The 57,376-nt window shown below is 56.5% G+C and carries 53 protein-coding genes and 2 pseudogenes (1 of these 55 cut by a window edge); 25 read left to right on the top strand and 30 right to left on the bottom strand.

Annotated features, from left to right (window positions below):
* Window positions 1–356: the 3' portion of an enterobactin synthase subunit EntD gene (gene entD / locus IM300_RS08705; RefSeq protein WP_193036170.1), read on the top strand. 337 nt of this gene lie to the left of the window's left edge; only the last 356 of its 693 coding nucleotides appear in the window; its start codon lies beyond the left edge, outside the window; its stop codon occupies window positions 354–356.
* On the opposite strand, the gene IM300_RS08700 is transcribed toward entD, so the two are convergent.
* From IM300_RS08700 to betT, 5 genes are all read right to left on the bottom strand, one after another.
* Entirely contained in the window at window positions 292–1,131 is an 840-nt protein-coding gene (locus IM300_RS08700; RefSeq protein WP_131636139.1) for a metal ABC transporter permease, read from the bottom strand. The genes entD and IM300_RS08700 overlap by 65 nt on opposite strands.
* Entirely contained in the window at window positions 1,128–1,976 is an 849-nt protein-coding gene (gene sitC / locus IM300_RS08695; protein ID WP_112792647.1) for an iron/manganese ABC transporter permease subunit SitC, read from the bottom strand. The genes IM300_RS08700 and sitC overlap by 4 nt, the downstream gene beginning before the upstream one ends.
* Entirely contained in the window at window positions 1,973–2,779 is an 807-nt protein-coding gene (gene sitB, locus IM300_RS08690; protein WP_193036168.1) for an iron/manganese ABC transporter ATP-binding protein SitB, read from the bottom strand. Before sitB ends, sitC begins: the two co-directional genes overlap by 4 nt.
* 2 nt (window positions 2,780–2,781) lie before the next feature.
* Window positions 2,782–3,693 (bottom strand): metal ABC transporter substrate-binding protein, encoded by a 912-nt coding sequence (locus IM300_RS08685; RefSeq protein WP_193036166.1) that lies wholly within the window; start codon window positions 3,691–3,693, stop codon window positions 2,782–2,784.
* Window positions 3,694–3,935: 242 nt separating this feature from the next.
* Window positions 3,936–5,969: a choline BCCT transporter BetT gene (betT, locus tag IM300_RS08680; RefSeq protein ID WP_063866018.1), complete on the bottom strand. Its 2,034-nt coding sequence runs from the start codon at window positions 5,967–5,969 to the stop codon at window positions 3,936–3,938.
* A gap of 128 nt (window positions 5,970–6,097) precedes the next feature.
* On the opposite strand from betT, the gene betI reads away from it, so the two are divergent.
* From betI to betA, 3 genes are read left to right on the top strand one after another with little or no spacing between them, the layout of a single operon-like run.
* Window positions 6,098–6,685 (top strand): transcriptional regulator BetI, encoded by a 588-nt coding sequence (gene betI, locus IM300_RS08675; RefSeq protein WP_023334836.1) that lies wholly within the window; start codon window positions 6,098–6,100, stop codon window positions 6,683–6,685.
* A 13-nt stretch (window positions 6,686–6,698) separates the two neighbouring features.
* Window positions 6,699–8,171: a betaine-aldehyde dehydrogenase gene (gene betB / locus IM300_RS08670; RefSeq protein ID WP_193036164.1), complete on the top strand. Its 1,473-nt coding sequence runs from the start codon at window positions 6,699–6,701 to the stop codon at window positions 8,169–8,171.
* A 13-nt stretch (window positions 8,172–8,184) separates the two neighbouring features.
* Window positions 8,185–9,849, top strand: coding sequence for a choline dehydrogenase (betA, locus tag IM300_RS08665; protein WP_193036162.1), 1,665 nt, complete (start codon window positions 8,185–8,187; stop codon window positions 9,847–9,849).
* A 40-nt stretch (window positions 9,850–9,889) separates the two neighbouring features.
* On the opposite strand, the gene IM300_RS08660 is transcribed toward betA, so the two are convergent.
* Window positions 9,890–10,342 carry an SgcJ/EcaC family oxidoreductase gene (locus tag IM300_RS08660; protein ID WP_063866013.1) on the bottom strand — a complete coding sequence of 151 codons (453 nt, stop codon included), beginning with the start codon at window positions 10,340–10,342 and terminating at the stop codon, window positions 9,890–9,892.
* A gap of 301 nt (window positions 10,343–10,643) precedes the next feature.
* Between IM300_RS08660 and IM300_RS08655 the strand changes: the two genes are divergently transcribed.
* From IM300_RS08655 to IM300_RS08635, 5 genes are all read left to right on the top strand, one after another.
* Window positions 10,644–10,976 carry an SMR family transporter gene (locus IM300_RS08655; RefSeq protein ID WP_063866011.1) on the top strand — a complete coding sequence of 111 codons (333 nt, stop codon included), beginning with the start codon at window positions 10,644–10,646 and terminating at the stop codon, window positions 10,974–10,976.
* 423 nt (window positions 10,977–11,399) lie between these two features.
* Window positions 11,400–11,765, top strand: a complete 366-nt coding sequence (locus IM300_RS08650; RefSeq protein WP_129741670.1) for a hypothetical protein — start codon at window positions 11,400–11,402, stop codon at window positions 11,763–11,765.
* A 215-nt stretch (window positions 11,766–11,980) separates the two neighbouring features.
* The gene (locus tag IM300_RS08645) at window positions 11,981–12,649 is read left to right on the top strand and encodes a transcriptional regulator (protein ID WP_107534875.1); all 669 of its coding nucleotides are present in this window, start codon (window positions 11,981–11,983) and stop codon (window positions 12,647–12,649) included.
* Window positions 12,639–13,442 carry a PhzF family phenazine biosynthesis protein gene (locus tag IM300_RS08640; protein WP_193036160.1) on the top strand — a complete coding sequence of 268 codons (804 nt, stop codon included), beginning with the start codon at window positions 12,639–12,641 and terminating at the stop codon, window positions 13,440–13,442. The genes IM300_RS08645 and IM300_RS08640 overlap by 11 nt, the downstream gene beginning before the upstream one ends.
* Before the next feature lie 453 nt (window positions 13,443–13,895).
* Complete coding sequence (locus tag IM300_RS08635; protein WP_107534873.1) at window positions 13,896–14,114, top strand: YgdI/YgdR family lipoprotein; 219 nt, start codon at window positions 13,896–13,898, stop codon at window positions 14,112–14,114.
* 47 nt (window positions 14,115–14,161) lie between these two features.
* Here IM300_RS08635 and IM300_RS08630 read toward each other — a convergent pair whose 3' ends face one another.
* The 5 genes from IM300_RS08630 to budA all read right to left on the bottom strand — a co-directional run bounded on the left by IM300_RS08630 (window position 14,162) and on the right by budA (window position 18,835).
* A complete protein-coding gene (locus IM300_RS08630) occupies window positions 14,162–14,857 on the bottom strand; it encodes a GNAT family N-acetyltransferase (RefSeq protein WP_193036159.1) in 696 nt (231 codons plus the stop codon).
* Between the two features lie 107 nt (window positions 14,858–14,964).
* Window positions 14,965–15,438: a cold-shock protein gene (locus IM300_RS08625; RefSeq protein WP_045260739.1), complete on the bottom strand. Its 474-nt coding sequence runs from the start codon at window positions 15,436–15,438 to the stop codon at window positions 14,965–14,967.
* Between the two features lie 133 nt (window positions 15,439–15,571).
* Entirely contained in the window at window positions 15,572–16,342 is a 771-nt protein-coding gene (locus tag IM300_RS08620; protein ID WP_045631532.1) for a (S)-acetoin forming diacetyl reductase, read from the bottom strand.
* Between the two features lie 20 nt (window positions 16,343–16,362).
* Entirely contained in the window at window positions 16,363–18,084 is a 1,722-nt protein-coding gene (alsS, locus tag IM300_RS08615) for an acetolactate synthase AlsS (protein ID WP_193036157.1), read from the bottom strand.
* Entirely contained in the window at window positions 18,056–18,835 is a 780-nt protein-coding gene (gene budA, locus IM300_RS08610; RefSeq protein WP_107534869.1) for an acetolactate decarboxylase, read from the bottom strand. The genes alsS and budA overlap by 29 nt, the downstream gene beginning before the upstream one ends.
* A 105-nt stretch (window positions 18,836–18,940) precedes the next feature.
* On the opposite strand from budA, the gene IM300_RS08605 reads away from it, so the two are divergent.
* The 7 genes and pseudogenes from IM300_RS08605 (at window position 18,941) to IM300_RS08575 (ending at window position 24,488) form a co-directional block, all read left to right on the top strand.
* Complete coding sequence (locus IM300_RS08605; protein ID WP_107534868.1) at window positions 18,941–19,822, top strand: LysR family transcriptional regulator; 882 nt, start codon at window positions 18,941–18,943, stop codon at window positions 19,820–19,822.
* 312 nt (window positions 19,823–20,134) lie between these two features.
* A complete protein-coding gene (locus tag IM300_RS08600; protein WP_108454329.1) occupies window positions 20,135–20,245 on the top strand; it encodes a hypothetical protein in 111 nt (36 codons plus the stop codon).
* A gap of 13 nt (window positions 20,246–20,258) precedes the next feature.
* A complete protein-coding gene (locus IM300_RS08595) occupies window positions 20,259–20,714 on the top strand; it encodes a hypothetical protein (protein WP_193036155.1) in 456 nt (151 codons plus the stop codon).
* A 299-nt stretch (window positions 20,715–21,013) separates the two neighbouring features.
* Window positions 21,014–22,714, top strand: coding sequence for an AIPR family protein (locus IM300_RS08590; protein ID WP_193036153.1), 1,701 nt, complete (start codon window positions 21,014–21,016; stop codon window positions 22,712–22,714).
* A gap of 286 nt (window positions 22,715–23,000) precedes the next feature.
* A pseudogene (locus IM300_RS08585) lies at window positions 23,001–23,312 on the top strand (type II toxin-antitoxin system HigB family toxin).
* On the top strand, window positions 23,309–23,728 hold the full coding sequence (locus IM300_RS08580; protein ID WP_193036152.1) for a type II toxin-antitoxin system HigA family antitoxin: 420 nt from the start codon (window positions 23,309–23,311) through the stop codon (window positions 23,726–23,728). The pseudogene IM300_RS08585 and the gene IM300_RS08580 overlap by 4 nt, the downstream one beginning before the upstream one ends.
* 325 nt (window positions 23,729–24,053) lie before the next feature.
* Window positions 24,054–24,488, top strand: coding sequence for a hypothetical protein (locus tag IM300_RS08575; RefSeq protein ID WP_193036150.1), 435 nt, complete (start codon window positions 24,054–24,056; stop codon window positions 24,486–24,488).
* Window positions 24,489–24,566: 78 nt separating this feature from the next.
* Here IM300_RS08575 and IM300_RS08570 read toward each other — a convergent pair.
* Window positions 24,567–24,662, bottom strand: a pseudogene (locus tag IM300_RS08570) (oxidoreductase); the annotation flags it as partial.
* Window positions 24,663–24,767: 105 nt separating this feature from the next.
* Between IM300_RS08570 and IM300_RS08565 the strand changes: the two are divergent.
* Window positions 24,768–25,889: a YbdK family carboxylate-amine ligase gene (locus tag IM300_RS08565; protein WP_193036148.1), complete on the top strand. Its 1,122-nt coding sequence runs from the start codon at window positions 24,768–24,770 to the stop codon at window positions 25,887–25,889.
* Here the strand turns inward: IM300_RS08565 and IM300_RS08560 are convergent.
* The 3 genes from IM300_RS08560 to IM300_RS08550 all read right to left on the bottom strand — a co-directional run bounded on the left by IM300_RS08560 (window position 25,840) and on the right by IM300_RS08550 (window position 32,867).
* Entirely contained in the window at window positions 25,840–28,974 is a 3,135-nt protein-coding gene (locus tag IM300_RS08560; protein WP_193036146.1) for an efflux RND transporter permease subunit, read from the bottom strand. The genes IM300_RS08565 and IM300_RS08560 overlap by 50 nt on opposite strands.
* Window positions 28,975–28,983: 9 nt before the next feature.
* Window positions 28,984–30,048 carry an efflux RND transporter periplasmic adaptor subunit gene (locus IM300_RS08555; protein WP_193036144.1) on the bottom strand — a complete coding sequence of 355 codons (1,065 nt, stop codon included), beginning with the start codon at window positions 30,046–30,048 and terminating at the stop codon, window positions 28,984–28,986.
* Between the two features lie 110 nt (window positions 30,049–30,158).
* A complete protein-coding gene (locus IM300_RS08550; RefSeq protein ID WP_193036142.1) occupies window positions 30,159–32,867 on the bottom strand; it encodes a cation-transporting P-type ATPase in 2,709 nt (902 codons plus the stop codon).
* A 488-nt stretch (window positions 32,868–33,355) separates the two neighbouring features.
* On the opposite strand from IM300_RS08550, the gene IM300_RS08545 reads away from it, so the two are divergent.
* Window positions 33,356–33,604 (top strand): DUF1158 domain-containing protein, encoded by a 249-nt coding sequence (locus IM300_RS08545; protein WP_063451549.1) that lies wholly within the window; start codon window positions 33,356–33,358, stop codon window positions 33,602–33,604.
* Here IM300_RS08545 and IM300_RS08540 read toward each other — a convergent pair.
* The 3 genes from IM300_RS08540 to IM300_RS08530 all read right to left on the bottom strand — a co-directional run bounded on the left by IM300_RS08540 (window position 33,590) and on the right by IM300_RS08530 (window position 36,824).
* On the bottom strand, window positions 33,590–35,158 hold the full coding sequence (locus tag IM300_RS08540; protein WP_193036140.1) for an alpha/beta hydrolase-fold protein: 1,569 nt from the start codon (window positions 35,156–35,158) through the stop codon (window positions 33,590–33,592). The two genes, IM300_RS08545 and IM300_RS08540, sit on opposite strands and share 15 nt — an antisense overlap.
* A gap of 188 nt (window positions 35,159–35,346) precedes the next feature.
* Window positions 35,347–35,688, bottom strand: a complete 342-nt coding sequence (locus tag IM300_RS08535) for a RamA family antibiotic efflux transcriptional regulator (protein ID WP_063451551.1) — start codon at window positions 35,686–35,688, stop codon at window positions 35,347–35,349.
* A gap of 32 nt (window positions 35,689–35,720) precedes the next feature.
* Window positions 35,721–36,824, bottom strand: coding sequence for a RomA family MBL fold metallo-hydrolase (locus tag IM300_RS08530; protein WP_193036138.1), 1,104 nt, complete (start codon window positions 36,822–36,824; stop codon window positions 35,721–35,723).
* Window positions 36,825–37,015: 191 nt separating this feature from the next.
* Between IM300_RS08530 and IM300_RS08525 the strand changes: the two genes are divergently transcribed.
* The 3 genes from IM300_RS08525 (at window position 37,016) to nfsB (ending at window position 38,738) form a co-directional block, all read left to right on the top strand.
* A complete protein-coding gene (locus tag IM300_RS08525; RefSeq protein ID WP_193036136.1) occupies window positions 37,016–37,606 on the top strand; it encodes a TetR/AcrR family transcriptional regulator in 591 nt (196 codons plus the stop codon).
* On the top strand, window positions 37,596–37,964 hold the full coding sequence (locus IM300_RS08520; RefSeq protein ID WP_131636123.1) for an MmcQ/YjbR family DNA-binding protein: 369 nt from the start codon (window positions 37,596–37,598) through the stop codon (window positions 37,962–37,964). The genes IM300_RS08525 and IM300_RS08520 overlap by 11 nt, the downstream gene beginning before the upstream one ends.
* Window positions 37,965–38,084: 120 nt before the next feature.
* Window positions 38,085–38,738: an oxygen-insensitive NAD(P)H nitroreductase gene (gene nfsB / locus IM300_RS08515; protein WP_023324270.1), complete on the top strand. Its 654-nt coding sequence runs from the start codon at window positions 38,085–38,087 to the stop codon at window positions 38,736–38,738.
* 36 nt (window positions 38,739–38,774) lie between these two features.
* Here nfsB and IM300_RS08510 read toward each other — a convergent pair whose 3' ends face one another.
* Genes IM300_RS08510 through IM300_RS08500 form a run of 3 tightly spaced genes read right to left on the bottom strand, consistent with a single transcriptional unit; the run spans window position 38,775 to window position 40,167 of the window.
* On the bottom strand, window positions 38,775–39,062 hold the full coding sequence (locus tag IM300_RS08510) for a helix-turn-helix transcriptional regulator (protein ID WP_107534852.1): 288 nt from the start codon (window positions 39,060–39,062) through the stop codon (window positions 38,775–38,777).
* Complete coding sequence (locus tag IM300_RS08505) at window positions 39,043–39,249, bottom strand: hypothetical protein (RefSeq protein WP_193036134.1); 207 nt, start codon at window positions 39,247–39,249, stop codon at window positions 39,043–39,045. Before IM300_RS08505 ends, IM300_RS08510 begins: the two co-directional genes overlap by 20 nt.
* Window positions 39,250–39,297: 48 nt before the next feature.
* On the bottom strand, window positions 39,298–40,167 hold the full coding sequence (locus tag IM300_RS08500; RefSeq protein WP_193036133.1) for a helix-turn-helix transcriptional regulator: 870 nt from the start codon (window positions 40,165–40,167) through the stop codon (window positions 39,298–39,300).
* A 107-nt stretch (window positions 40,168–40,274) separates the two neighbouring features.
* Here IM300_RS08500 and IM300_RS08495 point away from each other — a divergent pair, with 107 nt between their 5' ends.
* Both IM300_RS08495 and IM300_RS08490 read left to right on the top strand, forming a co-directional pair.
* The gene (locus IM300_RS08495; RefSeq protein WP_193036131.1) at window positions 40,275–41,711 is read left to right on the top strand and encodes an MFS transporter; all 1,437 of its coding nucleotides are present in this window, start codon (window positions 40,275–40,277) and stop codon (window positions 41,709–41,711) included.
* Between the two features lie 67 nt (window positions 41,712–41,778).
* Complete coding sequence (locus tag IM300_RS08490) at window positions 41,779–43,023, top strand: mechanosensitive ion channel family protein (protein WP_022647326.1); 1,245 nt, start codon at window positions 41,779–41,781, stop codon at window positions 43,021–43,023.
* Here the strand turns inward: IM300_RS08490 and IM300_RS08485 are convergent, their stop codons facing one another.
* From IM300_RS08485 to IM300_RS08445, 9 genes are all read right to left on the bottom strand, one after another.
* Window positions 43,024–43,995, bottom strand: coding sequence for a LacI family DNA-binding transcriptional regulator (locus IM300_RS08485; protein WP_193036129.1), 972 nt, complete (start codon window positions 43,993–43,995; stop codon window positions 43,024–43,026).
* 75 nt (window positions 43,996–44,070) lie between these two features.
* Window positions 44,071–45,213, bottom strand: a complete 1,143-nt coding sequence (locus IM300_RS08480) for a Gfo/Idh/MocA family protein (protein WP_193036127.1) — start codon at window positions 45,211–45,213, stop codon at window positions 44,071–44,073.
* The gene (locus IM300_RS08475) at window positions 45,206–46,231 is read right to left on the bottom strand and encodes a sugar phosphate isomerase/epimerase (RefSeq protein WP_193036125.1); all 1,026 of its coding nucleotides are present in this window, start codon (window positions 46,229–46,231) and stop codon (window positions 45,206–45,208) included. The genes IM300_RS08480 and IM300_RS08475 overlap by 8 nt, the downstream gene beginning before the upstream one ends.
* Before the next feature lie 15 nt (window positions 46,232–46,246).
* Window positions 46,247–47,482 carry an MFS transporter gene (locus IM300_RS08470; protein WP_107535655.1) on the bottom strand — a complete coding sequence of 412 codons (1,236 nt, stop codon included), beginning with the start codon at window positions 47,480–47,482 and terminating at the stop codon, window positions 46,247–46,249.
* Between the two features lie 292 nt (window positions 47,483–47,774).
* A complete protein-coding gene (gene pheP / locus IM300_RS08465; RefSeq protein ID WP_193032706.1) occupies window positions 47,775–49,163 on the bottom strand; it encodes a phenylalanine transporter in 1,389 nt (462 codons plus the stop codon).
* A 102-nt stretch (window positions 49,164–49,265) separates the two neighbouring features.
* Window positions 49,266–51,239 (bottom strand): PhoX family phosphatase, encoded by a 1,974-nt coding sequence (locus tag IM300_RS08460; RefSeq protein ID WP_193036123.1) that lies wholly within the window; start codon window positions 51,237–51,239, stop codon window positions 49,266–49,268.
* 128 nt (window positions 51,240–51,367) lie between these two features.
* On the bottom strand, window positions 51,368–53,551 hold the full coding sequence (locus IM300_RS08455) for a TonB-dependent siderophore receptor (protein WP_193036121.1): 2,184 nt from the start codon (window positions 53,549–53,551) through the stop codon (window positions 51,368–51,370).
* A 218-nt stretch (window positions 53,552–53,769) separates the two neighbouring features.
* The gene (gene yahO, locus IM300_RS08450) at window positions 53,770–54,045 is read right to left on the bottom strand and encodes a DUF1471 family periplasmic protein YahO (protein WP_022647318.1); all 276 of its coding nucleotides are present in this window, start codon (window positions 54,043–54,045) and stop codon (window positions 53,770–53,772) included.
* A gap of 346 nt (window positions 54,046–54,391) precedes the next feature.
* Window positions 54,392–54,820, bottom strand: a complete 429-nt coding sequence (locus IM300_RS08445; protein WP_193036119.1) for a glycine zipper 2TM domain-containing protein — start codon at window positions 54,818–54,820, stop codon at window positions 54,392–54,394.
* A gap of 299 nt (window positions 54,821–55,119) precedes the next feature.
* Between IM300_RS08445 and IM300_RS08440 the strand changes: the two genes are divergently transcribed.
* Window positions 55,120–55,410 (top strand): hypothetical protein, encoded by a 291-nt coding sequence (locus IM300_RS08440; RefSeq protein WP_063868948.1) that lies wholly within the window; start codon window positions 55,120–55,122, stop codon window positions 55,408–55,410.
* 887 nt (window positions 55,411–56,297) lie between these two features.
* On the top strand, window positions 56,298–57,376 hold a 1,079-nt coding region (locus tag IM300_RS08435; RefSeq protein WP_193036117.1), incomplete at its 3' end, for an acyltransferase.

The following is a 57,376-nucleotide window of genomic DNA, read 5'->3' as shown; positions in this document are numbered from 1 at the left end:
CCGAAAATGAAGCAAGGGAAATCAAAGATGGCATTATAGATGCCCATGAAGAGCGCGTGCTTTCCCGCTCGGGATACCCGTTCGCCCTCGCCCTGACGCTGGTTTTCAGCGCCAAAGAGAGCCTGTTTAAGGCCCTCTTTTCGCAGGTGCAGGCTTACATGGGGTTTGACAGCGCACGCGTCACCCTGCTCGACGATAAGACGCTTACGCTGGCATTGACCCGTCAACTGGCAGGCTTTAACGAAGGCACCGCCTTCACCCTGCACTGGCAGCAGCACGGCGAGCAGGCGATTACCCTGCTGTCACACGTTCCTGCCGACGCGCCTTCACGCTGGTCACCACAAACGTCACGATAAACACCACCGCGAACAGCACCACGATGGTCGGCGCGGGCGCGCTGTCGAGATAAAACGAGGCATACACGCCGCTGACCGACACCAGTACTGATACCGCCACTGCCACCAGCAGCGCCATGTGAAAGCGTCGGGCGATCAGCACCGCCACCGCGCCGGGGGCAATCAGCAGCGAAATCGACAGAATGATCCCCACCGCCTTCAGCGTCGCCACGATGGTCAGCGAAACCATGCACAGTAAGCCGTAGTGCAGCCATCGGGCGCGCAGGCCGCTCGCCTGCGCCTGCTGATAGTCAAAGCAGAACAGCAGGAAATCGCGCCACTTCAGGCCAATCACCAGCGCGATCACCCCCGCGACGAGACCGCTTTGCAGTATGTCCATCCCGTTAATGCCCAGCATATCGCCGAACAGAATGTGGTCGAGATGCACCTCAGGCTTGACGGCGATATAGAGGATCAGCCCGGCGCCGAACATCCCGGAAAAGACAATCCCCATCACCGTATCCTGCTTGATCCGGCTGTTGTCCTTCAGGTAGCCGGTGGCGATCGCGCAGAACAGACCGGCAACGAATGCACCCACCGCCAGCGGCAGGCCCATCACCCACGCCAGCACCACGCCGGGAAACACCGCGTGGCTCATGGCATCGCCCATCAGCGCCCAGCCTTTGAGCACCAGAAAAACCGACAGCAGCGCGCAGGGCACGGCTACCAGAAGTGAAATCAGCAGCGCGTTATTCATGAACGCAAACTGGAAGGGTTCAAGGAGCAGCGCCATCATGGGTGTGCCTCCTTCGCGCGACGGCGGCTGGCGAGCAGCCCGTGCTTCGGCGCAAAGACGAACGCCAGCAGGAACAGCAGCGTCTGGGCGACCACAATAATGCCGCCGGTGGCACCGTCCAGATAATAACTGGCCCACGCGCCGAGGAAGCTGGTGAGGCTGCCAATGGCGACGGCAATCATCAGCAGTCGCGGGAAGCGGTCGGTGAGCAGCCACGCGGTTGCGCCGGGCGTAACCACCAGGCAAATCACCAGAAACGCGCCGACGGTTTGCAGCGCCGCCACGGTGGAGACCGCCAGCAGCGTGAAGAACAGAACCTTCAGGCGCGCCGGGCGCAGGCCGATGGCGCGGGCGTGGTTCTCATCAAAAAAGGTCACCATCAGATCTTTCCATTTGAACAGCAGGATAACCATCGACACCACGCCGATAATCGCCAGCTGGACGATATCCTCCGGGGCGATAGCCAGAATATTGCCGAGCACGATGGTCTGAATATTCACCGAGGTCGGGTTGAGCGAGACCATAAACAGCCCCAGCCCGAAAAAGGAGGAGAAGATCAGCCCGATGATGGCGTCCTCCTTCAGGCGGCTGCGCTGGTTGAGAAACAGCATGCTGCCCGCCGCCAGCCCGCCCGATAAAAACGCCCCCAGCGAGAAAGGCAGCCCGAGCATGTAAGCCCCCGCCACGCCCGGCACGATGGAGTGCGAGAGCGCATCGCCGATCAGCGACCAGCCTTTGAGCATCAGGTAGCAGGAGAGAAACGCGCACAGCCCGCCCACCATCGCCGAGACCCACATCGCGTTGAGCATGTACTCATAGCCGAAGGGTTCAAGAAGCGCGTTCATTTGGCCTCCTGCCGGTGCGTGACGAAGGGCCGCTCGTCGTCGGTGATGATGCGTTCTTCCGAGCCGCTGAGCACCACGTGGCGCAGCACGCCGCTGAAGGCGCGCTCAAGGTTTTCGGCGGTAAAGGTGGTTTCCGTCGGACCGCTCGCCAGCACGGTGCCTTTGACCATCACCGTGTAATCGCAAAACTCCGTGACCGAGCCTAAATTGTGGGTCGAGACCAGCATGGTTTTGCCCTCGTCGCGCAACTCGCTCAGCAGGCTGATGATTCTGGCTTCGGTTTTGACGTCCACGCCGGTAAACGGTTCGTCGAGCAGGATCACCTCGCCCTGCTGGGCAATCGCCCGCGCCAGGAAGACGCGCTTCTTTTGCCCGCCGGAGAGCTCGCCAATCTGCCGATGGCGCAGCTCGAGCATATCCACGCGCTTCAGGGCGTCGGTTACGATCTGCCGATCCTGCGCTTTAGGCCGCCGCAGAAACCCCATATGCCCGTAGCGGCCCATCATCACCACGTCCTCGACCAGCACCGGAAACGACCAGTCGACCTCTTCCGACTGCGGCACGTAGGCGACCAGGTTCTGGCGCAGCGCCCGGTGAGGCGGCAGCCCATGGAGGCTGATGCTGCCGCTCGCCGCCCGCACAAAGCCCATCACCGCCTTAAACAGCGTGGACTTGCCGGAGCCGTTGACCCCCACCAGCGCGGCAATCGATCCGCCGGGCACGCTGAACGACGCATTGCGCAGCGCCGTGTGGCCGTTGCGGTAGGTCACGGTCACGTCCGTGACGACAATCCCCTTTTGCATGGTCACTCCTTCATGCCGTCGCGAATGCCCTGCACCAGCGTGCGGGTGGTGACGTTCAGCAGGTCGATATAGGTCGGCACCGGGCCGTTTTCCGCGCTCAGGGAGTCGACGTACAGCACGCCGCCGTAGTGGGCGCCGGTTTCCCGCGCCACCTGACGCGCCGGCTTATCGGAAACCGTGCTTTCGCTGAATACCGCCGGGATGCGATGTTTCTTCACCAGATCGATCACCTTGCGCACCTGCTGCGGCGTCCCCTGCCGATCGGCGTTGATCGGCCACAGGTAAAGTTCCTTCATGCCCAGATCCCGCGCCAGATAGGAGAAGGCACCCTCGCTGGTCACCATCCAGCGCTTGTCTTCCGGGATGGCCGCCACCTGCTTGCGCAGCGGTTCGAGGGTCGCGACGATCTTCTGCTTGTAGGCTTCGGCGTTGCGCTGATACGTCTGCGCATTCGCCGGGTCGTACTTCACCAGCGCGTCGCGGATGTTATCGACGTAAATCAGCGCATTGTCCGGCGACATCCACGCGTGCGGGTTGGGCTTGCCGTCGTACGGCCCCTCGCTGATGCCCATCGGCGTAATGCCCTGGGTGACAATCACCTCCGGCACGCCGTTCAGATGCTGATAAAAACGCTGGAACCACAGCTCCAGGTTCATGCCGTTCGCCAGGATCAGCTGCGCCTTTTGCGCGCGTTTGATATCCCCCGGTGTCGGCTGGTACTCATGGATTTCAGCGCCCGGTTTGGTGATGGAGGTGACGACTGCGGCATCCCCCGCCACGTTTTTCGCCATATCCGCGATGACGGTAAAGGTGGTGATGACCTGGAACTTTTCAGCCGCCAGCGCGCCCGTGCTGGTCGTAGCCGTAAGCAGCGCGCCGAGCAACAGACGCTTTAATCCTTGCAGTGGGTGCATCGCAGAAGTCTCCTGAGGTGGTTAAATTCAAAGCAAAATTAGCCCGTGCTATAAGGTATAGCACAGGCTATATTTAAATGAAAATGGTTATCATTAAAGTTATGTCAATGAAGGGCGTGCCTGATGGCGCTTCGCTTATCAGGCCTACGGAAAAGCAGTTTTGGAGTTTTGTAGGCCGGGTAAGCGCAGCGCCACCCGGCAAAAAAATGGCTGGATTTTTAATTAAAGGAGTTTGTCATTACTTAAACATCCGGGAACATCACGCTATTCCCCGGCGCTTCCCTGTGCAGATGGATAAAGTTCAGGTGCCGTTCATACTGGTCCAGAATGTCCGTAATCACCTGCTCCTTGCTGTAATCCATCAAATCATTCCCCTGGCTCCCTTCCAGCAGGAACGTCTCCAGCCGGTAGTAGGTTGATTTCCCGCTGCGCGCCCGGTAGGTAAACCCAGGCACCGAGTACTGCTGCGGCCAGATCTGATAGACAAAGTTCTGCTCGTCGCCCATGTGCACCAGCAGATCCAGGTGCCCCAGGGTTTCGCCCTCCTCCGGCGGCAGGTTTTTCAGCTCCACGTACGCACCGCGCAGCTTCAGCTCCTGCGCCACCTCTTCCATCGCCGGGAAGCAGACGGTTTCCATCATCTGGCTGGTGTAGCGCGTGCCCGGGTAGTTCATCAGGCGCGACAGGCGCTTCTTCCAGCTCAGCCGGTCCTGGGCGCCCATCGGCCGCGGCGCGGTGTCGCGGCTGGCGCTTTCGCGGCGGTAGTCTTCTACCTTGAGCGATTTATACAGCCCGGCCATCACGAAGAAGATCACAAAGCTGAACGGCAGGCCCATGATCACCGTGGTGTTCTGCAACGCCGAAATGCCGTTGGTCATCAGCATGCCGAGCGTCAGCAGGCCGATGGCGACGGACCAGAAGATGCGCAGCCAGTTCGGCGCGTCGCTGTTGATGTCCTTCAGCTTCGAGGTGAAGTTCCCCAGCACCAGCGCGCCGGAATCCGCCGAGGTGACGTAAAACAGCAGGCCGGTAATAGTCGCTACCGAGGCGCTAAAGGTAAACGCCGGATACTGCGCCAGCAGGCTGTAGAAGCCGCGCTCCGGGTGCGCCATCGCTTCCTGGGCAAAGGTTGCGTTGCCGTGGATGATCTCGTGCAGCGCGCTGTTGCCGAAAATCGACAGCCACAGCAGGGTAAAGGTGAACGGGATGATCAGGGTGCCCATCACAAACTGACGAATGGTGCGCCCGCGCGAAATACGCGCCAGGAACAGGCCAACAAACGGCGACCATGCGACCCACCACGCCCAGAAGAACAGGGTCCAGTTGTTCATCCACTCCACCGGGCGGTCAAAGGCGAAGCTGTTCAGCGTCATGCCCATGAAGCGGTTCACGTAGTCCCCCACGTTCAGCACCAGGGCGTTGAGCAGGAACGACGTGTCGCCCATGAACAGCACGAACAGGATCAGACCCAGCGCCAGCGCCACGTTCAGCTCAGAGAGCACGCGGATGCCCTTATCCACGCCGGAAGTCACCGAAATGGTGGCGATAATCACCGAGAGTGCAATCAGCGCCGCTTTCGCCGCCATCGAATCCGGGATATCAAACAGCACGCTCAGCCCATAGTTGAGCTGGACCACGCCAATGCCGAGCGTCGTCGCGATGCCGAAGATGGTGCCAATGACCGCCGCGATATCGACGCTGTGGCCAATCGGGCCGTTAATTCTTTTCCCGAAAATCGGGTACAGCGCGGAGCGGATGGTGAGGGGCAAATTATAACGATAGCTAAAGTATCCGAGCGCCATCCCCATCAGGGCATACATCGACCATCCTGTCAGGCCGTAGTGGAACAGCGTCCAGACCATCGCCTGTCGCGCGGCCTCCATCGTCTGCCCCGCCCCTTCCGGCGGCTGCATATACTGCGTGACCGGTTCGGCTACCGAGAAGAACATCAGGTCGATGCCGATGCCCGCGGCAAACAGCATTGCCGCCCAGCTCAGCAGGCTAAACTCGGGCTTGGACTGCTCTGGCCCGAGCTTCACCGAGCCGAAGCGCGAGCAGGCAATGCAGACCACGAAGACGATATAGAGCGTCGCCGCCAGCAGGTAGTACCAGCCGAAGGTCTTCGACACCCAGTTCAGGGTGCGGCCAATCCACTCGGCAGAAAAATCGCTAAAGAAAATGGTCGTCAGGGAAAACAACAAAATCAGCCCGGCGGACGTGTAAAAAACGACCGGGTTGATTTTGTCTTTTTCTCTGTCTTGTGAAAGGTCTGTCATCCAGTATCCCCACTGTTTTTGTAACTATTGAAATCCAAAATCGCAACAATTAAGACACATTTTATATTGAACGTCCAATCAAAAACCGCTTTAATAGATTACCAACGCTGATGAATGGAGTGGCAAAAATGCCCAAAGTGGGGATGCAGCCGATCCGGCGCAGGCAGCTTATCGACGCCACGCTGGAAGCAATTAATGAAGTGGGAATGCATGACGCAACCATCGCGCAGATCGCCCGTCGGGCGGGCGTGTCCACGGGGATCATCAGCCACTATTTCAAAGATAAAAACGGCCTGCTGGAAGCGACCATGCGCGACATCACCGGCCAGTTGCGCGACGCGGTATTAAGCCGCTTACGCGCCCTGCCGAACGGCAGCGCGGAGCAGCGTTTGCAGGCGATTGTCGGCGGCAATTTTGATGAAACCCAGGTCAGCGGCGCGGCGATGAAGGCCTGGCTGGCTTTCTGGGCGAGCAGCATGCATCAGCCGATGCTCTACCGTTTGCAGCAGGTCAGCAGCCGCCGGTTGCTCTCAAACCTGGTGTACGAGTTCCGCCGCGAGCTGCCGCGTGAACAGGCTGAAGAGGCGGGCTACGGGCTCGCCGCGCTGATTGACGGGCTGTGGCTGCGCGCCGCGCTGAGCGGCAAACCGCTGGACAAAACCCTCGCGCAATCGCTCACCAGCCACTTTATCAGCCAGCATTTACCGACCGAATAACCGAGGAGGAAGCATGTCCCGAATGGCAGAACAGCAGCTTTATATAAATGGTGGTTATACATCCGCCACCAGCGGTCGCACCTTCGAGACCATCAACCCGGCCAACGGTGAAGTTCTGGCGAGCGTGCAGGCCGCCGGGCGTGAAGACGTGGACCGCGCCGTAGCGAGCGCAACGCGCGGGCAAAAAATCTGGGCGGCGATGACCGCCATGGAGCGCTCGCGCATCCTGCGTCGCGCCGTCGATATCCTGCGCGAGCGCAACGACGCGCTGGCGAAGCTTGAAACCCTCGACACCGGTAAGGCGTTTTCTGAAACCTCGACCGTCGACATCGTCACCGGTGCGGACGTGCTGGAGTACTACGCGGGGCTGATCCCGGCGCTGGAAGGCAGCCAGATCCCGCTGCGCGACACCTCATTCGTCTACACCCGCCGCGAACCGCTGGGCGTGGTGGCGGGCATCGGCGCGTGGAACTACCCGATCCAGATCGCCCTGTGGAAATCCGCCCCGGCGCTGGCGGCGGGCAACGCGATGATCTTCAAGCCGAGCGAAGTGACGCCGCTCACCGCCCTGAAACTGGCGGAAATCTACACCGAAGCGGGCCTGCCGGACGGCGTGTTTAACGTCCTGCCGGGCGTGGGCGCGGAAACCGGCCAGTACCTGACCGAGCATCCGGGCATTGCCAAAGTCTCCTTCACCGGCGGCGTCGCCAGCGGCAAAAAGGTGATGGCTAACTCCGCAGCCTCGTCCCTTAAAGAGGTGACGATGGAGCTGGGCGGCAAATCTCCGCTGATAGTGTTTGACGATGCGGATCTGGATCTCGCCGCAGACATCGCCATGATGGCCAACTTCTTCAGTTCCGGACAGGTATGCACCAACGGCACCCGCGTGTTCGTACCTGCAAAATATAAGGCCGCATTTGAGCAGAAAATCGTTGAGCGCGTGGGCCGCATCCGCGCGGGCGATCTGTTCGATGAAAACACCAACTTTGGCCCGATGGTCAGCTTCCCCCACCGCGACAGCGTGATGCGCTACATCGCCAAAGGTAAAGAAGAAGGCGCGCGCGTGCTGTGTGGCGGCGACGTGCTGAAGGGCGACGGGTTTGATAACGGCGCGTGGGTAGCCCCGACCGTGTTCACCGACTGCACCGACGAGATGACCATCGTGCGCGAAGAGATCTTCGGCCCGGTGATGTCCATCCTCACCTATGAAAGCGATGAAGAAGCCATTCGCCGCGCCAACGATACCGACTACGGTCTGGCGGCGGGCATCGTCACCGCCGATCTGAACCGCGCGCACGGCGCGATTCATCAGCTCGAAGCGGGCATCTGCTGGATCAACACCTGGGGTGAATCCGCCGCAGAGATGCCGGTTGGCGGCTACAAGCACTCCGGCATTGGCCGCGAAAACGGCGTGATGACGCTTCAGAGCTACACCCAGGTGAAGTCCATCCAGGTTGAGATGGGTAAATTCCAGTCCATATTTTAACCGGGAGGTTTATTTGCAATTTGACTACATCATTATCGGGGCCGGCTCTGCCGGCAACGTACTGGCTACACGACTGACTGAAGATCCGAACACCACCGTCCTGCTGCTTGAGGCGGGCGGGCCGGACTACCGCTTTGATTTCCGCACCCAGATGCCCGCCGCGCTGGCCTTCCCGCTCCAGGGCAAGCGCTACAACTGGGCGTATGAAACCGAGCCAGAGCCTTTCATGAACAACCGCCGCATGGAGTGCGGACGCGGAAAAGGGCTGGGCGGCTCGTCGCTGATCAACGGCATGTGCTACGTGCGCGGCAACGCGATGGATCTGGACAACTGGGCGAAAGAACCGGGTCTGGAGCACTGGAGCTACCTCAACTGTCTGCCCTACTACCGCAAGGCGGAGACCCGCGACGTGGGGCCGAACGATTACCACGGCGGCGACGGTCCGGTGAGCGTCACCACCTCTAAGCCGGGCGTAAACCCGCTGTTTGAAGCAATGGTGGAAGCAGGCGTGCAGGCAGGCTATCCGCGCACCGACGATCTCAACGGCTACCAGCAGGAAGGCTTTGGCCCGATGGACCGCACGGTCACGCCGCAGGGCCGACGCGCCAGCACCGCGCGCGGCTATCTGGACCAGGCAAAACCGCGTCCTAACCTGACCATCCGTACCCACGCCATGACCGATCACATTATTTTTGACGGCAAGCGCGCGGCGGGCGTTGAGTGGCTGGAAGGCGAAAGCACCATTCCGTCAAAAGCGACGGCGAATAAAGAAGTTCTCCTGTGCGCAGGCGCCATTGCGTCTCCGCAGATCCTCCAGCGTTCCGGCGTGGGCAACGCTGAGCTGCTGAAGCAGTTCGATATCCCGCTGGTGCATGATTTACCCGGCGTGGGGGAAAACTTGCAGGATCACCTGGAGATGTACCTCCAGTATGAATGTAAGGAGCCGGTTTCCCTCTACCCTGCCCTGCAATGGTGGAACCAGCCGAAGATTGGCGCGGAGTGGCTGTTTGGCGGCACCGGCGTAGGTGCGAGCAACCACTTCGAAGCGGGCGGGTTTATCCGCAGCCGCGAGGAGTTCGCGTGGCCGAACATTCAGTACCACTTCCTGCCGGTGGCGATTAACTACAACGGCTCGAACGCGGTGAAGGAACACGGCTTCCAGTGCCACGTCGGCTCCATGCGCTCCCCGAGCCGCGGGCACGTGCGCATTACATCTCGCGATCCGCACCAGCATCCGGCGATCCTGTTCAACTATATGTCCCACGAGCAGGACTGGCAGGAGTTCCGCGACGCGATCCGCATCACCCGCGAGATCATGCACCAGCCGGCGCTGGACAAATACCGCGGTCGTGAAATCAGCCCGGGCGTCGAATGCCAGACCGACGAACAGCTGGACGAGTTCGTGCGTAACCATGCTGAAACCGCCTTCCATCCGTGCGGCACCTGCAAAATGGGCTATGACGAGATGGCGGTGGTTGACGGTGAAGGCCGCGTTCACGGGCTGGAAGGATTACGCGTGGTGGATGCGTCGATCATGCCGCAGATTATTACCGGCAACCTGAACGCCACCACGATTATGATCGGTGAGAAAATTGCTGATGCCATTCGCGGGCGCGAGCCGCTGGCGAAGAGCACGGCGGCGTATTACGTGGCGAATGGCGCGCCGGTTCGCCGATAAGACATTCCCCCTCACCCCGCCAGGGCGAGGGGGAAAGGATTTACCCTTCTGGCATCGCTGAAGAGTGGTGCGATGAAATTTTCCACGCTTTTCCATCCCACGCGTAGGTGAAGGTATAACGTGCGGTCACGGACGTTTTATCGGCAAAGGTAAACGTGTAGGTCCCTGTATCAATCGCTTTATTGCAGCCGAGACGAATGGTGCGGCTATCAATTTTCCCGAACGGCTTCTTCTTCAGAAAATCCTGGAAGTAATCCACGCGCTCCTGATCGGTCAGCCGAACCTGATTGGATATGGTCGGCAGCAAAACCGCATCGCTCAGGTAATTCTCCGCGACCTTATGGGCATCTCCCGTCTGGAGTGAGGCATTCCATTTATCAAAAAGCGCTTCAATTTGCTGATTATCCGCTTTTACGCAGTCAGGCGCGCTCGCGGCAAAAGCAGAAGTTGAGGCAACACCGAGAAGTACGGTAAGAGAAACGAACGTTTTCATAAACCATTTTCCTTATGTGGTTTTTTCCTGTGAAGCGCACTATCCCGATTATCCCGCTGCGTGACAATATCCATTACTTATTATTACGTTTTTTACAGAACGACAAATTAGGTCAAATTATATCCAATCCAGTGAACGTCCTCTGATTGCTCCCCTCCGCCATTCTCCGGCTGCCGTCCTTCAGGCCAGAGAAGGTGCGCTGGCTCACACAAATTAAACAATGAGTTTAATTTACAACTTATTGTTGATAATATTTTTCCCCCCACCTGGGAAACCGGAGTATCAAAAAACAGGCAGCTGAATGAATACCTATCTTTTTCTTTTATTATCAATAGCATCTGAAGTCATTGCGACGACGGCATTAAAACTATCCGACAGCTTCACCCGATTGTGGCCCTCCCTCATCACGGTGATGTTTTACATTATTGCGTTCTGGTCATTAACCATACCCATGAGAACAATCCCAACGGGAATTATCTATGCGGTGTGGTCAGGGGCCGGGATCGTACTGATTAGCCTGGCAGGATGGATTATTTATGGTCAAAAGCTGGATATGGCGGCCCTGACAGGAATAGGCCTTATTATTGCCGGCGTGATGGTGATAAATCTGTTTTCGAATTCAACAGGACACTGAGCGGCAGCTTAATCCCGTCAGGTATCACGTCGCCCGGTACACTTTATGATCAAAAATCTTTTAATCTGCTTCGTTGTGTTTCTCTTTCTGGTGTTAACGCTTGAAATTCTTTATATCGAAAAGCGTCATGTTAATTTTTTTCGCGATGGGGTAAGAAGCGTCGAGGAGGTGCTGTCTCTCTGGGATGAGCATTAATCAGACTCCCCCTATATCCTTCGCCTGCATCAACACCGTGAAGACGTTTTTGTGAAAATTTCAACGTAACGTTTTATCAATGTAAATTATTGCCGATATATTTGACAGAAGAATTAGTCGATGCATATCGGCGTTAATCCGATGGATAGGCAATATCTATTATGTACTCTTTACGGAGGTAGCTAAACTGCTTTCAAAGAGTATAATATTTGTTAAAAAGGTAAATGAGTGGAAACAACAAAATTATGGATTTCGTTAGGGACGATTGTCAGCCCTATTACTGGAACGTTTTTCACTAAAATAGTTACACAACATAATCATAAATATCTGCTCTGGTATAATGGCGACTATCTTATCAAGCCGGGAGATAACATTAAGGTTAGTAACAAAGGCTTTGTTATTTCCGGGCAACTACGTTCGGTGAACATTATTCAGATTGATAAATACAGCCCAACGCTCTGGCGGGTAATGCACAATATGTCCAGCTGTCCGGGAGACAGAGAACCTGAAAATCCGTATTGTACGACCACAACCCGCTGCATTTTCAAGTCCTGCCCTCACGGCAAAACGCGTCATGCCCTTCAAAACCGCTGAGAATACGTTCCCCTGAGCCTCTTTCATCAGAGGCTTTTTTTTACCTTAAATATTAATACCTTAATTGATCACCGACCGCCTGCTACGGCATTAAATCTGTGTGCTCACAACGCATTTATCAACTTTTTGTTGATAATTAAACACTATCGATATACTTTAAGCTCAGTGAGGTTTTAAGCTCGACATCTGACCATGCCAAACATAAAGGAACAACGATGAAATCAGATTACGCCAAACAGATTGAACTGATTTCCGGGCCGCTGGAAGCGGCGATGGAAGCGCTTGCAGGTACGTTGTCGGCGAACCATGAGATAGTCCTGCACAACCTCACCATGCCAGATCAGTCCGTGGTAAAAATCATCAACGGGCACGTCAGCGGCAGACAAGCGGGTGACAATCTTTTGTCAGGCCCTGAAAAAGACAAAGGATTTGCCCTGCTGCTTAAAAACAGCAAAGACAGCACCCCGGTCACGGTAAAAAATTATAAAACCGTCACGGCGTCCGGACGGATCCTGAGCAGCGCCTCGACAATTTACTACAGCGAGGAAGGCGTACCGTTGATGGCCTTTTGCATCAATATCGATACCTCTCCTTACGAGCAAATGCGCAAGTGCCTGGACGCGATTACGGGCAGCCCGCTTGCCGATTCAGACCCGCAGGATATGAACCTGGGCGGCATCATCGAGCAGTCAATCCAGGAAATCATCGATAAACATTCGGTCCCGGGCAAAAAGGTTCAGAAAGCGCAGCGGCTTAAAATAGTCGCTGAAATGCATGCTAAAGGCATTTTCAAAATGCGGGGAGGCGTCCAGCACGCGGCGCAGGCCCTGGGCGTGACGCGCTATACGGTTTATAACGATCTTGAGGTGATGGGTGAAAAATAACACTCCCCGGCGCATTCCGTTTTACCAGGTTGACGCCTTCTCTGACGGTCCCTTTACGGGCAATCCCGCGGCCGTCTGCCTGCTGGACGCCTGGCCGGACGCGCATGTTCTCCAGCGTATCGCTACGGAAAACAATCTTTCCGAGACCGCGTTTGTGGTTAAGCAGGACGACGGCTTCGCGCTTCGCTGGTTCACCCCTGCGGTGGAAGTGGATCTTTGCGGCCATGCGACGCTTGCCGCTGCGAGCGTTCTCTTAAGCCGTGACCACGCCTCTGAAAGCGTGCGTTTTTTCACCCGCAGCGGCGAGCTGAACGTCACCTCGGAGGGTGAGCAATACACGCTGGATTTCCCACAGGCGATCCCGTCCCGCATTACCGCTCCGGAAGGGTTGTTTGAGGCGCTAGGGCTGGAGGAAAACGCCGGAGAAACCTGGCAGGCGTCCGATCTCATCGTCGTCATTGATGATGAAGACAGGCTGGATGCGCTGAAGCCTGATTTTTCCGCGCTGGAAAGGTTTAACACGCGCGGCGTGGTGGTTACTGCCACCTCACGCACCTTCGATTTTCGCTCCCGCTGGTTCGGCCCGCAGGTGGGAGTAAATGAAGATCCGGTGACGGGTTCTGCCCACACCTTTCTGGCACCGTTGTGGAGCGAAAAACTGTCGAAGAAGACGTTGCGCGCGCAACAGGGCGGAAGCCGTAAAGGCGAACTGATTTGCCATGTTAAGGACAACGGACGCGTCGAACTCTCAGGCAAAGCGTGCCTGATTATTGAAGGAACCTTTATTCTGTAAGCACACGGACGTGCTGCGTAAACGTGGGTGAAAGGGTTCAGTCGGTTTACTGCTGCGAATTATCATAAACGCTTTATATTTTATTAAATAGCGTGAGGTCTATTCATGACGCCTTACGCTTAACCTGGCGCTCGGGAAAAATAAATAACGTTGTCATTACGCAGGTATATCATCCTGAACTGCTTTTTTGCTGTTTATTTGTCACTGGCACGCTATTACTGGCGTGGTCACGGCTTAGTCTAACGCTCGCAGGCTAAATGAGAGAAAATCATGTCAACAAAACCAGATGAAAGATCTAAAGCGGCCGTTACGCCCCTTGAGCGTCGCGTTGTTATTGTGACGCTCCTGTTTATATTTTTGATATATACAGTGTTACTGATATCTCCCTTTTTATGAGGTGAATGTCAGTAACCTTATTCGGCCCCGGTGGTCTTTTTAATTACAGGCATTAAGATGAAAAATTTAGCAGCAGTAATGAGTCTGGCACTGATGACCCTGACGGTTACAGGGTGCTCCAGCGACTACGTATTACAAAAGAAAAATGGCGAAATGATTATTACCCACGGAAAGCCGGAAGTCGATGATGACAACGGTTTAATTACCTATGAGGACGTTGCGGGCAATGAACATGCTATCAATCGCGACCAAATTATCCAGATGATCGAGAAATAACGTTCGTGGGCAGAGCAGCCGCATTGCGCTCTGCCCGGGATACCGTTCTAGCGAAATGCCTTTAGCCGCTTAATCTGATGTCCTTGCGCATCAAAATTCTCTGCTGCCAGCCACGCGCGCAGCGCCGCATCCCTCTGCGGCCATTCGCCGTCAATAATAGAGAGCATGTCGCTGTCGCGGTTACGCCCCTTACGCACCAGCTTCTGGCGCAGACGTCCTTCCCAGACAAACCCCAGCCGCTCCGCCGCGTTGCGTGAGGCGGTGTTCATCGAATCGCACTTCCACTCCAGCCGACGGTATTTATGCTCGAAGGCATTTTTCAGCAGCAGCCACACCGCTTCGGTGCCAATGCGGGTGCCTTTCATTCTGCGCGACCAGGTCACATGACCGATCTCCACCGAGCCCTGGAACCGCTCTATCGCCATGTAGCAGACCAGCCCCACGGCGCGCTCGGTGCGCAAATCAATCACGGCATAGGGCACCAGATCGTCATCCAGCACTTTGCCGAGCACCCAGTGCGCGGTGGCTTCCACGCTCATGGGCTGGCTGCTGGCAAGCCACGTCCAGTCACTGTCGTCGCCCAGAGCATACGCTTCATACAGATCTGCGGAATGGCGATCGGCATCGAGCGGCTCCAGACGACAATACTGACCAACGAGCGCGGTGCGGGTCAGCGCGCGGGCGCATTTCCAGTCCGGGACGATATCGTTAACGGTTTGACCATGTTGATTGATTTCGGGCACGGCGATGACTCCCTGAAAGGTAAGGAGTGTGTTATAGCAGGTTAAAAAGCGGACGAAAAGAGAGGAAATGCAGGCCGGGTAACGTGGAACCGCCACCCGGCATAAGATTACTTCAGCAGTTTTACCGTGGCGTCGATGTCGATTTCATCTTCGGTAAAGATCATCGTCGTGTTCTGGAAGGTGGTGATCGCCAGCTTCTTCACTGTACGCATTTCGCCCGGCTTCTTGTCGGATTTTGGTTTGATGCTGTTCATCAGCAGCCCCACCGAGAGCACCGCGTTCTCTTTGTCGATTTTGGTCTCAACGGGCTCTTCCTCGCTGAATACCACGAAGGACTTGATCGAGGTGAGCTTCACGCGCTCGCCCGCGATATAGAGATGCTTGCTTTCAGGAATTACCTTCACCGCATACGCGGAAAGGCCTTTGGTGTTGGTGGTTGGCTCGAAGGTCACCGCCGCATCTTTTTTAATCAGATCAGGGTTGGCGACTTTAATCACATGAAAATAGCGGTTGTCGCCGTTTTCATCTTTGATAAATCCAAAGCCTTTATCTTTAAACCACGTTGTGATTGTACCGTTCATCGCTGTTACCGCCTGTCAGATCTCAAGACTAAAGTTTTGCAGCGCGCAGTGTAATCCACAATGGCTGAGGAGACAAAAAAAAGCCCCTGCACGGGAGCAGGGGAAAGTTCATGTCAGAGCTTATCGTTATTTTTTAGTTAAACACCATCCCGCCATCTATCAGCAGGGACTGGCCGGTCATGTAGTCGGAGTCTGGCCCCGCAAGGTAAGAGACGCACGCGGCCACGTCTTCCGGCTCGGACAAACGGCCAAGCGTGATGCGTTTGGCAAAGGTTTCCGTACCATAGCCAAGCGGTTTACCCGCCGCCTCGGAGACCTGACGGTCAATTTCCGCCCACATCGGCGTTTTAACGATGCCCGGGCAGTAGGCGTTAACGGTGATCCCCAGCGGGGCGAGATCCCGCGCGGCCGTCTGGGTCAGACCGCGTACCGCGAACTTGCTTGAACTGTATACCGCCAGTTCCGGGTTACCGGTATGCCCCGCCTGGGAGCAGGCGTTGATGATTTTGCCGCCGTGCCCCTCTTTGCGGAACGCGTCAATCGCGGCCTGAATGCCCCAGATCACCCCTTTCACGTTGATGTTGTAGACTTTGTCGACAATCTCCGGGGTGATGGATTCGATGGGGGTAGACGGCGCCACCCCGGCGTTATTGACGATGACGTTGAAGCCGCCCAGCTCGGTGCGGGCTTTCTCCACGGCCGCAAACACCTGCTCGCGGTCAGAGACGTCGACCTTCACGGCGACGGCCTTCCCGCCGCTGCGGGTGATTTCATCGGCAACCGCTTTCGCCGTCTCTTCGTTGTAATCGGCGATAGCGACGGCAAAGCCATCCTTCACCAGACGAAGCGCGATCGCTTTGCCAATCCCCTGGCCGGAGCCGGTTACGAGAGCCACTTTTTGCATTTCTCTGTCCTTATGTTGATTCACAAAATCTGGCTGAGATGGAGCTGGCCCATCAGCAGCGGGTTATCGCTGTAGTCGACGGGAATGGCCACCACGGCCGGGCCATCGACATCCATTGCCGCACGCAGCGTCGGTTCGAGCGCGTCGGCGCTCTCAACGGCAAAACCTTTTGCGCCGAACGCGTCGGCATAGGCTTTGAAGTCGACCGGGCCGAACTCCACGCCGGAAAGACGCTGGTATTTTTTCTCTTCCTGGATCGCCACCATGTTGTAGGCGTTATCCACCCAGATGATGTGCAGCACGTTGGCGTTGAGGCGTACGGCGGTTTCCAGCTCCATGCTCGACTGCAAAAAGCCGCCGTCGCCGGAGACCGACACCACCTTGCGCCCCGGGTTGACCAGCCACGCGCCAATCGCCCACGGCAGCGCCACGCCCATGGTCTGCTGACCGTTGGAGATCATCACCTGACGCGCGCGGAAGCTGTAGAGGTAGCGGGCGATCCAGATATGGAAGCTGCCCATATCGACGGTGAGCGTCACGTCGCTGTTCACGATGTCCTGCATGGCGCGCACGATGCGCAGCGGGTGCAGGGCAAACTGGTTAAGCGATGCGCCGCGGCGGTCAAGGAGGTCCCGCTGATGCTGGCGATCGACCAGAATTTCCGAGGCGCGCTGGCTCAGTTCAAGCTTGTGCTCAATGCGGCTGGCGAGCAGGTTCAGCGTGGCGGCGATATCCCCTACCAGCTCCAGATCGGGAACATACCTGCGCTCCTCATAGGCGGGCAGCACGTCGATGTGCACGAGGGTGGCATCGCCGCTGTTCCACATAGAAGGCTCGTACTCCACCGGGCTGTAGCCGATGCAGATAATCAGATCCGCCAGATGCAGCAGCCGGTCGCCCGCCTGGTTGTTAAACAGGCCGACGCGCCCGGCGAAGCGGGTGAAGTGTTCCTGATTGACCGCCCCGGCGGCCTGATAGGTGCTGGTGACCGGGATACGGCTTTTCTCCAGCAGCTTGCGCAGCGCGGCGCTGTTCGCGGGCTGGCTGGCCATCAGGCCGAGTAAGATGACCGGGTTTTTGGCCTTTTCGATAAGCTTCGCCACGTCGTTAATGGCGGATTCCGGTGCCGGGCCCATCAGCGCCGGACCGCTCGCGGGCAAAATCGCCCCCGTGGTGGGCTGGTCGACAATATCCTGCGGCAGGCTGACAAACGCCCCGCCCGGCCTGCCGTGCTCGGCGGCGCGAAACGCGTTGGACACCACCTCGGCAATCGCGTCCGGGGAGTTCACTTCTACGGCGTATTTCGTCACCGGGCTGAACATCGCGACGGTGTCCATGCTCTGATGCACCAGCTTGGCTTTATCCGCCCGCTTCACCGCCCCGCCCAGCGCGACCACCGGGTCGCCTTCGCTGTTGGCGGTGGCGATGCCGGTGATCAGGTTCGAACAGCCCGGCCCGGAGGTGACCAGCGCCACCCCGGCTTTGCCGGTCAACCGCCCTACTGCCGCCGCCATAAACGCGGCGTTGGCCTCGTGGCGTACGGGAATGATCTCGATGGAGGAGTCCAGAAGTGAGTCAAAAACCTTGTCGATTTTCGCCCCCGGTATCCCGAACACCTGCTTCACGCCCTGCGCTTCCAGCTGGCCGACAACCATATCGGCGCCGTGCGCCCACTGACGTGACTGTTTATCACTGTTCACGATAGTTCTCCTGTTAGTTTTCGACGGCGCGGATAGCCGCATCAAGGTTGCTGGGGTGCAGGTTGGCCTGTAAAAACGCGCTGTCGGCAGGCAGGTCAATCATCAGCTTGTGAATTTCACCGAAAGTGAGTACGCCGCTTTCCAGCTGGTAGTCGAGCAGATGGCCGCCGCCCTGTCGGTCGTCGGTGATGAAGTGTTCGTGATAGCCCGCCACGTTTATCCCCTGCATATGCTGCGGGGTACGGAACCCCACCAGCACGCCCTCGCGCTGGTTAAAGCGGAACACCGGCTGGTCGTCCAGCACGTCGGTCATCGCCCGGTACGGCGGCGTCTGGCGCGGAACGGTGCGGGTGTGGGCATGGCGGAAGTTGCCGTCGATGCGCAGCGCGCAGAACAGGTTATCGGAGGGGATCTGCTGGTCGATCACGTCGTGGATCTGCTGACGGCTGACCGGCTCGTCGAAGGTTTTGCGGTACTGGGGCTGGAACCAGGTCATTACCGCGAACGGCGTTTTCTGCTCCGGCTTCGCGGCGCGGGCGCTGCCGTCGGCGCGCAGCTGGTACACCTGGCTGCTGAAGGCAATCATTTCGCCGTCCAGCTCGTTAAAGGTGCCGAGACCAAAATCACCGTGTGCCAGCAGGTCGGCGATGGTGGTCTCCCCTTCGTACACGCCGCTTAGCAGGGCGCTCATTAGCGATGTCTGATAGATCACGCTGTCAGGATGTTGAGCCGAGAACCCGCGCAGGGTCTCGCATAAACTCGCCTCACAGTCGCATGCAGATGAATGCATCATCATGCTCGTCCTCTTCAACTTTATTTATAAAGGTTAAATAAATGTTGACCCGATTCAGCAGAGAGTTCCAATATAGAATCCATGCTGGTTTGAGACGTTTTTGATATGGAACTTCGTTATCTGCGCTATTTTGTCGCGGTAGCACGCGAGCGACACTTCACCAGGGCGGCCAACGCGCTGGGTATTTCACAGCCTCCTCTGAGCCAGCAGATCAAACGGCTTGAGGAGGAAGTGGGCACGCCGCTGTTCAGGCGCCTGACGCGGGGCGTGGAGCTGACCGAAGCGGGAGAAGCCTTCTATGAGGACGCCTGTAAGATCCTGGCGCTGAGCGACGCCGCGCTGGAAAAAGCCCGGGGCATCGCGCGCGGGCTGAACGGCAGCCTGTCGATTGGTATCACCAGCTCCGACGCTTTCCACCCCAAAATTTTCGCGCTGATTCGCCAGTTTCAGGTGCAGAACATGGCGGTGCAGGTTCATCAGGTGGAAGCCAATATGTCGTCGCTGACCACGATGCTGGCGGAGGGTGAGCTGGATATCGCCTTTGTGCGCCTGCCGTGCGAAAGCAGCAAGGTGTTCGAATTAAAAATCCTCGACCGGGAGCCAATGGTGGTGGCGCTGCATCGCGATCATCCCCTGGCGACGTGCGGCGATCTGGCGCTGGAGGAACTTCGGGATACGCCGGTGGTGCTGTTCCCGCAGGAGGTCGCGCCGGGGCTGTACGACCGCGTTTACGGCAGCTGCGAGCGGGCCGGAATCGATATGCAGCACATGCTGCAATCTTCACAACTTTCCTCTTCCCTGAGCATGGTCTCCGCCGGCGGCGGGTTCGCGCTGGTGCCAAAATCCATGGCCGCTATTTCGCCGCCGAATGTCACCTACCATGCACTGCGCTCACCAGAGCTTTATACCGATATCGCGCTCTGCTGGCGGCGCTTTGAACGTTCGCGAACGGTGAAGCGGTTTCTGGCGATGATGAGCGAGGGGTAGCTACGGTGCGGCTGTGCCCGGCGGCGCTGCGCTTGCGCGGGCCTACGGTTCGTGTCGCGGGTTGGTTGGCTTGTTCGCGGTTTTGTAGGCCGGGTAAGGCGTAGCCGCCACCCGGCAATGCCTTTCTGGAAGCCGCCTCGCAAACTTTTAAGCAACCTTATGTAATTCAGGGTTATCCCTTTTCATCCCTTCTTCGCGGTTTTAAAGTGCCTGCGTTGCGGCACATCCGCAGCCGGGCGTAGGAACCCGTATAACATGGCACGACAATTATTTTTGTCGCGACAGCGCTCATCCCGTTAAAATACGGTCGCGCTGGCGGAGCAACCGAAAGGTTGGCCGTTAGTCATGTGCGGTATTCCTACCTCCGTCAGCGCTACCACCCATGAGCGTAGGAACTTATGTGGTGGTCTGGAGTATGTTTAAAAAGGAAAATCACATGACAACTATCCCTTCCCTGTCTTACGCGCTTTCTGAGGAAAGTGCTGTTCATCATCTTCTCCACCTGCAACTGCCTGAGTCTGCGGATCTCTTTGAACTGGCTGACGCCTGCACTGCGTATGTGAGCGTGCTGGTTGAAACGGACGACACAGTGACATTCACCACGCTTTGCGAGCGACTGCTGGCTGCGCTTAAGCGGCTGCGCGAGTGCTGTGACTCAGAACTTCCGCCGTATCTGGTTGAACGGCTCATTGCCGGGGAAAAGATCGCCTCCTGCGTGCCGGAATGCTGGCAAGAAACGGCGCTACAGGTGGATTATGCCGTGGCGTTAACGCTGGCGGTAATGGGCGGGACGTTGCCTGCGAGCGTGGCGAAAGAACTCACCGGGCTGCTACATGATATGGTCTGGCTGCTGGCGGAGTTTGTGAAGGAGCCTTATATAACGGCGCACTGAGGCGGATGATGGGAGGCCGGGGTTCTGCTGAGGTAAAAAGCAGGATTTCGGCCTTATGCAAAAAAATAATGTGGTTTTTGAATGTCTGTTAAGAGCGAGTAGCGGGCATTCATTGATACCTAACGCTTGATTTTTGACTAACACTCAGAGCCTAAGAAAAATGTGATATACCTTTTAATAATCTTATTATTTAAAAGGATTAATTGTCGAATCAAGACAAATGTGATTAAATAATATAAATTAAAACAGTCACGGCAACATCTAACTTTCATGCGTTGTTTAAATAGGGGATGGAATTAATGCATCTTGTTACTAGGTCTTATTTCGATACGTTTTGCAGGGCCTTTGCTGCACCGTATCAAGAAACCAAAAACTTTGAAGCATTTGTAAATTACTGTGCTTTTTCTAAACATTCCGGTGATAAAGTGGAGGCTAGCGATCTTGTCTATGATGGTCCCGATCCGGGCATAGATGGAGCATTACTTTTTTTGGATGATAGAGCTATATTTTCAACTCAAGAATTACAAGAGATTTTTGAGAATTCACGACGAGAATTTCATGTTTCAATAGTTCTCACTCAAGCTAAGACATCAGAGAAATGGGATAAAAAAGAAATTGATTCTTACGTGTCATCAATCTGTGATTTTCTTTCATCAGCACCTCAGCAACCACATAGTGAATATCTCGCAGACTTTAAGGAAATGTTCAACTTAATTTTTGCCAATATTGGAAGAATTAAAAATGGGCTTCCTGATCTATACTCTTATTTTTTTAGCGCTGCGCCAGATACACAAGCAAAAGAAATTAAGGCTGCATTTAGAACAGGCGAGAGAACTTTAAAAGCTCTCGGGTATTTTCATGAGACCTCTTTGATTATGGCTCATAGGGATTTCATACATGAATTGTGGTTAGCAGCTGATGGCCCGATTGAAGCAAAGCTACCTACAATCGGCTATGCACCTTTCCCTGCGGCACCAAATATAAATAACGCATATGTTGCCACTGTAAAAGCGAGAAGTTTTATCGATTCTATTTTAAAAGATAAAAATGGTTCTCCAAGGAAAAAACTTTTTGAGGAAAATGTTAGAGATTTTCTTGGTGTAGACGGCGATGTTAACTCAGAAATATCAGACACACTTGAAAATCATGGTAAAAAAGCAAGATTTGGTTTAATGAACAATGGTATTACCATAGTTGCTTCTAGTGTTAGACCTGCTGGGCAGGAAATATTCATACGTGATTTTCAGATAGTCAATGGCTGCCAAACATCTAACGTACTTATAGCTAAAGATGCTCAAGTTGACGACTCTGTAAGTTTAATGATTAAATTAATTGAAACAGAAGAGCCAACTATCCTTGATGACATTGTACGCGCAACAAATAAGCAATCCAAAGTAGAGGACGCTCAATTTATTTCAACCTTGCAAACTCTTAGAGAACTCGAGCAATATTTTAATGCTAAGGGTGCCATAGAAGGAAATAGAATTTATTTTGAACGTCGAAAAGGGCAGTATAGCTCTGAAAATATAGCACCTGTGCGTATTTTTGATGTAAGAGAAGTGGCTAGAGGATATGCCGCAATTGTAATGATGAGACCAGACCTCTCCAGTCGCTATCCTAATCGACTAACTGGCGATTTACTTAATGAAGTTTTCTCGGTCGGTGCTAATGAGGATGATTATTATATATCTTGTTTTTGTCTTTATAGATTGAAAGCACTTATTTCAAACAAAAGATTTGATGGTAAGTATTCAAAGTTACGTTGGCATATTCTTACCGCTGCTTCTAAATATTGCAGTGAGCATTACAAATCATGGAAGTGTAAAAGTAAAAACGAAGCACTGCATAATTTATTCTCAACAAATGATGGCGAATGGTTCGATAAATTGGATAACTTAGTAAAAACAGCCATAGCGGATCCAGATATCTCCCGTGATTTATTAAAATCGCAACCTCTTACATCTACTATACTCAAAAATGTTGACAATGTTCCAGAATAAAATATAGAGACTTATTGTTATTTATAATTAATGTTGGTTCAACCATAACATTTTTCAAACCAAACCAATGCTTTCCTATAAAAGGCACACTCATTAATTCATAAAATTCTGTCCGCTTCTGGTACGAAGCGGACATTTTTTACAGTTACCTCATACAGTATTCGTACTTATTAAATGTTCCCCGTCATCGCGAGCATATGAGAACTGCACTCCATCCGTGTTTCCACATTGTCAACACACCAACTACCACTTATAATGTTTCCAGCATGGAAACATGGGGGCAAGGATGCATGTAGTCCCAAGAGCACCTTTCGACGCGGCCACCAGACATTTTCCCAACCAATCACTCGCCCTGGACGATCTTTACCGGGTACTAAAAAAGGAACACTCCCCATCACCAGACGACATGCGAAAGCGCTTCCCCAGTCTGGACAGGATGAAATACCGGGAAAAATGGTAGGTCATTGATGTGGGAGGCGGGCATCTAAGAGTAATGTTTTTTGCTGATTTTGAGCGGGGAAAGATCTTCATCAAACACATCAGCACTCACGCAGACTATGACAAGCTCACAGACTACTATCGGAGAACGAAAGAATGAATTATGCAGCAGCCATCAAAGCGGCAAAAGCTCTGACAACCGAGCTCCCTTTCCTGGGCTCAAGCCCGTCGCGACAAGATTACGAGGATGCGCTGGCGCTGGTGGAGTATCTGATCGAGCACGAACCCGATAACCCGCTCGTAGACATGCTCACCGCCAAAATCGATAAGTACGAAAACAAGTCCCCCGAGTTTGCAGAATTTAACGCACGTATTGCCAGCATTCCGTCAGGCGTTGCGCTATTGCGAACGCTGATGGATCAGTACCAACTCACTCAGAGCGATTTCGAGAACGAGATAGGCAAGAAGTCTCTGGTGAGTCGGATCCTGAATGGACAGCGCACGTTAACACTGGATCATATGCGGGCGCTGGCAAAGCGTTTTGACGTGCCGGTGAGCGCGTTTGTGGGAGATTGATGGAAAGTAGACTCTGTGCGCTCATTCCGAGGGCTATTTGAATAATTGACAGTTAAAAAATCCTGGTAAATCACCAAGCCAATGTTTGCATTATCAAATTGCAATACGTCGGCTTTCATAATCTGTATCAACGGAAGTTGATATATCTCATACCCCTGTTGCGCCAACATTGACGGGATTTTTTATAAACGATAACGTCCCACCCGTCATTTAACTTACTGTAATAGAAGAATTTATTAGGATTTTCTTAAATGGAGTTTAAGCATATGTCTATAACCGTTTATGTATGGTGCAAAAACGATGTCGGCGAGCGGGGAATAGCGCGATGAAATACCCAATCGTTCTGTTGCTATCGGCTCTCACCGTCCCAGCTATTGCAGCCAACACTGACTGGTCATCAGCACTTCATGGAATCGCCTCTGGTGATGCAAACTGGATAGCGCAAGCCCCAGCGCTGGCTGCCACGGCAGACGTCAGGCAGGCGCAACTGCTCGAGGATGCCTTAGCCGCGGCGCTCACAACAAACACCAGCGCTACGCTGAAAGCGCTCCGCATTATTGACGCTGGAAAGTGGCCGCACATGGTTGGCAGCGATATCGTCTGCACACCGCCGTTAGAGAAATCACCTACAGAAATCGACGCGTTCTATCATCAAACCCGCCGGGCACTGCTGGAGACGGCTGAGGGTGCTCAGTGCCTCTGGATCCTGGAGGCAACAATGGAAGAATTGAAAGCAGAGAAAGCCCGTCAGGCTAAGTAAGAGACTTACCCGGCATACCACGGCCGGGTCTTTTTTCGCCCCGACCGTATTTCACCCCGTCCCCCCACTCCCCGCCGCCAGCAGCGGCGTGCGACCCGCATCATGCAATACCGCGGCAATGGTGGTGCCAATCGCACCGGGACCAAACAGCGCAATCGATGGATAGTCAGACATAAGTCACTCCTCTTTTGTAAAGCCTGCTATCCGTTATACCACCACGAGACGAGCGCGCCACGCCCATTGTCTATACTCAACACACAACAGACAACGGAGTGCGCCATGCCTTTACCTGATTTCAAATCCTCTGAACCCTACACACTCGGCATCGAGCTTGAACTCCAGGTGGTGAACCCGCCGGGCTACGACCTGAGTCAGGACTCTTCCGCGCTTATCGCTGCCGTCAAAGACGACATCAAAGGCGGTGAAGTCAAACACGACATCACCGAAAGCATGCTCGAAATCGCCACTGGCGTGTGCCAGACCATCGACCAGGCGGCGGCGCAGTTCTCGGTGATGCAGCAGAGCATTCTGCGCGCGGCGGCGGAGCAGCATATTCAGATCTGCGGCGGCGGGACCCATCCGTTCCAGAAGTGGCAGCGGCAGGAAGTGTGCGCCGATGAACGCTATAACGTCACGCTGGAGCGCTTTGGCTATCTGATTTTACAGGCGACGGTGTTTGGCCAGCACGTGCACGTGGGATGCCGAAACGGGGACGACGCCATTTATCTGCTGCACGGCCTGTCGCGCTTCGTGCCGCACTTTATCGCCCTCGCCGCGTCCTCTCCCTATATGCAGGGCACGGACACCAGGTTTTCCTCGTCGCGTCTCAACATCTTCTCCGGCTTCCCGGATAACGGTCAGATGCCGTGGATCAACAGCTGGCAGGAGTTCGAGGGGCTGTTCCGACGCCTGAGCGCTACCAGCATGATCGACAGCATTAAAGATCTGCACTGGGACATCCGCCCCAGCCCGCACTTCGGCACCGTGGAGGTACGTGTGATGGATACCCCGCTGACGCTCGGCCACGCGATTAATATCGCCGGGCTGATCCAGGCGACGTCTCACTGGCTGCTGACCACGCGGCCGTATAAGCATCAGGAGCGGGATTTTCTCTTGTACCGCTTTAACCGTTTTCAGGCGTGTCGCTACGGGCTGGAGGGGGTTCTGACGGACGTGCATACCGGCGAGCACAAAACCGTGGCGGACGATATCGCCTGGCTGCTGGAGCAGGTTGCGCCGTCGGCCGAGAAGCTCGGCGCAACGAGCGCCATCAAGGAAATTGCCCTGCTGTTAAAGCAGGGCAAGAGCGAGGCGCAGCGCATGCGGGACTTCATCGCCGACGGCGGCTCGCTTATTTCTCTGGTTCAGAAACACTGCGAGCTGTGGGCGACGAGTCCGTAAGGCCGTGGCCCCACTCGCGCAGGCGCTGGAACAGCACGAACAGCGCCGGGATGAACACAATCCCGACCACGGTTGCCACCAGCATGCCGCTGAACACCGTGGTACCAATGATGCGGCGGCTCTGGGCACCCGCCCCGGTCGCCAGCATCATCGGCAGGACGCCGATGATGAACGACACGGCGGTCATCATCACCGCGCGGAAGCGGCGCGATGCCCCTTCCCGTGCGGCATCGACAATTGCCATCCCGTCCATCCGCCGCGCGCGGGCGAACTCCACGATAAGAATCGCGTTTTTCGCCGCTAGCGCGATCAGCAAGACCAGACCGATCTGCACGTACACGTCGTTGGCGTAGCCCGCCAGCCACAGCCAGACCAGCGCCCCGCCGATGGCGAACAGCACCGAAAGCATCACGCTTGCCGGGAGCGTCCAGCTCTCGTACTGGGCGACGAGGAACAGCCACGCCATCACCACCGCCGCCAGCACAATCCATACTGCCTGGTTGCCGGTCTGCTGCTCCTGATACGACATGCCGCTCCAGGCGTAGTCGTACCCGGCAGGCAGGCTCTGCGCCAAAATTTCGCCCATCGCCGCCATCGCGGTGCTGCTGCTTACCCCTTCCGCTGCCGAACCGCTTACCGATACCGACGGGAACTGGTTGTACTGCTGAATAAATGGCGCGCCGACGGTCGGCGTAATGGTGACGAGGTTGCTCAGTCGCACCCGCTCGCCGCTGTTGCTGCGCACGAACAGCTCGCTGATTTGCTCCGCGCGCTCGCGCCACTGCATCTCGTTCTGCATCACTACGTGGTAAACGCGGTTGTTGACGCTGAAATCCCCGGCGCGGGTGCCGCCGAAGGCGGTTTGCAGGCTGCTGAAGATGCGCGACACCGGCACGTCGAGCCGGGCCGCACGCTCGCGGTCAACGGTCAGCGTCAGCTGCGGCACGTTGCTGCTCCAGGTGGTGAACACGCGGCTCAGCTGCGGATGCTGGTTGGCTTTTGCCAGTACCTCACGCGTAACGCGCTCCAGCTCCGCCGGGCTCTGCCCCGCCTGCGCCTGAATGCGCAGGTCGAAGCCAGAGGCGTTGCCCAGCCCCGGCAGCGTCGGCGGCGCGAAGGTCATGATGGTCGCTTCCGGCAGGGCCAGCAGCTGGCGCTGAAGGGTGCCCATCACCTCATCCAGCGGCGGGCGCTCGCTCCAGTCCTTCAGCATGATGGAGATAAACCCGCCGTTCGACGCGCTGGTGCCGTTGAGGATGTTAAACCCGGAGACCTGAATCACGTCTTCCACCGCCGGGTTTTTAGCGATCAGCTCGCGCGCGGAGGTCATCACCGCTTCGGTGCGCTCCAGCGAGGCCGCCTCCGGCAGCTGGACGCTGGCGAAGAAGTAGCCCTGATCTTCCTGCGGCAGGAAGCCCTTTGGCATCGACATAAAGCTGAACGCCACCACTGCCGCCGCGCCTGCGGTGGCCAGCAGCGCCAGCCACGGACGCCGGTTGAACACGCTCACTATCCGGGTGTAAAGCGTGCGCGTGGCGTCCAGCCCACGGTTGAACCCACGGAAAATCGCGGCAGGCTTCGCCGGACGCGGGCGCAGCAGCATGGCACAGAGCGCGGGCGTCAGGGTCAGCGCCACCAGGCTTGAGAGCGTGACGGCGGTGGAGAGCGTCACCGCGAACTGGCGGTACAGCTCGCCGACGATCCCCGGCAAGAGCGCCACCGGCACAAACACCGCCAGCAGCACCAGCGTGGTGGCAATCACCGGCCCGGCGATCTGTCGCAGCGCCAGCGCGGTCGCCGCCGTGCGGCTCTGCCCTTCCGCCATCAGCGTTTCGACGCTCTCAACCACCACGATGGCATCATCCACCACCATGGTCAGCGCCAGAATAATGGCGAACAGGCTCAGCGTGTTGGCGGAGTAGCCGAGCGCGTAGAGCACCGCAAAGGTGCCCACCAGCGACACCGGAATGGCGAGGGCGACAATCAGCGTCGCGCGCCAGCTTTGCAGGAACAGGGAAACAACCACCACAACCGCCAGCATGGTCAGCGCCAGCGAGACGCCAATCTCTTTAATGGTGGCGGCAACGAAGGTGGTGGTGTCGAATTTCACTTCATAGACCAGGTCGTCTGGAAAGCGCGTCGAGAGACGCTCCAGCTCCGCGCGCACCGCGTCGGCCACGCGCAGGGCGTTAGCGGACGGCGTAGGATAGATACCGAGGTAGGCGGAGTCATGCCCGTTCAGCTGGGCGCCCGAGCTGTAGCTGCGCGAGCCGAGCTCAATGGTCGCCACGTCCTTCAGGCGCACCAGTTGGCCCATCTCCCCGGCGCGAATAATGATGTCGGCAAAGTCTTCAGCCTGGCTTAAGCGCCCCAGCCCGTTGATGGTCAGCGTCTGCTGCTGGCCGTTGAATACCGGTGGCGTACCGATCTGGCCCGCCGCCCCCTGCACGTTCTGCTCGCGCAGCGCCTGCGCCACGTCGTCGGTGGTGACGTTCAGGGCGTTCATGCGGTCCGGACGCAGCCAGATGCGCATGCTGTAGTCCCGCGCGCCAAACATCTGCACCTGCCCCACGCCCGGCAGACGCGACAGCGCCTCGCGTACCTGCGTGCTGGCGTAGTTGCTGACAAACAGCGGCGTGTGGGTGTTGTTCGGTGAGTAAAGGCTTACCCCCATCATCAGGTTGATGGCGCGCTTGCGCACCTGCACACCGTTTTGCTGTGCCTCGGTCGGCAGCTGCGCCACGGCCTGCGCCACACGGTTCTGCACGTCGATGGCGGCGAGGTCCGGATCGGTACCCGCCGCAAAGGTGATGTTCAGGCTGTAGGTGCCTTCATCCGAACTGGTGGACTCCATATAGAGCATGTGATCTACGCCGTTAAGCTGCGTCTCCAGCGGCGTGGCGATGGCCTCCGCCACGTCAGCCGAGCTGGCGCCCGGCCAGCTGGCAGAGACATTCACCACCGGCGGGGTGATCTGCGGGTACTGCTCTACCGGAATGATCCTCAGCGCGATGGCCCCCAGCAGGGTGATGGCCAGCGCAATCACCATCGCGAAGCGCGGGCGTTTGATGAAAAACGTCAGCATGATGGCTCCTTAATTGAGTATCTGAACGGCAGCGCCGGGCTGCACGCGCTGCGCGCCGTCGGTAATCGCTCGCTCACCGGGCTTCACGCCGGAGGCAATCTGAAACTGCTGGCCGATCTGCCCGGCAATTTCCAGCGGGCGCCTTTCGGCTTTGCCGTCGGCGTTAACCACCCAGGCGAAGAACCCGTCGCCGTTCTGCTGGACCGCGGCGGCAGGCAGCGTCAGCACCGGCTGCTCGCTCGCCGGACGCAGATAGACATTCACGTTGCCGCCAGGCAGCAGCTGGTGGCGCGGGTTCGCAAACTCGGCGCGCAGCATCACGCTGGCGGTGCGCGGATCGATGCGGTTGTCCACGGACGTCAGTTCCCCGCCGACGCGCTGACCGTTGCTGTCGATCAGCGCCTGCCAGGCCTGCTTCATGGCGCTGATATCCGCATGCTGTCCGGCTTTGGTGGCAAACGCGCCCTCTTCCAGCGCAAAGGCGATGCGGATGGGATCGAGCTGCACCACCTCCACCAGCACGCCGCTGGCAGGATTCACCAGGCTGCCCACGTGGAACTGGCTATGCCCCACGCGACCGTCAATCGGTGAGGTGATACGGGTGTAGTTCAGGGTGACGCTGCGGGTGTCGAGCCGGGCTTTCGCCTGCTCCAGCGCGGCGCTCGCCACGTCGCGCTGCATGCGGGCGTTGTCCACGTCGTGACGGCTGATGGCGTTGCTGCTGCCCAGGCTTTCGAAGCGGGAAAGCTGCTGCTGCGCCTGACGCAGCGTGGCTTCGGCGCTTCTCACTTCGGCCTGCGCCAGACGCAGGGCGGCACGCGGCTCGGCGTCGTCCAGCTCAAAAAGCACGTCGCCTTTTTTCACGTACTGCCCGTCGCGGAAGTGGATTTTCGTTATCACGCCTTCCGTACGCGCGCGCAGCTCAACGGTGTGAATGGCTTCGATGCGGCCCGGGATCTGGCGCTCGGCGGCATGGGCGATCTGCTCCACGGTGGCGACGCGAACGGGAATAGCCGCGGCGAATGCGGGGGGCAGCGTGCAGGCGAGGAGTGCGAACAGGAGCGGGAATTTCATGGGAGTACCTCTAATTTGTACCCCTCACCCCGGCCCTCTCCCCACAGGGGCGAGGGTGTTCAAGTCCCCTCTCCCCTGTGGGGAGAGGGTTAGGGTGAGGGGGATCTTTGTTATGCAGCCTTACGGAACCTGCGGGTCAGTCGCTTCTCGATTTCGACGACGAAGAACATCACCCCAGCCACCGCCAGCGTCACGAACCAGTAGCGCAGCGGCAGCGCTTCGGTGCCGAACAGCATCTGCATAAACGGCAGGTAGATAATCGCCGCCTGGAGCAGGAACAGTACGCCCGTCACCAGCCAGATCCCTTTGTTCGCCAGCAGGCCGCGGTTCAGGGAGAACCCGTCGGTGTTGCGGCAGTTAATCATGTATACCCACTGGGCGCAGACCAGCATCTGGAGCAGCACGGTGCGGATGAACTCCGCGCTGTGGCCGCGCGGGGCCAGCCAGGCTTCCAGCGCAAAGGCGGCGATGGCAATCATGGTGCCGACAAAAGCCACGCGCCATACGGCGTAGGCGTCCATCACGTGCTGCCCGGTCTGGCGCGGCGGGCGGCGCATAATGTTGCGCTCGGCGGCCTCAAAGGCCAGGCCGAAGGAGAGCGTGGCGGAGGTCGCCATGTTCATCCAGAGAATCAGCACCGGCGTCAGCGGAATGATATTCCCCGTCAGCAGCGCAATCACAATCAGCAGCCCCTGCGCCAGGTTGGTCGGCATAATGAACAGGATGGTTTTCTTCAGGTTGTCGTAAACGCGACGCCCCTCTTTCACCGCGCTGGCGATGGTGGCGAAGTTATCGTCCGTCAGGACCATGTCCGCCGCCTCTTTGGTAACTTCCGTGCCTTTGATGCCCATCGCGATGCCGACGTCCGCCTGGCGCAGCGCCGGGGCATCGTTTACGCCGTCGCCGGTCATGCCGACGATTTCGCCTTTATCCTGCAACGCTTTCACCAGGCGCAGCTTATGCTCCGGGCTGGTACGGGCAAAGATGTCGTATTTCACCGCCGCTTCCGCCAGCTCGGCATCGTCCATTTTCTCCAGCTGATAGCCGGTGACCGCCTGCTCGCTGTTGGTGATCCCCAGCATCTGGCCGATGCTCATCGCCGTCTGCGGGTGATCGCCGGTGATCATCTTGACGCGGATCCCCGCCTGCTGACAGGCGTTAATTGCATCAATCGCTTCCGGGCGCGGCGGATCCATCATTCCGGCAATGCCGAGGAAAATCAGGCCGTGACTCAGGTCGTCGTGCGTTAACGCCTGCTCGCCGTTCGCCGGCTTGAACGCCGCGGCAACCATGCGCAGCCCCTGACGCGCATAGCGCTCCATCTCCGTTTCCCAGTACGCGCGGTTGAAGGCTTCCGCGCCGTTGCGCGTCTGCTGCTGGTCGCACAGGGCGAAAATGACGTCCGGCGCGCCGGTAATCAAAATCTGCTCCTCACCGCCAATCTGGTAGTGGGTGCTCATATACTTGTACTGCGAGTCGAACGGGATCTTATTGATAAGGGTGGTCATCACCGGCGCGAGGTGGGCTTTCGCCGCCAGCACCTTCAGCGAGCCCTCGGTCGGCCCACCGGTAATGCCCCACAGGCCGCGCTCGTCCTGAATCAGCTGGCTGTCGTTGCACAGGTCAACGGTGCGCAGGTACTGCTCGAGCACGGTGCCCGGCTGGATCTGTACCGGCTCATCGCTGCCTTCCAGGTAGATATTGCCCACCGGCTCGTAGCTGTTGCCGTCCACACGGTAGCAGGTATCGGCAGTGATGATGGCTTTGACCGTCATCTCGTTCATGGTCAGGGTGCCGGTTTTGTCCGAGCAGACCACGGTCATCGCGCCCAGGGTTTCAACCGTCGGCAGCTTGCGGATAATCGCCCGCTTGCGCGCCATAGCCTGCACGCCCAGGGAGAGGATGATGGAGATAATCGCCGGCAGGCCTTCCGGTACGGAGGCGACCGCCAGGCTAATGAGGGAGAGCAGCAGCTCGCCCATCGGGATCTCGCGGAACACCAGGCTGAAGACGAACAGCGCAGCCATCATTGCCAGAATAATGGCGAAGATGGCTTTGCCCAGCTTGTCCATCTGCACCAGCAGCGGGGTGCGGTGTTTTTCAATGCCCGCCATCATCTGGTTGATGTGGCCGAGCTCGGTTTCCTGGCCGGTGGCAATGACCACGCCCACGCCGCCGCCCGCGCTTACCGTCGTACCGGAAAAGACCATATTGGTGCGGTCGCCCAGCGGTAATTCGCCGTTAAGCGGGTTCGTGTGTTTATCCACCACCGTGGATTCGCCGGTCAGGATCGCCTCTTCCACGCGTAAATTATGCGCTTCGATTAAACGCATATCCGCCGGAATACGATCCCCTGCGCGCAATACAATAATATCGCCCGGGACGATTTCCGTCGTCGGGATAGTTTCATGGTTGCCGTTACGAATAACCCGCGCCTCGCTGGAAAGCATATTGCGAATACTCTTCAGCGATTTTTCCGCGTTACTTTCCTGAATGTGGCCAATTAGCGCATTGATGACCGCCACGCCCAGAATAACCAGCGTATCAACCCAGTGGCCCATTACCGCGGTTAATACGGCAGCCGCCAGCAGGACGTAAATCAGCACGTCGTTAAAGTGCGCGAGAAAACGCAGCCAGCCCGGCTTGCCTTTTTTCTCCGGCAGCGCGTTTGGGCCATGCTTTTGCAGACGCGCCTGCGCCTCGGCGCGGTCAAGGCCGCTGGCCTGGCTTTGGGTGTGGGCAAGCACCTGCTCTATGTTCTGCTGGTACGCCTGTCCGCCTGCGGGTGGCATATTCTGTGAGAAATTTTTTTTGGTCATGGTATTTTTCCTTCAATATCCGGTGGTCGGAAGCCGGAATTCCTTTCTGGCTTTAATTAATTCATTTTTAAGACTTGCGGGTTAAATTGATCTACCGCAATATAATGACGACAAGGTTATTCAAAACTGATTTAAATTATTTCGATGCACTGATTTTTACAAAATATTTCTAAACCAACACTAAACGAGGAGGAACCATGTTTGGTATTTATCGCGGACGGCGCCTGGCGTTATACATTGTCGCAGCCATTGTTATTGCGACGTTAATTGGATATAGCACCTATAGCTTTGTAAAATTATTTTCGTAAAAAAGACGTTTATTTACATTACGCGATATTAATTTAATCGCATCGGCGTTTATATTCTTTTTTGGCTATTTATTCGCAGAATAACGGTGGGCTGTGTCTTAATTTTGCCAGCCGGGATGATATTGCTTTACGTTTCAGGATGCCGGACAATGACATTTTTAACTGACGATTAACATTACTATGAAACACCCGTTAGAATCGCTGATTACTGCGGGGGGCATTTTACTGATGGCCCTGCTCTCCTGCCTGCTGTTACCTGCGCCGTCGCTTGGGCTGGCGCTGGCGCAAAAGCTGGTTCAGACCTTTCATATGGTCGATCTGAATCAGCTGTACACCATTCTGTTCTGCCTGTGGTTTTTACTGCTCGGCGCCATCGAATTTTTCATTCTGCGTTTCGTCTGGCGCCGCTGGTTTTCACTGGCGTCGTAGGCCGGTGAAATCGCGCATCCCGTGGATCAGCGCTTCGCACCAGGCCGCGTAGTCGTGGCCGCTGGACCACGGATGGAAACTGACGCGATAGCCTTTTTCCCTCAGCACCTGTTCAAAATCCTTCGTGGTGCGATAGATGCCACCGCCCGGCCCCGCGGTTTCAAACTTCCCGGCCTGTAACCAGAAGCGCACCGGATACGGCGGAGACTGCTGGTACTGACGCGTCAGCCAGCCGGGGGCTTCACCTTTTGGCGCCCACCAGTAGGAGCCGGAAAGACTCATCACGTTGCCAAACAGCCGCGGGTAGCGTAGCGCCACCCAGGAGGAGGCGATTCCCCCGTAGCTTGACCCCGCCAGCACCGTTTTCTGCCGCTGCATCGCGATGCCCTGTCCGCGAAGCCACGGCAGCAGCTCGTGCGCCATGAAATCGGCGAAATCCGGGTTCGGCGGCAGTTCGTTGCCGCGTCGGGCATGATCGAGGCTGTCGATAAACACCACGTTAATGGGTGGCATATGGTGCCGGGCAATCAGGCCATCCAGCACGTTGGCAAAACGGTACTCGTCCTGATAAATCTGTCCGTCGAAAAGGATGAGCGTCCAGAGCGCGGGCTGTGCGCCGCGCGGTTTGTAGATCATCACTTCACGGGCATTGCCGAGGATAGTGCTGCTCAGCATCTGGCGGCTCAACGTTCCGTGCACCAGCGGCTGTGCCGTAGCCTGAACGGAGCAATAGCGCGCCGGGCTGAGATCGAGCAGGGAAAAGCGATTCCAGCGATCCGCCTTCTGTTCACCAAAGGTGTTCGGGTTAAGCGGATCGGCCTGCGCGCTCACCAGGATCGCGCGGCGCCTGTCGAGGGCAGAACCTTCCACGATCGGTACATCGGGGGCGAGCTTGTACTGCATCACCGTGTCAGCGGGCACCACGTAGCTGCGAAACCAGACGTCGCTGTTGCCCAGGCGGAACAGCGGATCGTGATCCCCCGCCGGAGAGCCGAGAATGAACACGTTATCGCGCGCGCCGCGCCACAGAAAGGTCACGCGCTTATGGTGTGCGTCAACCGGCTCCACCATCGGCGTGCCCTGCCGACGCTGCGCCTGCCAGAACGCCTCGGTACTGCCACCGGCAGAAATAGCGTTTGCCAGCGCCTTCAGCGTCGGGCTTTCAGGCGCCAGCCTCTGTACGCGCGGCAAGGCGGAAGTCTCTTTCATTCGCCACTGAAAACGCCACGGCTTGCCCGCTTCGCCGTGCAGCACCAGCGAGGTGCGCTGTTTCACCGGCAGGGCAAACAGCAGCGTGTGTTCGCCGTCGGCAGGCCCGCCTTCGACCAGCGTGCGAATGCGGCGGTTTTGACCGTCCAGCAGGCGCGCATCCGTCACGCCGTTCAGCGTGGCAGAAACGTAATTTTCACCCAGCTCGGGCAGCAAAAAGCAGACTTCGCCGCTGGCATCAAACTTTCCCTGAACATCCCCCAGCAGGGAAGACTCCTCGCACGTTGCCGCCACTGCGGGCAGCGCGCCGATCCCCACCAGCAACCCACTCCATACGCTCTTCATTACCGCTTGTTTCCCAACGAAATTTGGCATCAACGCTAATGCAAATGGTAATAATTTGCAATATCACCTACAGCGTTTTACCGGTGATGTCAGGACGATCGCAGGTGTCGGCATGGGTTACAACGGCAGCGAGGCAATAAAAAAGCCGGGTGGCGGCTACGCCTTACCCGGCCTACATGCCGTCAAATTTAATGTGTCTGGCTGTGATTCTCTTTGCGGTACGCGCCGGGCGGCTGGTTGAAGGTGCGGGTGAAAATGCGCGTAAACGTCTGCTGCGAGTCAAAGCCGTAGCGCAGGCAGATGTCGTACACGCGTTCGTTTGATTCACGCAGGTCGCGCGCCGCCATCAGCAGCTTGCGTTCACGGATATAGCGCCCCAGACTTTCGCCTTTGTATTGCATAAACAGCCGCTGTAAATGCCACTTTGAGTAACCCGCGTGGCGGGCAATCTCTTCAATACGTAACGGCTGATGCAGGTTGTCATCGATCCATTCGACAATCGTATCAATGACCTGAGCGGAAATCGTCATACTGCTCTCCCCCTCTGATTCTCGCTTAAACATTATTCCCACCACTCGCGAAATTTTTGCGTGGAATCACTCACCCGGACAGGCTCGCCCAGCTCCGGCGTCAGCAGCCGGTAGTTTTTATCCTTACTGGCTTTCGCCAGCTGGATCAGCGGATCGTTCCAGGTATGTTTCGCCAGCACAAAACGCCCGTTATGGCCCGGTACGATCGCTTTAGCATTGAGATCTGCCGAGGCCTGCGCCGTTTCTGCCGGATGCATATGGATGTACTTCCAGTCCTGGTCGTACTGGCCGTTTTCCATGATGGCTAAGTCAACGCCGCCAAACTGCTCGCCAATCGCTTTGAAGTGCGGGCCGTAACCGGAGTCTCCGCTGTAGTAAACCTTCCGCTCCGGGGTGACAAACATAAAGCTGCCCCACAGGGTCTGGTTACGCTTAATGCCGCGCCCGGAAAAGTGGCGTGCGGGCAGCACGTGAACCGTCAGCGCATCGCTGATGTGTACAGACTGATTCCAGTCCCGCTCGTCAATTATGTCCGGGTTCATGCCCCAGTAGCGCAGGTGTGAGCCCACGCCGAGCGGCGTGACCACGCGCTTCACCTTCGGCAGCAGCGCCCTGATGGTGGCGTAATCCAGATGGTCATAGTGATCGTGAGAGATAATCAGCAGGTCGATCTCCGGCATGCTCTGTGCGTTCCACGGGTACTCCCCCGCAAACGCTTTATTGAGGAAGGAGAACGGCGCGGCGTAATTCCCCAGAACCGGATCGATCAGGATGCGTTTTCCCGCCAGCTGCATATACCAGGAGGAGTGGCCGAGCCACACCAGCGTGTCCTGTTCAGGCGACAGGCTGGCCAGTTCGGTTTTCACCAGCGGCAGCGGCTGAGCAGGACGGGCGTTTTCGGTTTTACGGGTAAGGAACTGCCACCACGCCACCAGCATATTTTGTTGCCCGGTAAAGCCCGGCGTAGGAAGCGTGTTGTGGAATTGCCCGTCGCGATAGTGCGGGGAAGCTTCCACTTCAGAGAGCTGCGCACCCTGCGGCGGCTGACCAAATCCGGCATTCAGTACAAACGGTAAACTCGCCGCTGAAGCAATAATCATGACTAACACCACGCAGATGAATAGAGGCTTTTTCATTTCCTGACCCGCCAACGCGCCCCTTCCGATGGTTTGCGCGGGTGACACTTGATTATGAGTGAGTAAGCACTCATTATAGATAGGATGCTTACGCCGTCAAGAAGGTTTTCGATCTTTGACATTCCGCGTTGCAGCGTAACAAAGCACGTGTTTCAATCAGGGCTTTTACAATTGACGGGAGGAAAAATTTAGTGGCACGTCCGAAGAGTGAAGATAAAAAACAGGCCTTACTGGAAGCAGCAACCGCTGCATTTGCGCAGTCAGGTATTGCCGCCTCAACGGCGTTAATTGCCCGTAATGCGGGCGTCGCTGAAGGGACGCTGTTTCGCTACTTTGCTACCAAAGACGATCTGCTGAATGCCCTCTACCTGCATCTGAAGCAGGATCTTTGCCAGACCATGCTGGCGAACCTCGATCGCACCATCACCCTGCCGAAAGAGCACACCCGCAATATCTGGAACAGCTATGTGGACTGGGGTATTCGTAACCCCGTGGCGCATGCGGCTATTCGCCAGATCGGCGTCAGTGAAAAGCTGAACGCGGAAACGGAGCAGGCGGTGAAAGACATGTTCCCTGAGCTGCATGAACTGTGCCGCCGTTCGATTCGCCAGGTATTTATGTCTGACGAGTTTAAGACCTTCGGTGATGCCATGTTCTTATCGCTGGCGGAAACCACCATGGAGTTTGCTACCCGCGATCCGTCCCGTGCCGTCGATTTTAAAGCGCTGGGCTTTGAGGCTATGTGGCGCGGGCTTGCTGAGGAGGATAACAATGGACGGTAAAACCTTGCAGGCGCACGCAAAACGCGTCGCACTGGAGATGCCCTTCACCGAACATTGCTGGCCGTTTGGGCCGGAGTATGACGTGTTTAAGGTGGGCGGGAAAATTTTCATGCTGATGGCGACCGTACGCGGTCGGCCCCACGTCAGCCTGAAGTCCGATCCGGAAACATCGCTGCTCAATCAGCAGATCTACCGTGGCGTGGAGCCCGGCTACCATCTCAACAAGAAGCACTGGATTTCCGTGTACGGCACCGACGACGTTACGCCTGAGCTGGTCACCGACCTGATTACGGACTCGTGGAACCTGGTCGTCGACAAACTGCCGAAAAAAGACCAGAAGCGGATACGCCCGACCTGATTGTTCGCCTGAGGCGAACAGTATAAGCGCTCGAATCGCACTTATCTTTTCCCGCTTCGCGCGGTAATCTGCTTTCCTTCCACGCCCGCCTACGGGCGAATTTCATCACCAGGAGTTGTTATGGATATTATTTCTGTCGCCCTGAAACGCCACTCAACCAAGGCGTTCGACCCCGCTAAAAAACTGACCGCAGAAGAAGCGGAAAAAATCAAAACGCTGCTGCAATACAGCCCGTCCAGCACCAACTCCCAGCCGTGGCACTTTATTGTTGCCAGCACTGAAGAGGGTAAAGCGCGCGTGGCAAAATCCGCGGCGGGCACTTACGTGTTCAACGAACGCAAAATGCTGGATGCCTCTCACGTAGTGGTGTTCTGCGCGAAAACCGCGATGGACGATGCCTGGCTTGAGCGCGTTGTCGATCAGGAAGAAGCCGATGGCCGTTTCAACACGCCGGAAGCCAAAGCCGCGAACCACAAGGGCCGCTGCTACTTTGCCGACATGCACCGCGTGGATCTGAAAGATGACGACCAGTGGATGGCGAAGCAGGTTTACCTGAACGTCGGTAACTTCCTGCTGGGCGTGGCCGCAATGGGCCTGGACGCGGTGCCGATTGAAGGCTTTGACGCGGCTATTCTTGATGAAGAGTTTGGCCTCAAAGAGAAAGGCTTCACCAGCCTGGTGGTGGTCCCGGTCGGGCACCACAGCGTGGAAGATTTCAACGCCACGCTGCCGAAGTCTCGTCTGCCGCTGAGCACGATTGTAACCGAGTGCTGATCGCTTCTTGCACGCCGGATTCCGGCGTGCAATTTATTAATAGAGCGTAATCTGCGGATGCTTCACCCCACACACCATCGCATAACGCGTTAATGTATCGAGACTCGCCCGGGTAATATTCGCTTCCATTCTTGATACCGTTGGTGCGCTGACGCCCATCCGCTCCGCCACCTGGGCGCGCGTCAGGCCAGCATGACTGCGCCATTGCGCCAGCATCTCCTGCAAACGCTCCTTGCGCTCTTCTGCATCAAAGGAAGCCTGAACCTCTGAATCGCTTAACAGTTCAGCCCTGAGTTCATCCCAGTCAATAATCTTCTTGCTCATCTAACATCTCCTGTTGTCGCTTCAGTGCCAGACGAAGTTCAGCAGAGAGCGTTTTTTGCGTCTTCTTAATAAATATTCCCATCGCCGTCGGGTTAGCGAATAATTTATCAAGCTGGCGGATCAGCTTCGCCTGTACTCCCGACGGCAGAAAGAGGCCCCTGATATTAGCATATAAGGCAATTTGCATTAAAGGCTAAGTCACGCATTGATTCCCTGAAAGCGCCTCGCAAAAAACTTAATTCCCCTGCCCGGCCAGCCACGCCATCGCCCGCTCTCCCGCCTCGTCTATCGGGAGATACACCAGCAACCGCGATCCGTTTCGCGGCGCGGAGTACCAGTACATCTGCTGGAGATGGAAATCCCCCAGTTCAGGATGGGTAAACAGCTTGAGCTGATTCTCCACGCCGCGCACGTCGTTGCGCTGGTGCCACAGGGTTTTGAACTCCTCGGAAACCGCAAAAAAACGCGCCAGCTTCGCTTCCCAGAGCGGGTCGCCCCGGTGTTCGGCCATTGCCGCGCGGAAATAGGAGACGAAAATCGGCAGCACGTCGTCACGTTTGCCGAGCCGCGCGCGCCACGCCGGATGGGTGAGGAAGAGATAAATACAGTTGCGATCTTCCGGCGGTATGGCGTTGAAATCGACGCCCATCAGATGCCCGAAGCTGTCGTTCCAGGCCACGATATCGAAATTCGGTTTCTGAATGCTGGCGGGTTTTGGCATCAGCGTATCCAGCAGGCGACGCGTGCCTTCGCTGATCCCCTCGCAGCAGACCGCCTGCGGGGCTTCACCCGGCGGCAAACCGGCGAGCACAAAAAGATGTCGGGCTTCGGTCGGGGTGCATTGCAGCGCTTTTGCGATGGCGGCCATCACCGCGCTGGACGGGTTGACGTCCCTGCCCTGTTCCAGCCAGGTGTACCAGGTGACGCCGACGTCCGCGAGCATCGCCACCTCCTCGCGGCGCAGGCCCGGCGTGCGGCGGCGGCCGCTACGCGGTAAGCCGAGGCGTTGCGGGTCAAGGCTTTCACGCCGGGCACGTATAAAGGCGCCCAGCTGCTTGCGGGTGTCATCCTGGAGAGAGGTGACAGGTTCAGACATCAGCGCCATAAAATCTCCTGCATGGTAGTGCCAGTACCAGTATAAGCAAGAACTGGTACCCGTTTATCAGATGGTTGATGCTACGACTCTACGCTGTTTGACGCAATGGAGTCACCATGAATACGTCAGTTGTTTCACCGGGTCGTGCGGGCCTGATATTGCTGTTAACCGGCCAGATGCTGCCGCTGATTGATACCTCAATCACCAACGTGGCGCTGGATTCCATCACCCAGTCGTTACACGCCACTGCTACCGAACTGGAGCTGATTGTCGCCCTCTACGGCGTGGCCTTCGCCGTCTGCCTTGCTCCCGGCAGCAAGCTGGGCGATAACCTTGGCCGCCGTCGTCTGTTTATGTGGGGCGTGGCGAGTTTTGGCCTGGCCTCGCTGCTGTGCGGCATGGCGGGCAATATTGAACAGCTGCTTGCCGCGCGCATTATTCAGGGTGCAGGCGCCGCGCTTATCATGCCGCAAATTCTTGCGACGCTGCATGTCACGTTAAAAGGGACGGCACACGCCAAAGCGATCAGCCTGTTCGGGGGTATCGGCGGGATTGCGTTTATCGTCGGCCAGATGGGTGGCGGCTGGCTGGTGTCGGCGGACATCGCCGGGCTGGGCTGGCGCAACGCCTTCTTTATCAACGTGCCGATTTGTCTGGTGGTGCTGGCGTTAAGCCGTCGCTACGTCCCGGAAACCCGCCGCGACACGCCGTCGCGCATTGACTGGACCGGAACCGTCCTGCTGACGGCGATACTGTGCTGCCTGCTGTTCCCGATGGCGCTCGGCCCGCAGTGGCACTGGTCCTGGCCGCTGAAGGCCGCGCTGATGGCGATTGTGCCGCTGGCCGGGTTAATGGTGCTGAACGCACGCAAAAAAGAGCGCGAGGATGCCCACCCGCTGATTGCGCCGCGCCTGTTGCAGCTGCGCAGCATTCGCTTTGGCGTGCTGATTGGAATGCTCTTTTTCAGCGTCTGGTCCGGGTTTATGTTCTGCATGGCGCTGACCATGCAAAGCGGTCTGGGGATGGCGCCGTGGCAGTCCGGGAACAGCTTTATCGCGCTTGGTGTGACCTATTTTATCTCTGCCTGGTTCGCACCACGCCTGATTGCCCGCTACAGCACCAGCGCCATCCTGCTGACCGGGCTTGCGATTCAGCTTGTCGGCCTGGTGGCGCTGATCGCCACGTTTCGCCACTGGGGAATGCACAATACCGCGCTGACGCTGGCCCCGGCTACCGGGCTGGTGGGTTACGGGCAGGCGCTGATTGTGAACAGCTTCTACCGCATCGGGATGCGCGATATCCAGCCTGACGACGCAGGGGCCGCGAGCGCGATTTTAAGCACCCTGCAACAAGCTGCGCTGGGGCTTGGCCCGGCCATTTTTGGCGCAATTTTGCTGCACGGGCTGCACACTCATCACGGCGATTACACCCAGGCGGTCAACGTCTTTCTGATGGTGGAAACGGTCATGATGGTGGTGCTGGCGCTGGCCACGCTGCGCATGCGCCATCGCCTGAGTTTACCGGTCGTCAAGGCCTGCCCGACGACAAAATAAAACAGCCTGAATTTGCATAATAGATCCGCAGCCGCCATTATGGGGCTGCATCAATACAGGAGACGTTATGCAGGAATTAATTGCTCAGGTTGAAGAGTTAGGGATTGAAATTAATCACACCACCTCTTTAGTGATTATCTTTGGTATTATTTTTCTTACCGCCATCATTGTTCATTTTATTCTGCACAAAGTGGTGCTGCGCGCCTTCGAGAAACGCGCGCAGGCCAGCAGCCATTTATGGTTGCAGATCATCACTCAGAACAAATTATTTCACCGTCTGGCGTTTACCCTTCAGGGGATAATCGTCAACGTTCAGGCTGTACTGTGGCTGCAAAAAGGCAGCGAAGCAGCGGAAATGCTCACCACCTGCGCAAAGCTGTGGGTGATGGTATATGCCCTGCTCTCTTTCTTCTCGCTGCTGGACGTCATATTCAATCTGTCGCAGAAAATGGCCACCGCGTCGCAGCTGCCGCTGAAGGGGATATTCCAGGGCATCAAGCTAGTGAGCGCCATTCTGGTGGGGATCTTAATTATCTCCCTGCTGATCGGCCAGTCTCCCGCCATTCTGATAAGCGGCCTGGGTGCGATGGCTGCCGTTCTGATGTTGGTATTCAAAGATCCGATCCTGGGCTTAGTGGCCGGCATTCAGCTCTCCGCCAACGACATGCTCAAGCTCGGTGACTGGCTGGAAATGCCGAAATACGGCGCCAACGGCACGGTGACGGATATCGGCCTGACCACCGTTAAGGTGCGCAACTTCGACAACACCATTACCACCATCCCGACCTGGGCGCTGGTCTCCGACGCGTTCATCAACTGGAGCGGCATGTCTGCCTCCGGCGGCCGCCGCATTAAGCGCAGCCTGAATATCGACACCACCAGCATTCATTTTCTTGACGAGCAGGAGCAGCAGAAGCTGATTCAGGCGAAACTGTTGAAGCCCTATCTGGCCGCGCGCCATGAGGAAATTAACCTGTGGAATCAGCAAAACGGCGAAGGAGAATCGGTATTAAACCTGCGCAAGATGACCAATATCGGCACCTTCCGCGCCTACCTGAATGAATATCTGCGTAACCATCCGCGTATTCGTAAAGATATGACGCTGATGGTGCGCCAGCTGGCGCCGGATGCCAACGGGCTGCCGATTGAAATATATGCCTTTACCAATACGGTCATCTGGGCGGAATACGAAGATATTCAGGCCGATATCTTCGACCATATTTTCGCGGTAGTGGATGAGTTTGGCCTGCGTATTCATCAGTCACCGACCGGAAACGATATTCGCTCGCTGGCAGGGGTTATTGCCAGATAATCAGGCGCTGGCGCGGGAAATAAAGCGCCAGCCCATCATCACCCTTTCCGTGGGCGCATCCGGGTTGTCGATTCTGTTTAAAAGAAGATTGACCGCCTTGCGCCCGATATCCCGCGACGGCTGTTCGATGGTGGTAAGTGAAATCATGTCCGCCAGCTCCGTACCGTCAAAGCCGACCACGGCAATATCCTCCGGCACCCGCAGACCTGCCTGCTGAATGGCGCGCAACGCGCCCGCCGCCAGCGTATCGGAAACAGCAAATACCGCATCTGGCGGATTTTCTTTTAACAGGTTTTGCATCGCCGCCATGCCCGATCTGGAGCTGAGCTCACTGGCGTACTCCACCGCCTGATAGTCCAGACCCCGCAGGTGGATCACGCTCTTATAGCCGCGCTCGCGCAGGCGGGCATATTTGTAGCTGAGGTCGTGGTTGATCAGCGCGATACGCTTGCGCCCCCCGTCGGCCAGCTGGCTGACAACGTGCTGGGAGGCATCGACATCGTTTATCCCCACGCAGGAAACCGCCCCCGCGTCCGCGTATTCGGCGCACTGCACCCACGGCGCAGCACCAATCAGCGCCGCCAGTTCCGGCAGTTTTGAAAATGCATCCATGGTAATGATGCCGTCGACGATTTTGCCCGACAGCAGGCTTAAGCCCGAGCGGGAGCGCTCAATGTCCGAGCCGGAGTTGCAGAGCAGAATGCGATAGCCGTTCTTTTCCGCCTCGGCTTCGATGCCCTTCACCACTTCGGCGCAGAACGGGTTGGCGATGTTCGAGACCATCACCAGGATCATATAGCTGCGGGCGGTGCGCAGCTGACGCGCCAGCAGATTGGGCTGATAGTTACTCTCCTGGATCGCCTGCAAAACGCGCTCGCGGTTTTTCGCCTTCACGGTATCGCTGTTGTTCAGCACGCGGGAGACCGTTGCCACGGAAACCCCGGCCAGCTGAGCGATTTTCTGAATTGACATAGCGACGATACATCCTGCGGTTAGCGTTTTGTGCAGGCTATCATAAATTTGTTGCCCGGCGAACCGGGCAATGCGTCAGCGTTCCACGCGCACCCAGCGCTGCTGCTGATGGCTTTTCACAATAGCATCAATGATATACATCACGTTTGCGCCATCGTGGAAGGTGGCAAACTGCGCCGCCTCAGGCATTACACCGGCCTGCACGGCACGGTAAAACTGCGCCATCATATTCTTAAAAGCATCCGGCCAGCCTTCAATATGCCCACCGGGGAAGTGGGCGCTGTCGGCCACGTCAGGGTTCATCAGGCCCGGATCGTCGGTGAGCGTCTGGTTTGCCCGGTCGCGATGGCCGATCCACAGCTGCTGCGGGATCTCCTGATCCCATGCCACCGACCGCTCGCTGCCGTTAATTTCAAAGGTCAGACGGTTTTTTCGCCCCGCGCTCACCTGCGAGACGCTAAAGCTGCCTTTGCTGCCATCGTCAAAGCGGAACAGTACCGAGCCGAAGTCTTCGGTCGTGACCGGTTTGTCTTCATACTCCGCCTGCTCGTCATGGGAGAAGGTCTGATGACCGCCCGCGCTGGCCTTGCGCGTCGGCCAGACGATGGATAAATCAGCCATCACCTCGGTAATGCGCCTGCCGGTCACATACTGCACCGTATCGCACCAGTGGGAGCCGATATCCGCCACCGCCCGCGATGCGCCGCCGAGCGCGGCATCCACCCGCCAGTTGTAGTCGGTTTCCAGCAGCATCCAGTCCTGGAGGTAGCTGCCGTGTGAGGCAAAAATCCGCCCGAGGCTGCCCGGGCGCATCATGCTCGCCGCCTGGCGCACCATCGCAAACTGGCGATAGACGAAGCTCACGCCGTGCACCACGCCCGCCTGCTCCGCCAGCGCCACCAGCTCGCGCGCCTCCTCAGGCGTCATGCACAGCGGCTTTTCGGAAAACACGTGCTTGCCCGCGCACAGGATCTGGCGATTAATCTGTGCGTGCAGGTGGTTCGGCGTGCAGTTGTGCACCACGTGCAAATCAGGGTGCGCGAGCAGCGCCCCAACGCTGCCATACGCGTGCGGTACGTTCAGCAGGCGCGCCTTTTCCTGCGCCTTAACGAGCGAGCCGTCGCACAGCGCGACCACCTGGACAAACCCGAGGCGCCTGAGCGCCTCGATATGTGCCGGGCCAATAAACCCGCTGCCGACGATCCCGACGTTAATCATGGCTGCCCCCTGCGGCAAAATCGTCAAACGCCCGTCCGGAAACGGGAATGATGTGGCGGCGGATAAACTCGCTGCCTTCACTCGCCCCGGTATCACCATCCTTCATGCAGCACTCCCACTCCAGCACCGCCCAGCCGTCATAGTCGTACTGGGTCAGCTTGCTGAAAATGCCTTTGAAGTCGATCTGCCCGTCGCCGGGCGAGCGGAAGCGTCCGGCGCGGTTGATCCACGGCTGGTAGCCGCCGTACATGCCGCTGCGCCCGCTGGGGCGGAACTCGGCATCCTTCACGTGGAACGCTTTAATACGCGCATGGAAGATGTCGATAAAGGCCAGATAGTCCATCTGCTGGAGCAGCATATGGCTTGGATCGTAGAGAATGTTGCAGCGCGGATGGTTGTCTACCAGCGCCAGAAAACGCTCGAAGGTGACGCCGTCGTGCAGATCTTCCCCCGGATGCAGCTCAAAACAGACGTCCACGCCCTGTTCGTCGAAGGCATCCAGAATTGGCCGCCAGCGATCCGCCAGCGCCTGGAACGCCTCCTGAAAACGCTGCTCGTTGTGCGGCGGCCACGGATAGAAAAACGGCCACGCCAGCGAGCCGGAGAAGGTCGCGTGCGCTTTCAGGCCTAATCTGGCCGAGGCGACCGCCCCCTGCTTCAGCTTCTCCGTGGCCCACGCCCGACGCGCAGCATCGTTACCGCGCACTGATGCGGGCGCGAAGTGGTCAAACGCGTCGCTGTAGGCGGGGTTCACCGCCACGAGCTGCCCTTCCAGATGGGTAGACAGCTCGCTGATAACCAGCCCGTGCGCGGCCAGCGTAGCGGCGATGTCATCGCAGTAGGCCTGGCTCTCTGCGGCTTTCTCCACGTCAAAGATGTGCGGATGGTTGCAGGGGATCTGCACTGCTTTGTAGCCCTTCGCAGCCGCCCATCCGGCCAGCCCGTCAAGGGTGTTGAACGGCGCCTTCTCGCTAATAAACTGCGACAGAAAAATGCCGGGTCCTTTCATCGTCCTCATACCACCTCCTGAACGTTACGCCTTATCATCGTCATACTTAAACGTGAGAAGGAAAATCAGCGCGATCGCCGCGGCCGCCACCGCCGGGATCCACCAGAATGTTACCCACGCCTGCGGCACGGTTTGCCCTGCCACCAGGCGGTTATAGAGCGCGCCGGAAATCTGCGAGCCGAGCAGCATGCCGATGCCGTAGGTGAACATCACGATCATGCTCTGGGCCTGGCCTTTGACCTTTTCGCCTGCCACCCGGTCGGTGTAGATAAAGCCGACGACAAAGAAGAAATCGTAGCAGACGCCGTGCAGCAGAATGCCGAGATACAGCAGAATGCGCCCTTCCTCGCTGACGCCCAGCGCGAACATGGCGTAGCGCACGAACCACGCCAGCATGCCGATCAGCAGCATGACCTTCACCCCCAGACGGCGGAACAGCAGCGGAATGACCAGCATGAAGACGATCTCGGACATCTGCCCGAAGGACATGGCGGTGCTGACGTCGGCAATTCCCGCATCCGCCAGATACGAGGCGGTGTAGGCGTAATAGGTGCCGAGCGGAACGGAGATCAGCATCGCGCAGACGGAGAAGACGAAAAAGTGGCGGGTTTTGAGCAGCGCGAACGCATCCGCGCAGAAGAGATCCCGCACCTTCACCGGCAGGCCTTTCGCGGGCGCAGGCGTGTGCGGCAGCGTCAGGCTGTAAAGCGCCAGCAGCACGGAGCTGGCCGCCGCCACCTGAAAGATGGTGACGCTGGACGCCACGCCGGTGACGCCGATGAAAATGCCCGCCACGATCCAGCCGATGGTGCCGAATACGCGCACCACCGGGAAGGTTTTATCCACGTTGGCCAGGCTGTGAAACGCGATGTTGTTGGTCAGCGCCAGCGTCGGCATGTAGCAGAGCGTGTAGCCAAACAGCAGGCCAATCAGCAGCGCGCCGTTCCCGGCAATTAGCGCTCCCGGCACGAACAAAAGGATCGCCGCGCCCGCGAGGTGCATCACCGCCATCACCTTCTGCGAGGCGAAGAAGCGGTCCACCAGCATGCCGAGCACGAACGGCGAGAGAATGGAGGCGATGGGCCCGGCGGAGAACGCATCGCCAATCAGCAGAGACATGTTGTACTGGGTCATCACCAGGCCGAGCGTGACCGACCAGCTACCCCAGATAAAAAATTGCAGAAACATCATCAGCGACAGCCGCGGCACCAGCAGCCGGTGCTGTGTTATCGCCTTTTCACTACCGTCAGTTGACACCATGATAAGCCTCATCCGGTAAAAGTAATCGATTACAAAACGGTTCATATGAAAAGTAATCGATTACAATTTAAAGATCCTGTTGATCGAAACAGAATTGGGAGAAGGGTCACGATAAAGGTGAAGGGGGTGCCGGGTGACGGCTGCGCCTTACCCGGCCTACAAAATAACGTCCCCGGACATGTAGGCCCGGTAAGCGAAGCGCCACCGGGCGTGAAGGCGGGTGCGGTCTGGTTGGGTGCGGTCTGGTGCCCTCACCCCGGCCCTCTCCCACAGGAAGAGGGTGAAAACCGCGCTACTTTTTGCGTGAAAGCTTAAAGGCAACAAACAGGAACACCACCCACACCGGCAGCAGCATTGCTGAAAGTCGCATCTCATCCATGGTGCACATCAGCACCAGAATCAACGCCAGGAACGCGATACAGAGGTAGTTCCCCGCCGGATAGAGCAGCGCTTTGAACTGCGTCTCGCGTCCCTTACGGCGCATCGCCGCGCGGAAACGCAGGTGTGCGAGGCAGATCATGATCCAGTTCAGCAGCAGCGTTGCCACAACCAGTGCCATCAGCAGGCCAAAGGCCTCTTTCGGCAGCAGGTAGTTGATCAGCACCACCAGCGAGGTGATAGCGCCAGAAAGAAACAGCGAATTGACCGGTACGCCGCGACGGCTGACGCGGGTAAGGAATTTCGGTGCGTTGCCCTGTACGGAAAGGCCAAACAGCATACGGCTGTTGGAGTAGACCCCGCTGTTGTACACCGACAAAGAGGCCACCAGAATGACGAAGTTCAGCGCCGAAGCCACCACGTTGCTGTTCAGGTCATGGAAAATCATCACGAACGGGCTGCTGTCGGACTTCACTTCCACCCACGGGTAGAGCGCCAGCAGCACCACCAGCGAGCCGATGTAGAACAGCAGAATACGGTACACCACCTGGTTGACCGCTTTCGGGATGCTTTTGTGCGGGTCGCGCGCTTCAGCCGCGGTAATGCCAATCAGCTCCAGACCGCCAAAGGAGAACATGATGACCGCCAGCGAGAGGATAAGCCCTTTCCAGCCGGTCGCCAGGAAGCCGCCGTGCTGCCACAGGTTGTCGATAGTGGCTCGCTCGCCGCCGTGGCCGGAGAACAGCAGCCACAGGCCAAAGCCGATCATGCCGATAATTGCCAGCACCTTAATCAGCGCAAACCAGAACTCGGTCTCACCATACAGGCGCACGTTCACAAGGTTAACGGCGTTAATAATGATGAAGAAGGCCGCCGCCCAGATCCACGTGGGCACGTCCGGCAGCCAGTACTGCATGTAGATGCCGGCGGCGGTCAGCTCTGCCATGCCCACCAGCACGAACATCACCCAGTAGTTCCAGCCGGAGAGGAAGCCTGCGAACGGGCCCCAGTATTTATAGGCAAAGTGCGCGAAGGAGCCGGACACCGGCTCTTCAACGACCATCTCGCCGAGCTGGCGCATGATCAGGAAGGCGATGATCCCGGCGATGCCGTAACCCAGCAGAACCGCCGGGCCGGCCATCTGAATGGCGGGGCCGATGCCGAGAAACAGCCCGGTACCGATTGCGCCGCCGAGGGCAATTAACTGAATATGTCGATTTTGCAAACCACGTTGCAGCGTCGGATTCTGATCCGACGAAGCTTCAGCGCTACCATGGCCTGAAGCGGATGACGCGTCTTTCACGCCCTACCCCTGTCTCTTTTTTAGAAGGGGCACGTTTTAACACTTCATGCTGGTGGTAGCAAGCTTAACGCCGGGCCAGCGCATGCGCCCGGCGCGTAAACGTCACGAGCCGATGATCCCGCCGTCCGCTTTCACGATCACCACCGTGGACGATCGCGGTCGTCCGTTCGGGCTGGCGTCCGGCCAGTCAGAGACGGCGCGAGGATTGGCCGGGTCGGTAATATCATCCCCGCCCTCCCCCGGATGCTGAATGTTGATAAACAGCGTGCGGTTGTCCGGCGTAAACGCAATGCCGGTGATCTCACACCCGCGCGGCCCGGTCAGGAAACGGCGATACTCGTTGGTGCCCGGAATGGTCGCCACCATCTGGTTATTGCCCATCCCCTCGTACGCTTTCTTATTAATGGTGCTGGAGGAGACGTCGGTCTGGATCCACAGCACGCCCTGGTGATCGAACGACAGGCCGTCGGGGCTGCCAAAATCCGCGCCCTGCATGGAGCCTTTGGCCTTCGGATCGTCGCCATCGGTACGCCCGGCCATGACCAGAATATCCCACTTAAAGCGTGCGGCAGCAGGATCGGCCCCGTCTTCGTGCCAGTGCATAATATGCCCAAACACGTTGTTGGCGCGCGGGTTGGCGGCATCCACCGGCGCTTTCCCCTCTTTCCCGCGATCGCTGTTGTTGGTGAGCGTACAGTAGACGCTGCCGCTGGCGTGCGGATCGACGGCGATCCACTCGGGACGATCCATCTTCGTCGCGCCCACCGCGTCGGCCGCCAGGCGGGTTTTAATCAGCAGATCGCCCTGGCTTTCAAACCCTTTGCTTTTATCCAGGCCGTTTTGCCCGAAGATCAGCGGCAGCCAGTCGCCGCTACCGTCCTCGTTGAACCTGGCGACGTACAGCGTGCCGGACGTGAGCAGCTGCATACTGGCTTCCCGGTTCGCGGGATCGTATTTTTTGTCGGAGACAAACTTATAGATGTACTCGAACTTCTGATCGTCACCCATATAGACCACTACGCGATTATCGGCGGCGAGCGTGACGGCAGCCCCCTCATGCTTGAAGCGTCCGAGCGCGGTGTGCTTGCGTGGTGTGGAGGATGGGTCGTAAGGATCGATCTCCACGACCCAGCCGAAACGGTTAGGTTCGTTAGGCGTTTTATCGACGCTGAACCGGTCATCCACTTCGTTCCAGCGGTAGGACTCATCGCTGTCGCTGATGCCGTAGCGTTTTTCCAGCGGATTGAGATCGGCTTTTTTCACAAAAATATCCGACCAGTTCTCCTCGCAGGTGAGGTAGGTGCCCCACGGCGTATGGCCGTTAGCGCAGTTTTGCATGGTGCCCAGCACGCGCTCCCCCTGCGGGTCGGCGGCGGTTTTCATTAGGTCCTGATGCCGCGCCGGACCGGTAAGCTGCATCGGCGTATTGACGGTAATACGGCGCGCGAACGAAGACGGACGAACCACCTCCCAGCCGCTGCCCGCTTTTTTCACTTCCACCACCGACACGCCCATCGCGTTCTGCCCCTTGCGGGCTTTGTCGAGGCTCCAGTTCGCCGTACCGTCGGTAAACAGCATCCCGTTGTCGATATATTCATGGTTCATCGCCAGCAGGCCATGCTCCGGGCTTTGCCCCCCCTGCGGCAGGCTAAACCACGCCATGCCGTCGTGATGCATGCCCGCCTGCGCGGCCTGTTCGTCCGTGGTGTTGCTGGCGTCCGGCTTAAAGGCCGGCATGTTGTCTTTAAGACCCGTCGGATCGCCCCAGCGATAGAACGGGCGGGCAATATAGCCTTCCGGCACCCTGACCGTATCTTCGGTGGAAACAGAGATGCTGGTAAACCCAAGCGACACCGCTTTTGCCAGCGCGGACGGTTTTGAGACCGCGGCAATGGCGTTCTCAGGTTTGATCAGAAACGGAAATGATACGGCGGCCCCCGCAACGGCCCCCATCTGGAGAAAACGGCGGCGGGAGAGGAACATCTCCGCAACCTCGGAAAATACCGGGTTAGCGCTGCGGTTACTGATATCGTCTTGATGTTCTTTTTTGAAAACGGATTTGAGGGGTCTGCCCATAGCGGCTTCCTGTCATTGGCCAAGAGGTAAAAGAGTTGGCGACCAGTGTAAGAAGCTTTTGTTACAATTTTATAACACGATGACGAAGGGATTGGGGCGTCCCTGCCCCGGATAACGAGGTGGAACGCTTAGAACTCGTAGCCCACCGAGACCTTAAAGGTTCGCGGCTCGCCCTGAGTGATGTAGGTACCGGAATCGTCCACGCTTGACCAGTAGTTTTCGTTGGTCACGTTGTCGATGCCTGCGCGCACCGTCATCTGGTTTTCATTGTGGTTTACCGCGAAGCGATAGCGCATGCCCAGATCCAGCGTGGTGTAGCTGTCCAGCTTTTTGCTGTTCGCGAGATCGGCATACTGCGTGCCGGAGTGGTTAACGCGCGCGGTGGCCGTCAGCCCCTCAATCGGCCTGATATCGTACTCCGCGCCCAGCACGGCGTAGAAGTTCGGAATACCGATCGCATCGTTCCCCTGATTCACGCCGTTTTTGGTTTTGGTCAGCTCGGCCTGAAGCCAGGTGGCGCTGGCATTCAGACGCATCCCCAGCATGGGCTCGCCGAAGACGTTCAGCTCCACGCCACGGTTGCGCTGTTCAGCGTCCAGGCCAAAGTGTCCGCTGTCGTCGAGGATCGCCGACGGCATTTTGATTTCAAACAGCGCCAGGGAGCCGCCCACGCGGCCAAAGTCTGCCTTCACGCCCACTTCATTCTGCTTAGAGTGAACGATACCGGTGCTCTGGCCGTAGTTGGTGGCGGTGTTAGGTGCGGTTTCACCGGGCTGTAACGCTTCGGTATGGTTAGCGTAAAGGGAGATTTCCTCCCACGGTTTGTAGACCACGCCGTAGGTTGGCATCCAGCGGCTGCCGTCGAAACCGTCCGCGTCGTTTTCCGCGCCGGTGATTTTGTTGTACCCGCGAATAACCACCTTCTGATGGCGCGCGCCGGCGGTGAACAGCAATTTATCATCCAGCACGCCCAGGGTATCGCTCAGCAGCCAGCCCTGGGTACGGGTGCGCCCGCTGGTCAGCGGATCGCTGTATTTGCCGCCTGAGCCGCTGAAGTTGGTGCTGTCCGGCATAGCCACGCCGGTGTTGTGATAGATGTTGGTGGTCGGATTATCCGCCGCTGCCGACATTTTCCACGCAATCTTTTCGTTTTTAGTCATCGCAGAATAGCCGACGTTGACCTTGTGCGATACGAAGCCGGTAGTGAAGTTACCGCGAATGCCCGCCATCCCGCTGACGGAATCGCTGATGCGGTTGGTGTCGAGACGGCTGACCGTTGCGTTACCGCTCTTGTCCACCAGCTTCGGCGCGCTGTAGATCCCTTCTTCGTGCGCGTGCTGCGCGCCGAGGCCGGTATAGGCGGTCCAGCTGTCGGTGATGTCATACTCGCTGCGCCACATCCCGAACTCGTTTTCGATATCGCTGTAGGCCCACTTCTGCGAGAAGTTGCGATCGTTTTTCGGCGGTTCAGGCACGAAATCCACCGCCGAGATGTTGACGCTGGTCGGGCTGCCGTGGAAGGTTTTCTTCTGATAGCCGAGGTCCAGCGAGGTGCGGAAACGGTCGCCTTTGTAGTCCAGGCCGGTGGAGAGCAGCGTGGTGCGGCGGCGGTCGTTCGGTACGCCGGTTTCGCCTTCACGATGCACGAGGTTCACGCGCGCGCCGAACTGGTCGCTATCACCAAAGCGACGCCCCGCATCCAGCGTGGTGCCAATCTGGGAATCCGAGGTGTAGTCCACGCCCACTTTCGCCTGCGGGGTGTCGCCCGCGTGTTTAGGCTCAAGGTTGATCATTCCGCCCACGCCCGAGCTTGCTGCGCCGTTCATCAGGGCGTTGGCCCCTTTGAAGATCTCAATGCGGTCAACCATCTGGGCATCCACCACCTGACGCGGCAACACGCCGGAGAGGCCACCGAAGGTCATGTCGTCGCCGTCAAACTTCAGGCCGCGAATGCGGAAGGTTTCCGCGCTGTTGCCGTAACCCTGCACAAACTGCACGCCCGCGTCGTTCGCGACTACGTCAGCAATGGTTTTTGCCTGCTGATCTTCCACCAGCTTCGAGGTGTAGCTGATGATGTTGAACGGCACGTCCATGGCGTTCTGCTGACCGAGCATCCCCATACGTCCACCGTTGGCCACCTGCCCGTCAAGGAAGGCGGGCACCAGCTGATCACCGCCGGGTTTGAAATCACTCCCCGCGGTGGACTGGACAACGATGGTGTCTTCTTTTTTTTCATCCGCCGCAAGGGCGGAGTGGGTAACCGCGCCAATGGCAATCGCCAGCAGCGTTTTGTGCATTGTGGTGTTGTTCATAGTTAACTCGTTTAACGTGCGCGCAAAAATGACCCGTTGTCGGGCCTTAGAATTTATTGAGAGAAATGCAAATGAGAACTATACGTATTATCCATGCGTTATCAAGCGTAAACGCGCGTTTCTTTCTGTGTAAACGGTGAAAGTAAAACGGGAGGGTATGCAGGCGGGAGAAAGCGTGACGCACAGCCACCCCGCGTACGGGGGTGGCTGCTCAGGTATTATTTTTTCTTGTAGATATCGGCGGTGCCGTGAATTTTGTTGTTGGTGTTACCGGAGGTCAGCACCAGCACATCAGCGCCTTCTTTATCGGCTTTCTCGACCAGCTCTTTTTTCGCATCATCGACAGAGACTTCGTTAGCGGTGCTCACGGTACCGATTTTTTCGTACTGCGATTCAACTTTTTCGAATTCGTTTTTTGTCATCATTTCAGCCGCAAAGGCGTTGGTGGTAAACAGAAACGCGGTGCCCAACAAAATAGCAGTCGTTTTTTTCATAACCTTTTTCCTTGAGATTAATGAGCAACTACGAAAAGGCCCCACGCGAAACGGTGAGGTGTAATGAGCATGGTAGAGGAACGGCAAAAATGCCATTTACCTCTGACAGTTTCTCTGGCTGATTTTGTGATGCCGCCTGATTTTTTTGCACTCAGGCGTTGTTCCCGTAGCAGGCTAGCTCCAACAGGAACACCGATGCGGACATCGGTATGCGAAAGACTTTTATAAACCCTCTGAACGCGGGGTCGCTTAACGTTACGGGAAAAATATCGTCCTGAATATTCAGATATCGAGCATCGCTATTTTTATAGCAGACGTAAACACCACGACATTGCTGATAATGTCCTTAATAGGATTTATCAACGGTCGTATTCGATCCTGTTGTGAGAATGCGAACTTTATCGCCGGGGTTGAACGCCAGGCCATTATTAGGCTGAACTACCTGAATGGTTTGGCCGGTTTGGATCTTGATGAGCAGCTTCACTTTCTGCACGGCCAGCTCGCTGGACTGCTGTTTATGTGACGCCACCGCCCCGGCCGTAGCGCCAGCCACCGTCATCGCGGTGTTCCCTTTGCCATTACCGAACTGGTGCCCAACGACGCCACCAATCGTACCCGCGACCAGCGTACGCAGTGGATGATAGCCCTCACGCGTATGTGTAATGATTTGGCTCTGCTGAACGGTGCCATATTCCACCAGCGCTCGGGTACCGGCGTGGATCGCCGGGCTGGTGAAAGCCAGGAAGCTCAACGCGATGAGTAAGTGTTTTTTCATTTTTAACCCATTATTCTTCATTAAAGGTATCACCATTCTGCCTGGCGCAAATGCATCCTCTTTAGCCAAATATGCTTATTCAAGGTCAAAATTTAATTTTAAATTAAAAACGAGAATTTAAAATCAAACAAAATAAACCCTGTAGACAGAGTCATTTCTATTATCAATAGCGACATTTCCAGCTACGCTGTCCGTAACATTGCCTCAGACGAAGCGATATCAGCTCACGATTCTTTATCAGCATTATTCAGATTAATGTCTCCCCTGGTCATTCAGGAAAAAACGACAGGAGTTACCTCATGAAAAAAATCATTCTCGCGCTGGCTTTCACTACTGCATCGTTCTCTGCCTATGCGAACCATCCGGTAGCACGCGCCACCGCCGTCGCCTCTGCCGATCACCCTGTTGCCGTCGCGGCAGCCACCGGTGAAGGCAGCCATCCCGTCGCCCGTACCACCGCGGTGGTTTCTGCCGACCATCCTGTCGCTGTCGCAGCCGCAACAGGTGGTGATTATCATCCCGTCGCCCGCGCAACCGTGGTGGCCAACGCTGACCATCCGGTCGCCGCGGCTGCCGTTACCGGGCAATAATGGCGCACTCTCCGACAGGGACGTCGGGGTAGAGTCGATGCGTCGCATACGATATGCCATCATCTATAATATGTACCCTTACAGTTATATGGCAGTTGCACAAGAAGATCATCAAAACGTCTCGTCTTTGTCGTAAAAGACTCAATCGCTGCTTACCCAACATCATTTTCACGCACCCTACTGACAACACTTGAGTTGCAATAAACCTCTGCTGATATCTAACACTCAACGAAGACCATCGACAACAGAGGAAATCCTTTCATCGCCCCCTCCCAATGTTGGTAGGATCCATTAACGTTTGTCGCTACCTTCGGTCACTTTGTCAGCGAAGCAAAGCTAGCCTCGCTAAATACATGAATTCGCCTCTTCCCGAGTGAAATACCAATCAAAAATTTGAAGCTTTGATATGAAGCTGTTCGTACTTAGATAGCGATAACTTATAAATTCGACTGAATTGATTCTAAAGACGTTAGGAATGTTTACAGTGCATTGCGTAACCCCTCTCAAACACACTGTATGCACGCACAGTGCTTTTATAAACTACAATAATCAATAGAAAGATTTCCAGACTAAAAGAAGTTAAGATCGATACCGCTACGTGCCTGTATTACTTACATTTTACATGTATTAAATAATAATTGTTTTTCTTTAATTAACTTAAACTCAGCTGCTAAATCAGCAGAGTGACGTACAAACTTTGCTCAGTAAATTACGCGTTTCCCGGGGATAAGAGTGATTCCCATTCTGTTTAGGTTGGCCATGTCAAACGTTTTAGTTGTATAAATCTTCGTCACAATAACGTATACAAGGCGCTGACTTAATGTGTTTTATGTGCCATTATACGCACAAAATCAATAAGATTATGCTTAGTCACAGGTTTAGCGAAAATGAAAGAAAAAATTGACTCTGTTGATGGAGTTAGAGGTGTAGCATGCTTGATGGTTCTACTTTCACATCTGTCACTGATTTTTTTCCCATATGTCTATACTGGAAGAATTTCTGAGCAGCACTCGCAGGTTGAGTATTATATATACCACTCCCCTTTTGCATTCTTCTACTCCGGAACGGCTGCTGTCTTCATCTTTTTTGTGCTTAGCGGATATATTCTCAGTTTTGCATGTTGCAGAAATGGCGATATCTTAAATAACTGCCTAAAGATGACGATGTCAAGATATCCAAGATTAATGCTTCCAACTCTTGGTTCTGTATTGCTGTGCTATTTCGTAATGATTGCCACCCCAGACGGATTTAATACTCTCTCATGGATTGGTGGAGTTTTGGACGTAAAAGGCCATGATTTACCAGGCGCGATTTATAATGGATTGGTATCAGCCGTGTTATTCTGCGACAGGTCATATAATATTATTATATGGACAATGCAAGTTGAGTTTTTTGGTTCATTAATAGTATTCTGCATGACACCTTTGATAGTTAAAGTGAAATACAAAGAAGTGGTTCTCTTTACCGGTGCATTATTAATGATTTGTATTTCGCCAGATAAGATTGGTGCCAGCTATGCATGTTTTTTGATTGGTTCGGCCATATATCATGCCGACATTAAGCCTTCAAAGTTAACAGGCTATCTTGCATTAATAGCGGGCCTATATTTTGCAGGCTTCCATAACAAAAGTAACTCCTATAGCATAATATATGAACTTATGTCATTCAAAGCTCCAGGAGGAAAGTCCAATCCATATTACTTATCGAATATGATTTCAGGCGTTTTGATTGTTTTTGCTGTCGTGAAATCAGGTGTTGCTCAATGTACAGTTACGAATAGAGTATCATTATATCTTGGTAAGGTATCGTATTCTGCGTATCTGATACAAATTCCAGTATTCTACGTGATAACACAAGTTGCTTTTGATCTATTTAAGAGTCTGGGACTCAGTTATGAATACTCAGCAATATTCACATCCTTGATCTCAATATCATCTGTTTATATGATTTCAACATTATTCTACAT

The sequence above is a fragment of the Enterobacter cloacae complex sp. I2 genome, assembly GCF_014896205.1.
Lineage (GTDB): Bacteria > Pseudomonadota > Gammaproteobacteria > Enterobacterales > Enterobacteriaceae > Enterobacter > Enterobacter quasihormaechei.
This window is presented reverse-complemented; position numbering and strand designations above follow the sequence as displayed.

Excerpts from the sequence above, each read along its gene's own strand:
- IM300_RS08685 (WP_193036166.1), bottom strand. The coding sequence starts at position 3,693 with ATGCACCCACTGCAAGGATTAAAGCGTCTGTTGCTCGGCGCGCTGCTT.
- IM300_RS08700 (WP_131636139.1), bottom strand. The coding sequence starts at position 1,131 with ATGATGGCGCTGCTCCTTGAACCCTTCCAGTTTGCGTTCATGAATAAC.
- IM300_RS08505 (WP_193036134.1), bottom strand. The coding sequence starts at position 39,249 with ATGCAAATTGCCTTATATGCTAATATCAGGGGCCTCTTTCTGCCGTCG.
- IM300_RS08460 (WP_193036123.1), bottom strand. The coding sequence starts at position 51,239 with ATGGGCAGACCCCTCAAATCCGTTTTCAAAAAAGAACATCAAGACGAT.
- IM300_RS08445 (WP_193036119.1), bottom strand. The coding sequence starts at position 54,820 with ATGAAAAAACACTTACTCATCGCGTTGAGCTTCCTGGCTTTCACCAGC.
- IM300_RS08545 (WP_063451549.1), top strand. The coding sequence starts at position 33,356 with ATGAAACACCCGTTAGAATCGCTGATTACTGCGGGGGGCATTTTACTG.
- IM300_RS08470 (WP_107535655.1), bottom strand. The coding sequence starts at position 47,482 with ATGGTGTCAACTGACGGTAGTGAAAAGGCGATAACACAGCACCGGCTG.
- IM300_RS08535 (WP_063451551.1), bottom strand. The coding sequence starts at position 35,688 with ATGACGATTTCCGCTCAGGTCATTGATACGATTGTCGAATGGATCGAT.
- betB (WP_193036164.1), top strand. The coding sequence starts at position 6,699 with ATGTCCCGAATGGCAGAACAGCAGCTTTATATAAATGGTGGTTATACA.
- betT (WP_063866018.1), bottom strand. The coding sequence starts at position 5,969 with ATGACAGACCTTTCACAAGACAGAGAAAAAGACAAAATCAACCCGGTC.
- IM300_RS08455 (WP_193036121.1), bottom strand. The coding sequence starts at position 53,551 with ATGAACAACACCACAATGCACAAAACGCTGCTGGCGATTGCCATTGGC.
- yahO (WP_022647318.1), bottom strand. The coding sequence starts at position 54,045 with ATGAAAAAAACGACTGCTATTTTGTTGGGCACCGCGTTTCTGTTTACC.
- IM300_RS08605 (WP_107534868.1), top strand. The coding sequence starts at position 18,941 with ATGGAACTTCGTTATCTGCGCTATTTTGTCGCGGTAGCACGCGAGCGA.
- IM300_RS08540 (WP_193036140.1), bottom strand. The coding sequence starts at position 35,158 with ATGAAGAGCGTATGGAGTGGGTTGCTGGTGGGGATCGGCGCGCTGCCC.
- sitB (WP_193036168.1), bottom strand. The coding sequence starts at position 2,779 with ATGCAAAAGGGGATTGTCGTCACGGACGTGACCGTGACCTACCGCAAC.
- IM300_RS08560 (WP_193036146.1), bottom strand. The coding sequence starts at position 28,974 with ATGCTGACGTTTTTCATCAAACGCCCGCGCTTCGCGATGGTGATTGCG.
- IM300_RS08620 (WP_045631532.1), bottom strand. The coding sequence starts at position 16,342 with ATGCAAAAAGTGGCTCTCGTAACCGGCTCCGGCCAGGGGATTGGCAAA.
- IM300_RS08480 (WP_193036127.1), bottom strand. The coding sequence starts at position 45,213 with ATGATTAACGTCGGGATCGTCGGCAGCGGGTTTATTGGCCCGGCACAT.
- IM300_RS08550 (WP_193036142.1), bottom strand. The coding sequence starts at position 32,867 with ATGACCAAAAAAAATTTCTCACAGAATATGCCACCCGCAGGCGGACAG.
- IM300_RS08660 (WP_063866013.1), bottom strand. The coding sequence starts at position 10,342 with ATGAAAACGTTCGTTTCTCTTACCGTACTTCTCGGTGTTGCCTCAACT.
- alsS (WP_193036157.1), bottom strand. The coding sequence starts at position 18,084 with ATGCGGCTATCCGCGCCGTCGAAAACTAACAGGAGAACTATCGTGAAC.
- IM300_RS08645 (WP_107534875.1), top strand. The coding sequence starts at position 11,981 with ATGAAATCAGATTACGCCAAACAGATTGAACTGATTTCCGGGCCGCTG.
- IM300_RS08595 (WP_193036155.1), top strand. The coding sequence starts at position 20,259 with ATGACAACTATCCCTTCCCTGTCTTACGCGCTTTCTGAGGAAAGTGCT.
- IM300_RS08475 (WP_193036125.1), bottom strand. The coding sequence starts at position 46,231 with ATGAGGACGATGAAAGGACCCGGCATTTTTCTGTCGCAGTTTATTAGC.
- IM300_RS08440 (WP_063868948.1), top strand. The coding sequence starts at position 55,120 with ATGAAAAAAATCATTCTCGCGCTGGCTTTCACTACTGCATCGTTCTCT.
- IM300_RS08530 (WP_193036138.1), bottom strand. The coding sequence starts at position 36,824 with ATGAAAAAGCCTCTATTCATCTGCGTGGTGTTAGTCATGATTATTGCT.
- IM300_RS08520 (WP_131636123.1), top strand. The coding sequence starts at position 37,596 with ATGGACGGTAAAACCTTGCAGGCGCACGCAAAACGCGTCGCACTGGAG.
- IM300_RS08655 (WP_063866011.1), top strand. The coding sequence starts at position 10,644 with ATGAATACCTATCTTTTTCTTTTATTATCAATAGCATCTGAAGTCATT.
- betI (WP_023334836.1), top strand. The coding sequence starts at position 6,098 with ATGCCCAAAGTGGGGATGCAGCCGATCCGGCGCAGGCAGCTTATCGAC.
- IM300_RS08625 (WP_045260739.1), bottom strand. The coding sequence starts at position 15,438 with ATGAACGGTACAATCACAACGTGGTTTAAAGATAAAGGCTTTGGATTT.
- IM300_RS08500 (WP_193036133.1), bottom strand. The coding sequence starts at position 40,167 with ATGGCGCTGATGTCTGAACCTGTCACCTCTCTCCAGGATGACACCCGC.
- IM300_RS08635 (WP_107534873.1), top strand. The coding sequence starts at position 13,896 with ATGAAAAATTTAGCAGCAGTAATGAGTCTGGCACTGATGACCCTGACG.
- IM300_RS08590 (WP_193036153.1), top strand. The coding sequence starts at position 21,014 with ATGCATCTTGTTACTAGGTCTTATTTCGATACGTTTTGCAGGGCCTTT.
- IM300_RS08510 (WP_107534852.1), bottom strand. The coding sequence starts at position 39,062 with ATGAGCAAGAAGATTATTGACTGGGATGAACTCAGGGCTGAACTGTTA.
- IM300_RS08495 (WP_193036131.1), top strand. The coding sequence starts at position 40,275 with ATGAATACGTCAGTTGTTTCACCGGGTCGTGCGGGCCTGATATTGCTG.
- sitC (WP_112792647.1), bottom strand. The coding sequence starts at position 1,976 with ATGAACGCGCTTCTTGAACCCTTCGGCTATGAGTACATGCTCAACGCG.
- IM300_RS08555 (WP_193036144.1), bottom strand. The coding sequence starts at position 30,048 with ATGAAATTCCCGCTCCTGTTCGCACTCCTCGCCTGCACGCTGCCCCCC.
- IM300_RS08485 (WP_193036129.1), bottom strand. The coding sequence starts at position 43,995 with ATGTCAATTCAGAAAATCGCTCAGCTGGCCGGGGTTTCCGTGGCAACG.
- nfsB (WP_023324270.1), top strand. The coding sequence starts at position 38,085 with ATGGATATTATTTCTGTCGCCCTGAAACGCCACTCAACCAAGGCGTTC.
- IM300_RS08565 (WP_193036148.1), top strand. The coding sequence starts at position 24,768 with ATGCCTTTACCTGATTTCAAATCCTCTGAACCCTACACACTCGGCATC.
- budA (WP_107534869.1), bottom strand. The coding sequence starts at position 18,835 with ATGATGCATTCATCTGCATGCGACTGTGAGGCGAGTTTATGCGAGACC.
- IM300_RS08580 (WP_193036152.1), top strand. The coding sequence starts at position 23,309 with ATGAATTATGCAGCAGCCATCAAAGCGGCAAAAGCTCTGACAACCGAG.
- IM300_RS08575 (WP_193036150.1), top strand. The coding sequence starts at position 24,054 with ATGAAATACCCAATCGTTCTGTTGCTATCGGCTCTCACCGTCCCAGCT.
- IM300_RS08490 (WP_022647326.1), top strand. The coding sequence starts at position 41,779 with ATGCAGGAATTAATTGCTCAGGTTGAAGAGTTAGGGATTGAAATTAAT.